This window comes from Pontibacter mangrovi (assembly GCF_006385705.1).
GTDB lineage: Bacteria > Bacteroidota > Bacteroidia > Cytophagales > Hymenobacteraceae > Pontibacter > Pontibacter mangrovi.
On the sequence record NZ_VFRQ01000016.1, the window covers coordinates 1 to 57671 of the forward strand.

General features: G+C 55.0%; 48 protein-coding genes (1 of these 48 running past the window's edge). 16 read left to right on the plus strand and 32 right to left on the minus strand.

All coding sequences use genetic code 11. The features are described 5' to 3' along the window. Positions 1–270: 270 nt before the first annotated feature. Together FJM65_RS19425 and FJM65_RS19430 are read right to left on the minus strand one after the other, a co-directional pair. Positions 271–684 carry a hypothetical protein gene (locus FJM65_RS19425; protein WP_140623715.1) on the minus strand — a complete coding sequence of 138 codons (414 nt, stop codon included), beginning with the start codon at positions 682–684 and terminating at the stop codon, positions 271–273. Between the two features lie 50 nt (positions 685–734). Then, complete coding sequence (locus FJM65_RS19430; protein ID WP_181163803.1) at positions 735–1619, minus strand: AraC family transcriptional regulator; 885 nt, start codon at positions 1617–1619, stop codon at positions 735–737. Positions 1620–2470: 851 nt separating this feature from the next. On the opposite strand from FJM65_RS19430, the gene FJM65_RS19435 reads away from it, so the two are divergent. From FJM65_RS19435 to FJM65_RS19445, 3 genes are all read left to right on the plus strand, one after another. Then, positions 2471–3307, plus strand: coding sequence for a hypothetical protein (locus FJM65_RS19435; RefSeq protein ID WP_140623719.1), 837 nt, complete (start codon positions 2471–2473; stop codon positions 3305–3307). A gap of 97 nt (positions 3308–3404) precedes the next feature. Continuing rightward, entirely contained in the window at positions 3405–3845 is a 441-nt protein-coding gene (locus FJM65_RS19440; RefSeq protein WP_181163804.1) for a LexA family protein, read from the plus strand. Then, positions 3842–5110, plus strand: coding sequence for a Y-family DNA polymerase (locus tag FJM65_RS19445; protein ID WP_140623723.1), 1269 nt, complete (start codon positions 3842–3844; stop codon positions 5108–5110). The genes FJM65_RS19440 and FJM65_RS19445 overlap by 4 nt, the downstream gene beginning before the upstream one ends. Positions 5111–5252: 142 nt before the next feature. Here the strand turns inward: FJM65_RS19445 and FJM65_RS19450 are convergent, their stop codons facing one another. The 8 genes from FJM65_RS19450 to FJM65_RS19485 all read right to left on the minus strand — a co-directional run bounded on the left by FJM65_RS19450 (position 5253) and on the right by FJM65_RS19485 (position 19115). Further along, positions 5253–6797 carry an aldehyde dehydrogenase family protein gene (locus FJM65_RS19450; protein WP_140623725.1) on the minus strand — a complete coding sequence of 515 codons (1545 nt, stop codon included), beginning with the start codon at positions 6795–6797 and terminating at the stop codon, positions 5253–5255. Positions 6798–7093: 296 nt separating this feature from the next. After that, entirely contained in the window at positions 7094–8224 is a 1131-nt protein-coding gene (locus FJM65_RS19455; protein WP_140623727.1) for an SGNH/GDSL hydrolase family protein, read from the minus strand. Positions 8225–8510: 286 nt separating this feature from the next. After that, positions 8511–9731 (minus strand): hemopexin repeat-containing protein, encoded by a 1221-nt coding sequence (locus FJM65_RS19460; RefSeq protein ID WP_140623729.1) that lies wholly within the window; start codon positions 9729–9731, stop codon positions 8511–8513. Between the two features lie 122 nt (positions 9732–9853). Next, the gene (locus FJM65_RS19465; RefSeq protein ID WP_140623731.1) at positions 9854–11536 is read right to left on the minus strand and encodes a BACON domain-containing protein; all 1683 of its coding nucleotides are present in this window, start codon (positions 11534–11536) and stop codon (positions 9854–9856) included. 14 nt (positions 11537–11550) lie between these two features. After that, a complete protein-coding gene (locus FJM65_RS19470) occupies positions 11551–12510 on the minus strand; it encodes a sugar phosphate isomerase/epimerase family protein (protein ID WP_140623733.1) in 960 nt (319 codons plus the stop codon). A gap of 13 nt (positions 12511–12523) precedes the next feature. Continuing rightward, complete coding sequence (locus FJM65_RS19475) at positions 12524–14260, minus strand: RagB/SusD family nutrient uptake outer membrane protein (protein ID WP_140623735.1); 1737 nt, start codon at positions 14258–14260, stop codon at positions 12524–12526. A 27-nt stretch (positions 14261–14287) separates the two neighbouring features. After that, positions 14288–17836, minus strand: a complete 3549-nt coding sequence (locus FJM65_RS19480) for a TonB-dependent receptor (protein WP_140623737.1) — start codon at positions 17834–17836, stop codon at positions 14288–14290. An 85-nt stretch (positions 17837–17921) separates the two neighbouring features. After that, positions 17922–19115, minus strand: a complete 1194-nt coding sequence (locus tag FJM65_RS19485; RefSeq protein ID WP_181163805.1) for a FecR domain-containing protein — start codon at positions 19113–19115, stop codon at positions 17922–17924. 505 nt (positions 19116–19620) lie between these two features. Between FJM65_RS19485 and FJM65_RS19490 the strand changes: the two genes are divergently transcribed. Then, entirely contained in the window at positions 19621–20172 is a 552-nt protein-coding gene (locus FJM65_RS19490; protein ID WP_140623741.1) for an RNA polymerase sigma-70 factor, read from the plus strand. 40 nt (positions 20173–20212) lie between these two features. Here FJM65_RS19490 and FJM65_RS19495 read toward each other — a convergent pair whose 3' ends face one another. From FJM65_RS19495 to gyrB, 7 genes are all read right to left on the minus strand, one after another. Then, a complete protein-coding gene (locus FJM65_RS19495; RefSeq protein ID WP_140623743.1) occupies positions 20213–20503 on the minus strand; it encodes a hypothetical protein in 291 nt (96 codons plus the stop codon). 66 nt (positions 20504–20569) lie between these two features. Beyond that, positions 20570–21529 carry a cation diffusion facilitator family transporter gene (locus FJM65_RS19500; protein ID WP_140623745.1) on the minus strand — a complete coding sequence of 320 codons (960 nt, stop codon included), beginning with the start codon at positions 21527–21529 and terminating at the stop codon, positions 20570–20572. Beyond that, on the minus strand, positions 21513–22037 hold the full coding sequence (locus FJM65_RS19505; RefSeq protein WP_140623747.1) for a transporter substrate-binding domain-containing protein: 525 nt from the start codon (positions 22035–22037) through the stop codon (positions 21513–21515). The genes FJM65_RS19500 and FJM65_RS19505 overlap by 17 nt, the downstream gene beginning before the upstream one ends. Before the next feature lie 306 nt (positions 22038–22343). After that, positions 22344–24362, minus strand: coding sequence for a TonB-dependent receptor (locus FJM65_RS19510; RefSeq protein ID WP_181163806.1), 2019 nt, complete (start codon positions 24360–24362; stop codon positions 22344–22346). Positions 24363–24433: 71 nt separating this feature from the next. Beyond that, positions 24434–25240: a FixH family protein gene (locus FJM65_RS19515; RefSeq protein WP_181163807.1), complete on the minus strand. Its 807-nt coding sequence runs from the start codon at positions 25238–25240 to the stop codon at positions 24434–24436. A gap of 271 nt (positions 25241–25511) precedes the next feature. After that, positions 25512–25883 (minus strand): hypothetical protein, encoded by a 372-nt coding sequence (locus tag FJM65_RS19520; RefSeq protein ID WP_140623753.1) that lies wholly within the window; start codon positions 25881–25883, stop codon positions 25512–25514. A gap of 183 nt (positions 25884–26066) precedes the next feature. Continuing rightward, positions 26067–28025, minus strand: a complete 1959-nt coding sequence (gene gyrB / locus FJM65_RS19525; RefSeq protein WP_140623755.1) for a DNA topoisomerase (ATP-hydrolyzing) subunit B — start codon at positions 28023–28025, stop codon at positions 26067–26069. Positions 28026–28396: 371 nt separating this feature from the next. Between gyrB and FJM65_RS19530 the strand changes: the two genes are divergently transcribed. The 6 genes from FJM65_RS19530 (at position 28397) to FJM65_RS19555 (ending at position 32054) form a co-directional block, all read left to right on the plus strand. Then, on the plus strand, positions 28397–28726 hold the full coding sequence (locus tag FJM65_RS19530) for a DMT family protein (RefSeq protein WP_140623757.1): 330 nt from the start codon (positions 28397–28399) through the stop codon (positions 28724–28726). A gap of 94 nt (positions 28727–28820) precedes the next feature. After that, positions 28821–29246: a DUF2267 domain-containing protein gene (locus tag FJM65_RS19535; RefSeq protein WP_239023030.1), complete on the plus strand. Its 426-nt coding sequence runs from the start codon at positions 28821–28823 to the stop codon at positions 29244–29246. 409 nt (positions 29247–29655) lie between these two features. Further along, on the plus strand, positions 29656–30090 hold the full coding sequence (locus tag FJM65_RS19540; RefSeq protein WP_140623759.1) for a hypothetical protein: 435 nt from the start codon (positions 29656–29658) through the stop codon (positions 30088–30090). After that, positions 30074–30763, plus strand: coding sequence for an SCO family protein (locus FJM65_RS19545; protein WP_140623761.1), 690 nt, complete (start codon positions 30074–30076; stop codon positions 30761–30763). Before FJM65_RS19540 ends, FJM65_RS19545 begins: the two co-directional genes overlap by 17 nt. Continuing rightward, positions 30750–31163, plus strand: a complete 414-nt coding sequence (locus FJM65_RS19550; protein WP_140623763.1) for a c-type cytochrome — start codon at positions 30750–30752, stop codon at positions 31161–31163. The genes FJM65_RS19545 and FJM65_RS19550 overlap by 14 nt, the downstream gene beginning before the upstream one ends. A 255-nt stretch (positions 31164–31418) precedes the next feature. Next, positions 31419–32054, plus strand: a complete 636-nt coding sequence (locus tag FJM65_RS19555) for a DUF4397 domain-containing protein (protein WP_181163808.1) — start codon at positions 31419–31421, stop codon at positions 32052–32054. A gap of 78 nt (positions 32055–32132) precedes the next feature. Here the strand turns inward: FJM65_RS19555 and FJM65_RS19560 are convergent, their stop codons facing one another. Further along, complete coding sequence (locus tag FJM65_RS19560; protein WP_140623768.1) at positions 32133–32600, minus strand: hypothetical protein; 468 nt, start codon at positions 32598–32600, stop codon at positions 32133–32135. A gap of 13 nt (positions 32601–32613) precedes the next feature. Next, positions 32614–33042 carry a hypothetical protein gene (locus FJM65_RS19565; RefSeq protein ID WP_140623770.1) on the minus strand — a complete coding sequence of 143 codons (429 nt, stop codon included), beginning with the start codon at positions 33040–33042 and terminating at the stop codon, positions 32614–32616. 292 nt (positions 33043–33334) lie between these two features. Between FJM65_RS19565 and FJM65_RS19570 the strand changes: the two genes are divergently transcribed. After that, entirely contained in the window at positions 33335–34099 is a 765-nt protein-coding gene (locus FJM65_RS19570; protein WP_140623772.1) for a DeoR/GlpR family DNA-binding transcription regulator, read from the plus strand. A 54-nt stretch (positions 34100–34153) separates the two neighbouring features. Here FJM65_RS19570 and FJM65_RS19575 read toward each other — a convergent pair whose 3' ends face one another. The 10 genes from FJM65_RS19575 to FJM65_RS19620 all read right to left on the minus strand — a co-directional run bounded on the left by FJM65_RS19575 (position 34154) and on the right by FJM65_RS19620 (position 48801). Beyond that, a complete protein-coding gene (locus FJM65_RS19575; RefSeq protein WP_140623774.1) occupies positions 34154–34858 on the minus strand; it encodes a GDSL-type esterase/lipase family protein in 705 nt (234 codons plus the stop codon). Between the two features lie 42 nt (positions 34859–34900). After that, positions 34901–35812 (minus strand): glycerophosphodiester phosphodiesterase family protein, encoded by a 912-nt coding sequence (locus FJM65_RS19580; RefSeq protein ID WP_140623776.1) that lies wholly within the window; start codon positions 35810–35812, stop codon positions 34901–34903. An 18-nt stretch (positions 35813–35830) separates the two neighbouring features. Next, the gene (locus FJM65_RS19585) at positions 35831–37252 is read right to left on the minus strand and encodes a calcineurin-like phosphoesterase C-terminal domain-containing protein (RefSeq protein WP_140623778.1); all 1422 of its coding nucleotides are present in this window, start codon (positions 37250–37252) and stop codon (positions 35831–35833) included. A gap of 19 nt (positions 37253–37271) precedes the next feature. Then, complete coding sequence (locus FJM65_RS19590; protein ID WP_140623780.1) at positions 37272–38474, minus strand: phospholipase D-like domain-containing protein; 1203 nt, start codon at positions 38472–38474, stop codon at positions 37272–37274. Between the two features lie 104 nt (positions 38475–38578). Next, positions 38579–40024 carry a SusD/RagB family nutrient-binding outer membrane lipoprotein gene (locus tag FJM65_RS19595; RefSeq protein ID WP_140623782.1) on the minus strand — a complete coding sequence of 482 codons (1446 nt, stop codon included), beginning with the start codon at positions 40022–40024 and terminating at the stop codon, positions 38579–38581. Between the two features lie 84 nt (positions 40025–40108). Beyond that, a complete protein-coding gene (locus FJM65_RS19600; RefSeq protein ID WP_219856008.1) occupies positions 40109–43357 on the minus strand; it encodes a SusC/RagA family TonB-linked outer membrane protein in 3249 nt (1082 codons plus the stop codon). 16 nt (positions 43358–43373) lie between these two features. Then, positions 43374–44717 (minus strand): glycerol-3-phosphate transporter, encoded by a 1344-nt coding sequence (gene glpT / locus FJM65_RS19605; RefSeq protein ID WP_140623784.1) that lies wholly within the window; start codon positions 44715–44717, stop codon positions 43374–43376. 183 nt (positions 44718–44900) lie between these two features. Continuing rightward, complete coding sequence (locus tag FJM65_RS19610) at positions 44901–45632, minus strand: MIP/aquaporin family protein (RefSeq protein WP_140623786.1); 732 nt, start codon at positions 45630–45632, stop codon at positions 44901–44903. A 31-nt stretch (positions 45633–45663) separates the two neighbouring features. Then, positions 45664–47148: a glycerol kinase GlpK gene (glpK, locus tag FJM65_RS19615; RefSeq protein WP_140623788.1), complete on the minus strand. Its 1485-nt coding sequence runs from the start codon at positions 47146–47148 to the stop codon at positions 45664–45666. Between the two features lie 12 nt (positions 47149–47160). Further along, on the minus strand, positions 47161–48801 hold the full coding sequence (locus FJM65_RS19620) for a glycerol-3-phosphate dehydrogenase/oxidase (protein ID WP_239023031.1): 1641 nt from the start codon (positions 48799–48801) through the stop codon (positions 47161–47163). A gap of 329 nt (positions 48802–49130) precedes the next feature. On the opposite strand from FJM65_RS19620, the gene FJM65_RS19625 reads away from it, so the two are divergent. The 4 genes from FJM65_RS19625 to FJM65_RS19640 all read left to right on the plus strand — a co-directional run bounded on the left by FJM65_RS19625 (position 49131) and on the right by FJM65_RS19640 (position 53647). Beyond that, positions 49131–50888, plus strand: a complete 1758-nt coding sequence (locus tag FJM65_RS19625; protein ID WP_140623790.1) for a M14 family metallopeptidase — start codon at positions 49131–49133, stop codon at positions 50886–50888. Positions 50889–51104: 216 nt separating this feature from the next. After that, entirely contained in the window at positions 51105–51605 is a 501-nt protein-coding gene (locus FJM65_RS19630; RefSeq protein ID WP_140623792.1) for a DUF4920 domain-containing protein, read from the plus strand. A gap of 254 nt (positions 51606–51859) precedes the next feature. Further along, on the plus strand, positions 51860–52564 hold the full coding sequence (locus tag FJM65_RS19635) for a DUF6577 family protein (protein ID WP_140623794.1): 705 nt from the start codon (positions 51860–51862) through the stop codon (positions 52562–52564). 15 nt (positions 52565–52579) lie between these two features. After that, positions 52580–53647 carry a nucleotidyl transferase AbiEii/AbiGii toxin family protein gene (locus FJM65_RS19640; RefSeq protein WP_140623797.1) on the plus strand — a complete coding sequence of 356 codons (1068 nt, stop codon included), beginning with the start codon at positions 52580–52582 and terminating at the stop codon, positions 53645–53647. A gap of 30 nt (positions 53648–53677) precedes the next feature. On the opposite strand, the gene tnpA is transcribed toward FJM65_RS19640, so the two are convergent. Then, entirely contained in the window at positions 53678–54013 is a 336-nt protein-coding gene (gene tnpA / locus FJM65_RS19645) for an IS200/IS605 family transposase (RefSeq protein WP_181163809.1), read from the minus strand. A 129-nt stretch (positions 54014–54142) separates the two neighbouring features. On the opposite strand from tnpA, the gene FJM65_RS19650 reads away from it, so the two are divergent. Beyond that, positions 54143–55276, plus strand: a complete 1134-nt coding sequence (locus FJM65_RS19650) for an RNA-guided endonuclease TnpB family protein (protein ID WP_140623801.1) — start codon at positions 54143–54145, stop codon at positions 55274–55276. Between the two features lie 597 nt (positions 55277–55873). On the opposite strand, the gene FJM65_RS19655 is transcribed toward FJM65_RS19650, so the two are convergent. Next, positions 55874–56659, minus strand: coding sequence for a PhzF family phenazine biosynthesis protein (locus tag FJM65_RS19655; protein ID WP_140623803.1), 786 nt, complete (start codon positions 56657–56659; stop codon positions 55874–55876). A 35-nt stretch (positions 56660–56694) separates the two neighbouring features. Continuing rightward, positions 56695–57671 carry the 3' portion of a hypothetical protein gene (locus FJM65_RS19660; RefSeq protein ID WP_239023032.1) on the minus strand. It continues 331 nt past the right edge of the window, so the window shows 977 of its 1308 coding nt (coding positions 332–1308); the start codon falls outside the window, past its right edge — the gene reads right to left on this strand; it ends in the stop codon at positions 56695–56697.

A 57671-nucleotide genomic window follows, 5' to 3' on the forward strand; every position in this document is an offset into this window, starting at 1 on the left:
TCTTAGCTTACGGAAAATAGCTTGGTCAAATTGTACTGGCGGCTATGTTCCCAAAGATAGGAGTGATAGGGCTTTCTTTGACGTTTTGCGTAAGAACTTGCAGAAACCAGCTTTCATCATATGATCGCCGTAGCCCTTTACCGGGAACAGCACTTATTTCCTTCACCTTGGCCTTCAGCACATCCTTTTACCGACTTCGGCATAGCTGCACAGGTATAGGGTTGGCCAGCATGCTTTTCCGACTACTCCCCGCCCTGGCGGTAAAATGCCTTACCTCCGGCTTCCCTGCAGCGCCAGCCAGGCAATGGCTTCCTCCGGCTTGTCAAAAAAACAGACCTCTACCGGGAGCTCCTGCATGTTTATCTGGCTCATGATGAAGTTCACACTCATCCTTCCGAACACGTCGGCGGGGTTGACAATGGCCACGCACCGCAGGTGCAGCGAGCTAAAGAACTTCGGCCCCCACTCCTCCACTGTCCACTTCTGGTCTACCGGCCGTACCACCTTGGCATCAGAATAATCAGCCAGCCACTTCTTTATCCGATGCTTCTTCTGCATCCGCAGAAAGGTGCGCAGGATTTTCCTGTATTCCGCGCTGGGGGCATATTCCAGCCACTTGGTCTTTACCAGCTCGTCGGTGGCAAAGTACTCTATGGTGATGTACTCTGATTTCAGGTAAAGCATGCTTGGGGTATGTTAAAGGCTGGGAAAACGCACGGCAAGAGCAGGGTGTGTCAGAAGAGGCAGCTCTTCCTGAACTGCTCCGGCGTCTCCCGGGCATGCTTTTTAAAGAACCTGGAAAAGTAAGAGTTATCCGTATAGCCCAGCTTGGACGCAATCTCGCTTACCGTGTAGTTGGAGTGGGCCAGCAAACGCTTTGCCTCCAGCACCGTCCGCTGCTGCACCAGCTCCACGGTCGTCCTTCCGGTGGCAGCCTTACAGATAGTGTTAAGATGCTTGGGCGTGACGTGCAGCCGCTCGGCATAGAAGGTGACCGGCTGATGCTCGGTAAAGTGCTCTTCCACCAGGCTCTCCAGCAAGCGGATCTGCGAGAGCAGGCGGGTGGATGTTTTCTCGGGCATCGTCCGGCCCTTGTAAGACCTGGCCAGCAGGATCAGCAGCACATCCAGGAAGTCACCGATCACCTCATCCTGCTTGTAAGCCTGCATCTGGTACTCGCGCTCCATCAGCCGCACCACATCCAGGGCCTGCTCCAGCCCTGTCTCTGAAAGCGGGATCAAAGGGTCGTTGGAGAGCGCGTTGAAGAACGGGAAGCTGTAGAGCTTGGAGTTCGGGTGCTCGAGCAGGTAAAAGTCCGGGTTAAAAAAGATAATAAATCCCTTCACCTCTTCCTCTACCTGCCACTTGTGCAGCTGGCCCGGGCTCAGAAAGAACACCGTCCCCTTGGAAATGGGGTACTTCTTAAAGTCAATGGTATACTCCCCGCACCCCTGCGTAAAGAGAATGATGGTATAGAAATCGTGCCTGTGCGGCTTCTCCAAAAAGGTGTGCACCTTGATGTGGTCTTCGAAGCTGCTCAGGTAAAACCGGTTTCCGGTAATGGAGGCCTGGGTAAAGCTATCGACCTTGTAAATAGGGAAATCTGTACTGAAAGTCATACGTTGGGCATAATCAATCCCTACGGGGAGTGCCTGAGGCCACGCCACCCTAGGTTTTAATGTGAACACTATCCTTTGGCTAATCGATAAGCGCATGCGGCAGCCTGCACGGGATACCTACCTGCCAGAAATCACTTGCCAGTGTTTCCCGGGTATCGCTTTTGCACGCCGCTTCGTCAGAGGGAATACGCATCTGATGTTGAGGAAGAAGTTTAACAGGTGCTGTATACTTCCGATTTCGTTCGCAGATCACTCTTTCAAGCTACAGCAACCTTACACGCTGTTTATCCTCCCTACACGATGCACACCACTCTGCACCCTGGCTGATTTGGACAATTGAACCCCAATCTTTCATCATAGTTTTATTCTATATACTTAAGCGCAGTACAAAGTTACCTTGCTTCAAGGCGAAATACACTAGACGAATGTCTGCAATCATGGGACTTTTAATACCTCATTATGAGCATTTTATACTACACAAACAACTCGGTTTTTTGTTTACAGTAATTGTATCGCTTCAGGGTTGCACCTGTTGAGGAGGGGCAAGGTCATGGAATAGGCCTCTGCCCAATCTCATCAAAAGCTGAAGCATCCGGACCCTCTCATCTATACTAGCACCTGTTTTGCGGGGCAAGGGGCCGGAGGCGAGGCAGGTTAAAAGTATAACGGCATGCTAGCTGCACCGCTCCCAGGAACATACCTGTGTCTTTCCCTTTCCATCGGTTCGGGCAGGAAGGTAACATGATGCTATACCGGCAAAGTGCGGGACGGCCTATCAGCAAAAAACAGCAGGTAAGTATTCTTGCTAAGTATGATTTTTATTTTCAATTTTCCAGTAACACGTTCAGCCCATGAAGCACCTTTTCTACCTACTGCTCCTCTTCTTCTGCTCCTGCGCCGGCGGCCATAAACGAATACCTGTGCCCGCCCGACCTGCCGCAGCCTTACCCGCGTCTGCCTTCTACAAACAAGCGGCCGCCTATACCTGGCAACAGCGCGACTCGCTGGCAGTACGGGAGCTACTGGCCGGCAACATGCCCGCCTTTCTTAGCCGCTTTGTCGCCGTCCCCCTCACTGCCGTCAGCGCCTCTGGCAAACCTATAAAAGCCACTGTGTACGTCAGTCCCGATTACCTTAGCCTCGGGTCCGACCAGGACTGGGCGCGCATACCGCTTACCCCCATGGCCGCCCAGCAGGTAGCCGATAACCTGGACTGCTTTCTTCCGACCCGCAAACTGGTGGATGCTGTTTACCGCCACGCCGCCGTCAAGCTCGAGCCCCTCCCCTTGTATGCGCTCCGCGACAGCACCCCGACCTTTTACCAGCACCACCTCATGATCGAGGGGCAACGGCAGGGACGAAAAGGACTCATTGCCGGCATCAAGAAAGACATTGTCATCAGCGGGAAAATCAGCCGCGACGCCAGACCGGACCGGGTAGCCATTTACGGCTGGCACTTACCCGGCGGCAAGCCCATACAACCCTTGTACACAGGCCATGTGAACTGGTACGTGGACTACAGCCATGGCATACGCCTGGTTTACCGACGCATGAAAGTGGGCAGCAAATGGTTAGACTACAGCCAGGTGCTGCAAGACCCTGAACTACAGGCGCTGCTTTGCCAGGAAGACGCCTGCGACTTCCTGGCTTACCCTTACCAACAGCCAGCCACTGCGGCCAAAGAATGACTCCTAAGGCATATTAATTGCTAAATATTTTAGTATTTAATATAGCTTTTGCTAATATTGTTCGTAATTCATAAACACGAACATGGAAGCGAAAGTCATGAAAATACATAAAGCACTGCCTTTTAGAAACATACAGGCCTATAGTAGCCATACCCTGCTTCTGGCCACGGCTACGGTACGGGCGGGGTTTCCCAGTCCGGCCACTGATTATGGGGCAGAACCAATAGATTTGAACCGCTACCTGAGCGACAACCCGACCGCTACGTTTCTGGTGGAGGTGACAGGCGATAGTATGATTGGAGCGCATGTGGTGCCTGGCTCGCTGGCAGTAGTCGATAAGGCCGTAGCTGCCAAAAGCGGGCACATGGTACTAGCCTACGTGTGGGGCGATTTTACCGTAAAGTGGCTGGACATCAGGCAAGATGGGGCATACTTAGTACCGGATAACCCAAACTACCAGGAAATAAAGGCGCCTGATGACTGTATCATCTGGGGTGTGGTGGTTGGTTTGGCGCATCGCTTATCCCGCCGGTCATGACCTCTCTTTTCGCACTTGTCGACTGCAACAACTTCTACGCCTCCTGTGAGCGTGCCTTCAACCCCTCGCTCATCGGGAAGCCTGTCGTGGTCCTGTCCAACAACGACGGCTGCGTGATAGCCCGGAGCAACGAGGCCAAGGCACTGGGCATAAAAATGGGCGTGCCGGCCTTTGAGATGGCGGCACTTGTTAAAACCCAGGAGGTGCAGGTGTTCAGCTCCAACTACGAGCTTTATGGAGATATGTCGCGACGCGTGGTAGAGACCCTGCGGCAGTTTACGCCCAACCTGGAAGTATACAGCATAGACGAAAGCTTTCTGGACCTGGGCAACTTAAGGGGGGTGGACCTTGGGGCATACGCCCACTCTATTAAGGCCACCGTGCAGCAGTGGACGGGCATCCCCGTGGCAGTGGGTGTGGCGCCTACCAAAACCCTGGCCAAAATCGCCAACCGGCTTTCCAAGAAATCTGCCAAGGCTGGCGGCGTATTGGTGCTTACCGACGAGCGCCACATCACCGAAGCCCTGAAAAGGACGGATATAAGCGATGTATGGGGAGTTGGCCGGCGCTACGCCAAAAAGCTGGCCGCTTTCGGTGTGCACACGGCCTGGGACTTACGCAACGTAACCGACGCGTTTGCCAAAAAGCATTTCACCGTAGTGGGGCTTCGCACCGTCCGGGAGCTAAGGGGCGAGGCTTGCCTGGACCTGGAGTTGGTGCCGCCCTCCAAGCAGAACATCTGCACCTCCCGCAGCTTTGCCCGCCGGCTTACCGAACTGCAGGACATTGAGCAGGCGCTTACCAGCCACGCGGTGCGCTGCGCCACCAAGCTGCGCAAACAGAAAAGCTGCGCCGGAGCGCTCACGGTTTTTCTGGAAACGAGCCGCTTTGCCGGGGAAGGGCAGTTATACTACAATAGCCGCACCCTCAGCCTTGCCAGTGCCACCTCCAGCGAGCTGGAGCTGCTGCGCTGCGCGCTCATGGCCCTCAGGAGCATTTACCGCCCCGGGTACCGTTACAAGAAAACCGGCATCATCCTGCAGGACATCGTGCCCGCCAACCAGGTGCAGCTCAGCCTGCTAGACAGCGGCAACAGGGAGCGGGATGCCAGGCTGATGGGCACACTGGACGCGCTGCGGGAGCGGTTCGGCCATACCTGCGTCGGCTATGGCGTGCAGGGCACCGGCAAAGTATGGGCTATGAAAAAAGATCATATCTCGCCCTGCTATACCACCCGCCTCGCCGATTTGCTGCAGGTAAAATAAGCATAACAAGCCGCCTTCTGTAGTTTCTTCTTATACCTATTCCTTCATCCCAGGTTCAGCTATTTCACATGCTCCAGGATGATCCGCTTGCCATAAGAAAGACAAATCAGTCAGCTGCCGCAAATAGCGTCACAGAAACGATCTATATTTTTTCCGGAAGCAGGGTGGCGTCTTCGTAGTTACCGAGCACAGGTTCGGAAGGTGCACCTTGCGTCACGGCCTCCACCAGCAGCTTACCACCTACGAAGGCACCTTTCCAAGACTCGCCCAGGCCTCCGAAGACCTCGTCCCTGTCGCCTCGGGAGCGGAGCTTGTTGATGCCAACCTTGAAAGCCCGTATCTCCCTAGCCGTGCGCTGTGCCCACTTCACATCGTCGGAGGCAACAGCGGCGACCAAGGCGCCGTTGGAAATATTCATTTCCCCAACCAACTCTTCCACACGGTCAACAAGCACAACAGAGTCAATCGGCCCGAACGGCTCCTTAAAGTAGAGTTCGCTCTGCCGGGGCAGGTTCACTAAAGCCCGGGGGGCCCGATAAGCCGAACGATCCTGACCAGGCAAAAACAGGGAATCGTCTAATTTGCCTTCATAAAAAGGAATGGCTCCGGTTTTAAGTGCATCCGCATAAAGGCGGTCAAGGTCATGGGCCTGGCGGCTGTTGATAACGGGGCCAAAGGCAAGGTCAGGCAACGGGTCCTCCGGCTTATCCACCAAAGTTGGGTTGCCTATCTTCAGGCTGCTAATCGCCTCCCAGTAGGTTTCCAGAAACTTCGGAAAGGAACGGCGCTCCACCACGAAGCGCACGTAAGCCGTACACCGTTGCTTGCCGTAGTCGTAGCCTTTCTTGAGCTGCGCACCAAAGCTGTCCCAATCTGAGTAATTCCAGATTCCGTAGGTGTTAACACCTTCCATCTCCAGCATGTACCGTTTGTGAACCGAGGTGAGCGCATCGGCAATATTACGCCCGTTATAGCGCCCCCCCACGAAAGAAAGGCAGTCAATGGCCTGATCCTTTACCAGATTATCACTCAATTCCCCTCCTGAGCCGCTTACCAGCGTAACAGGCAATCCGCAGCGGCGGGCAATAGCAAAGGCAAGGCTCAGCGATATAAACCCTCCGTCAGTAGGTGTTTTAGCCACGGCTACATTGCCACACAGTACCTGTACCAGCACCGCGTGCAGGAGTACCGACATCGGGTAGTTCCAGGAGGCAATGTTAGACACAACACCCAAAGGTTCCCGTCTGCCGAGCATTTCCTCGATGTTGTCTACATACCACTGCACACCGTCAATACAACGGTCAATATCGGTAAAGCCCAGCTTATAGGTCTTGCCGATTTCCCACATCAAAAGCTTTCCGATCAGCTCTACATTCGTGCGCAGTTGGTCGAGGCAATCCTGTACCCGTCGCTTTCGCTCATCCAGATCTATGCGGCCCCATGCAGCTGTTTCACGGCGGGCACCTTGTATGGCACGCTGAGCGACGGGTCGGTTCAACATGGGGAGCCTGCCGATTACGGAACCGTCAATAGGGGATATAAAATCCCGCGGAGTGCCGGGCTCCTGCCAATGCCCCTCCAGGAGGTTTAGGTAATTGCCATCCTGATCAAATATTTCGGGTGTTACCTGTTTCACTTGGTGAAGCAGGTGAGAAAACTCAACCTGTGGGGAAATGATTTTTGACATGGTAGCTTTTTTTGCGGTATAAATTCAAGTTGCACAGTAAGATGAAAGCCATTCCGGATGCAAGCTAAAAAGCATCTGCATTTAAAATTTCGCACCCTACATGACTGCCTATTGGCAATATACTGTTTTGTAGCTAATTACCTATATATACCGGGCAAAAAAGAGGAGCCCATGTGCATGGGCGCCATCGGCGAGCTGATCATCACCGTCCTTTGGGCGCTGGCTATAGACGGGAATCCAACCAAGCCTGTATTGGCCTGTGCCTGCCTTCTCCTGGCCATGGGGGAAGCGCACCGTTACCGCTGCTCTACGCGTGCTGGGGCTAAAGGGGAATGGCCGTCAGGCAGCAGACCATACTTTTTAAGGATAGACAGGAACTGAGGCCGGAGCTGCTGCAGCATGCGGTCAAAGCCCAGATCATTGGGATGGCCGCCGTCGATCGTGCCTTCATGGTCATCACCGAGTCCCTCGTCGTATGAGAGCAGGTATAAATCTTTCACCCCGCTGCGCAGCAGCTTTGAAATCTCCTGCTCTATCTGCTCGTTTTGCGCTTTCACCCAACTCCCCACTTCCTGGTCAAAAGCTCCGTGCTCACGGACAGTCCTTGGAATTACCAGAATGGGCACCTTCGGGTGATGTTGCCTGATGGTATTTACCAGGTAGGCTGTTCGATCACGGATCTCTTCCGGGGAAGAGTTTGGCACACAGTCCAGCACGAAGGCGTCAGCTGAGACAGTGGCAATCATATCGGCCACGGCCTTTTCCATTTTGGCGCTGCCACTCAGGCCAAGGTTCAGAAAGTTCAGACCTGTGTCCCGGCTCAGGCGAGCAGGATACGCCATACCTGGCCTGCTGGCGGAGGCTCCCTGCAGAATGCTCGAGCCATACATCAGGATGCGCTTCTGAAAAGGGTCGGGCGAAGACTGTATCATAGCACCCGCATCAACGCCAATTTCCAGGCTTACTGTCTCGTCATACAAGGGGAGGTAGAGCAGGCACTCTTTCTCCCCTTCCGCCATGTTTTGCACCAAGGTATACTCTGTACAGTCTCCGTTGGGCCTCCCTACGCCTGCGAACTGCCAGCGGCCATCCTTTTTAATGTAAAGATCAAGACCCTCATACGCAATGGCCGTCATGTTAGGTAGGGTCTTGCGGCTGCCGGTGCACCACTTGGCCGCTATAGCAGTACTGTTTGTTTTAAAGGCAATGGCAAGGCCTGCTGAATTCGTTACCAACCTCTTGACAGCCCGAGGCATACCGGGGTGTTGCGTGGTGTCTACTCTGTGGTACACCTGTGGGGTAGGCAATATTTTCCCTACCAATGTAAAATCAGTGGCTGGCCTGTATACAGGAGTTTGCGCATAAGAAAGACGCACCATGGCTACACAAAGCACTGCCTGTATGCCTATAATTACTAATTTTTTCATTCTTTGGGTATACTGTTAGGTAATGATTCATTTACGGTGCCCCACCGCATGAGCTTAATATCTCCCATACCTGCTCTCCTCCTCTATATTTCTTCATGCTGCTAGTTCTCCACAAAAGCCAGCACGGTAGCAACTCCGTGCTCGCCCTCGTGGTCAAACTTCTTCTTATCACTGGGATGGTTCACAACGCCGCGGTTGCGGACCCAGGCAGTGGCAGGAATAGGACTGAAAGCTTTTGCATGCCACTTTATGTAGGGGGTATACTTTTGCTAAAACGGTGCAGCGGTTACTTCTTTTCAGGCACAGGCCTGGCCACTTCTGTTTTCTTCGGATAGCCGGGAGCTACGTTCATACTTCCCTCCAGCGAGATCACCACATACTCCTGCCCCCTGTACAGGTATACTTTGTTTTCCTGGCTACTATAGTCAGCCGCATCCAGATCGCCGCTTCCCCAGGAAAAAGGCCAGTCCGCCACCAGCGTCTTTATTTGCTTAGGCACAAGGGCATCGCCTTTGCCTTTCAGCGGAACCTGCAGGTATTCACTCCCTTTAAACAAAAAGATCTCCTTTGCTGAAGGGTTGAAAAAAGCTGCGTCGAGGTAGCCTTGCTGCCAGTTCTCGGGCAGCCCCTTGGCCAGGGCTGACAGCGGCTTGGGATAGCCTGCGTCGAGTGTTTTGGCCTGAGGAGTGAAACGCGCGTACTGTCCCCCTTTAAAGAGGTATACTTTCTTTTCCCGGCTGTTGTAAAAGGCCGCGTCCAGGGCACCTGCCCAGTCAGCGGGTATGGCCGGCAGGGCCTGGGCCAATTCCACTGCTTTTGCTTCCGGGCCGTTGGCGGGGCTTTGCGTATACACTGCCCCATCCACAAAGCGGTAGCTGGCCTGCTGTTTTTTCCCCTTCTCTACCGTAAAACTGGCTTCTACGATAGGCCAGAGCGCCTTCGCCGAAAAATCCTCGCTGCTTACCTGGGGGTCATAAATATTGGTGTAGTTCACCTTATCGGTGTTTTTTGGGAGAATGCCGCCTTCGATATGGTAACGTGCCGTCACGCTGTCGTTTGCCGTGAAGCGCGCCGCCACCGCGATGGCATGCCAGTGGTTGGACACCACGTACAGGGTATCGCCCGGGCTGATCACCTTTGTTCCATCCGGTTTCCGCAGCGCTCTGCTGTAGGCATAGTTCTGCACCGTGGTTTTCGACTTCTCCTCTTTAAAAATTATCTCCGCCGGCACGCCTTTGGCGATGAGCCGGGAGGCCATTTCAGAGGCCTCGCAAATGGCAGAGGCATGCGCGGCACAGCCCCCAGACACAATGATATAATCGAAAGGAACAGAAGAGGCATACAGCTTATAGCCTACCTCCACCCTTTCTACCAGGGTTTTCATGTCGGCAGAGCCCAGGATGAGCATGCCGTTTTGGTTAGCTGCAGGCTTGTGCTGCCCAAAAGCCTGCAGCATACACATGCTCAAAAATAGCAGCGCTACAGGCAGAAACGTTTTGGTTTTCATACGAAGTGAATAGTCTTTACAAAAAGGGAGGCCCCTGTTAAAACGGCAGGTCCCCCACCGCACGCTAAAAGTATAAAAGTGGGACCAAAGCACAAAAACATCGCTTTGGCCCCACTTTTCAGTTACTCGCTAACCAGCGCGCCCATGGTGCGCAGCCCCGAGCGGCTGTTGTGCCGCAAGTCAGCTGCTATAATGGAGCTTTCCACCGCGGGGTTCTGGCTGCTGCCAAGCTGCGTCAGGTTATCTACGCTCATGCCGTGCTCCAGGGCAGGATTGTTAGCCCCTACCGGCAGATAGGCCTCGCTTAGCATCGAATTGGCATCGAAGGTGGCGCCCTCTATAGCTTGCCCGCCGGCATCATAGGCTGCGCTTCCCAGCACCGAGGCCTGCACAAGCGGAGCCGGCGCGTCCGCCTCGTACACATCCACATCAGGCCCGTCATTTTTCTGCGTGTTTCCCGCTACAATGGAGTTGTAGATGCGAACCGTGTTCACGCCAGACCGTCTGTAGATACCGCCCCCCGGGCCGGCAATGCTATTTCCGGTGATGGTCGTGTTGATGATCGTGGCCTCGTTGTTGTTATACATCATCACACCGCCCCCGCCGTTTGCCGAAGTGCTGGTGTTTCCGCTGATCAGGCAATTGACCAACAGGCCTTTGGAGTTCTGCCGGATGTAATAGGCGGCCCCGTACGACTTGCCTTTGTTGTCGGCGATCACAGAGTTATACATATTGACGGTAGCGTCCGGGTAGCCATGCACCCCGGCTGCCGTGCCGCTTTCGTTCTCCCGTACCTCGGAGTCAAAGAAGTGCGCCTCAGACTCGCTGATCCACACGCCCCCGGCATTGCCCGAAGACAGGTTGCGGTTGATCTTGCTGTTTTTCACAGTGACCACCGAACCGCCGAAAGCATAGAGGCCCGCCACGTTTTTATCGGATTTGTTGTCCACGATCTCCGTGCTGAGGATATCCACCACGGCATTGCCGATGGTGATGCCGCCGCCATAGTCCCGGCGGAAGGCCAGGCCGTTGATCTCGGCAGAAGAGGTGGCCGCCCCCGCTTTGCCATCCGTAATCCTCAGGCCTTCGAGCACTACTTTCTGGCCCTCTATTTTTGGGGCAGACACCGTGACCACATGGTAGGCCGCGCCGCCACCCGAAAGGATGGTGGCATGCTCTTGCGGGTTTGCCTCACTGCCTTCCGCGGCATCGGCAGGGTAGCCGCCTTTCAAGCGGATGTACTTGCTGATCTCAAAGGTCACATCACCGGCATCTGCCGCATCACCGCCCGTTACCGTCACGCTGGGGGTATAGGTGCCTTCGGCGATGTGCACTGTGTTGCCGCTCACGGCAATGGCCAGGGCGTTTTCCAAACTGGTGGCATCCTCCCAGGAGTAACCTTCCCCGCTGGCGCCTACCCGCACGTAGATATCATCCCGGTTGCCGGCTTCCTGCACCACAGTGATTTCTTTCTCCTCCACGCCGTTTGTCAGGATCGTGATCTTTGCGGTTCGCTCGTCGTCCTCGTTTTCCAGCACCTCAAAGCTCAGCCTCACTTTGCCTTTCTCCCCGCTTTCGCTCTCCAGCACAATCCAGTCGGCATCGGCCTTGGCCTGCCACGCCTGGTTTGTCAGGAAAACAAGGTTGTGGGAGCTGCTCGTGTTGGCTACCGAGAAGGTCTCGTTCTCTAGAAACAGCTTCGGTTCAAAACTTTTCTCATCTTTTTGGCAGCTTACCAGGTTTACGAGCAGAAGCACGCCAAACAGGCACCTGGTGATCACATGAAAGTAGGGTATTCTATCCATGGTAAATTCGTTGGCTATTTGCTGTTGATATAATTTTCGTAGAGCGACTGGTAGCACGGGGCCAGGTCTTTCTCATCGTCATAGGCGCTCTCATACATGAACGGGCCTTTGTAGCCCACCTCATCCAGGGCTCCCAGGATGGCAGACCAGTCGTTTTTGCCCTCCCCCGAACACGGGTAGTAGTGGTTCTCTGCAGCTCCCGTCCCGTCGGCTATGTGCACCGTTTTCAGCCGGCTGCCCATGGCCCTGATCAGGTTCTCGGGGTTCTTGATATGGTTCATGTCGATGGCCGATCGGATAGACTGCGGGAGCCGGGCAAAGATCTCTTTGGTCTCTTCCACCGTGCGCATCAGGGGCCTTTCGCGGCCGCCGCTTGCCTGCAGCTCCGGCCCCAGCATGTTCTCCAGCACCATGGTGGCGTTAATGGCCTGCACCGCCTCGTCCAGCTCTGTGGCTGATTTGATGAGCTGGCTTTTGCGCATGTCCCGCTCGTTGAGCCCCAGGTAATAACTTGGGTGGAAGAGGATGACTTCGGGCTTGAGAATTTCCAGGAACGAGATCAGCTTTTTGTGCATGGCCACCACTTGCTGGCGGTCCTCCTCGTTGACAGTCGAGATATCAATGCTTTGGCTAAAGGGCATGTGCACCGACCAAATCTTAATGCCGGCAGCGTCCGCTGCGTTCTTGGCCTCGGTCAGTTTGGCGATCACCTGCTCATCCGACAGCTTAAAGGCACGCTCCTCGTTTACAAACAGCGTCATGCCCGAAGCCTCCACGTAACTCACCCCCACAGACTCGGCGTAGCTGAGCTTTTCAGGCGTGAACTTGCTAATGGCCAGCGCATAGCCGACTTTCAGGGGCGCCACCGGCTTTTCCTTGTCTGGCTCCTGGGGCGTTGGCTCGTCCTTGCCAGAGGAGCAGGCAACGCTCAGCAGGCAGGAAAGAAGTATGGTATAGATCATGGCGTTTTTCATACGATGTGCTTTTCTATTCCCAGTTAGGGTTTTGTTCCAGGTTCTCGTTTAGTTTCAGGTCCTCGATCGGAATCGGGTAGTAGTAGTCACGGCTCTCATCGAAATAGCCGCCCAGCTGGAAAGGGTTCAGGTTACCTGAATCGCCGTTGGTCAGCGGCCGTTGCTGCACGTTGATGATAGTGGACACTTCTTTCGGGGCGCCGGAGGCATTGCCATCGTGCAGGTACACATCCGGGGTGCCGTCGTTGTTGAAGTCGTGGGCACCGAGGCGCGAGAAATAAATGCCCAGCATGGGCTGCTCCAGCTTCTTGCCCTCCTTCCAGCGCATCAAGTCATCCCAGCGGTGCCCTTCGTTGAACAGTTCGAGTCTGCGCTCCCGGCGGATTTCCAGGATCACGCCCTTGTTGGCCCCCTGGTCCACGCTTGGATACATGCCGGCCAGGTAAGGGTCAGGGTTGGCATTGGCCTGGGCCAGGTCAAGGTGCGGCATACCGACCCTGTCTCTTAACTTGTTGATGCTTATGTCCAGGTCCTGCTGCGAGAGCGTTCCCATTTCCGCCTTGGCCTCGGCATAGATCAACAGGGCCTCTGCGTAGCGGAAAATAATGATGTCAAAATAGGCGGCGCTCCACTGGTCTCTCGACGGAAGCGCCTTGATCACGCGGTAGCCGGTGGTCGTGCCGTTCAGGTTCACGGGCTCGGGGCTGTCCTCGCCGTATACTTTAAAGTCAGGGCCGGCCGTGGTCTGCGTCAGGCGCGGGTCACGGTTTTGCATTTCCTCGTAAAACTCCATCGTCTCATACCCAGGCTTGTCTGTGAACCTGCTGCCGTCTTTCATCAGGTAGCTGTTGATCACGTCCTTGGTAATGCCCCAGGCACCCTGCGTCGGCGAAGTCATCAGGTAGCCCAAATTGTGCTGGCCCAGTTCTGAGTCAAAGTCCCGCGCAAGGATGGTTTCGGTGGGATCCTGGTTGTTGCGGGCAAACAGCTCGCGGTAGGCTTCGCTTGGGCCACCGGCCGTGAAGAGCCTGTAAGCGCCAGAATTGATCAACTCCTCGGAGGCAGAAGCCGCTTGCTGCAGCAGCTCTTCGTAATCTCCCAGCCCGTGGTACTTTCTAAACGTGCCCTCATACAGCGCAATTCTGGCTTTGAGCAGCAGGGCCGTATACTTGGTGATGCGGTTAAGCTTTACCTCTGCCGGAATATGCTCGATGGCATAGTCAATGTCGGCCATCACCGAGTCGATCACCAGTTTGCGGGAGTCGCGCGCTTTGTAGAGGTCCGGGTCACCGGCTTCCAGCACTTTGCCATACCAAGGCACGTCGCCAAAGCGCTGCACCTTCTCAAAGTAAAAGAAGGCCCTGAAAAACCGGGCAATGCCGCTATACTTGCGCTTGGCCGCCTCGTCGGGCACGCGGTGGTAGTTCTGCAGGAAAAAGTTAATATCCCGGAGCCTGCCCCAGGACCAGCCCCCGCTCCCGCGCGTGGTCGGCACGATGCGGCCGCCCCGTACCCTTTCCGCCGCGATCAAAGGCACGATGTTATCCGAGGCGGCATCGTCTGTGTACACCGAGGTGGTGGGCAACATGGAATAGAAATCATTCGTGGCCACCTCCAGGTCGGTGGCTGTGTTGAAGAAGTAATCGGCGTCCACCACATCTTTGGGCGGACGGTCCAGGAAGTCTTTCTCACAACCTGAAAGCAGGAGAGCTATTAAAGCGAAAACGGAAGTAAGGTATGTGCTTTTCATCTTTGTATATGCAGTCATCAGGGTGAATTACAAGGTCAGGTTGACGCCCAGGGAATAGGTTTTGCCCATCGGGTAGGAGCGCAGATCGGCTCTGCCCACAGCGCTGCCCGGGTTAGAGTAGTTGATGGCCGAGCCTGCCTGCTCTGGATCGATGTACTTGCTCAGGCCACCGAAGCGCCAGGTAAACAGGTTCTCCCCGCTGAAGTATACCCGCAGCTTTTTCACGCTCACCTTCGAAGTTAGCGCTTCCGGCAGGGTATAGCCCAGGGTCAGGTTCTTGACGCGCAGGTAGCCGATGTTCTCCAAATAGTAGTCGTTCATCTCATACAGGGAGCGGCCGCTGCCCAGTGCGGCATACCCTCGCTCTATCTGCGGGTACTTGCCCGGCTGCTCCGGCGTCCAGGCATTTTCCACGAGGTCTTTTCTGAGGAAGGACAGGTAGGGGCGCTGGTAAGTGCCCCAGTAAATATCCCCGGTCGGATACCAGTTCTGCTTGCCTACGCCGGCTCCGGCCACAGACAAATCAAAGCCTTTCCAGCTGGCGCCTACGTTAAAGCCAAAAGGGAACTTGGGCATGGCATTGCCGATAGGCTGCAGGTCGCCGTGGTCCTCCAGGGTATAGTTGCCCCTGTCAATCCGGCCGTCCCCGTCCACGTCCACGTACTTGATGTCGCCGGCGCGCAACTTGCCCCACTCCTTGTTCTGCACCACATTAAGGATATAGTTGTACACGTTGCCCAGGCTGTTTCCCGGGTTGGTAAAGGAGTTCTGGTAAGCCTGCGCCTCCTCATCCGACTGGAACTGCCCGTCTACGTGGTAGCCCCAGATCTGACCCAGCTCCTGCCCTTCCCAATAGGTGCTCATCAGCCCGTTCGGGTTGTCAAACTTGGTGATCTCTCCTTTAAAGTTAGACACGCTGGCCGTGGCAGAAACCGATAGCGGCGAACCGCCTACCTCAAAGCTGTTGTTGTAGCGCAGGCTAAAGTCAAAGCCCCGGTTACGCAGCGAGGCCAGGTTCTCTCTTGGCTCGGCCGCGCCGAACACGCCTGGCAAGGGCGTGCCGGGCAGGTACATATCCTCTGTCTTTTTCTCATACAAATCGATGGAGGCCATCAGCCTGTTGCGCAGAAAGCCCAGGTCTGCCCCGAAGTTCACGGTGCTGGTGGTCTCCCAGCTCACCACCTTTGGCAGCGGGCTGGGCGCGCCGGCATAGATAATGCGCTGTCCGTTGTCCAGCCAGTCCGAGCTGCCGACGCTCATTGTCTGCTGAAACGTGTTGGTGCTGATGTTCTGGTTGCCCAGCGAGCCATAGGAGGCCCGTAGTTTAAAGAAGCTAACCGCGTCTTCAAGCGGCTTCCAGAAATTTTCCTGGTTTACCTGCCAGCCCACGGACACAGAGGGGAACCAGCCCCACCGGCTCTCTTTCGGGAAGCGGGAGGAACCGTCGTAACGCGCATTCACCTCCAGGAGGTATTTGCCGTCGTAATCATAGTTAAAGCGGCCGAAGTACCCCTGCACGGCCCACACCTCTGCCGAGCCAAGCGCAGCCATGATTTCGGTGCCGAGCGCCAGGTTCTCCAGGTCCCGGATCAGCAGTCCGCCCTGCTGGGCAAACACGCGGTCGCGGTCAAACTCTTCCTGGTTAAAGCCGCCCATCAGTTTAAAGTTATGGCTCTTGCCCAGGCTTCGCGAATAGGTACCAAACGCGTTCAAGGCTTTGTAGTTATCTTTCCAGCGCCACTCGTTGAGGCGGTTTACCCCCACCGTCTGCTCATCCAGGCGTGCCCCGGTCAGGTACTCAAACTCGTTGAGGCGGGTAGAGCTGTTTTGGTTCGTAAAGCGGTTGCTGTAGTTGAAGTTTAGCTCCAGGTCTTTAAGCGGGGTGGCCTTGGCCCGGAAAGTGTTTGTCAGTTCTTCGATATTCACGCGCTCCCAGTTTTGGGCATACTCCATCGCGGCCGGACCGCCCTGGCCATACACGTCTACCGGCATGCCGTCCACCATGTTGGGCTGGAAAGGGTACAGGTAATACCAGGTGGTGGTGCTCCACATGCCGCCGTAGCCGTTGCGGTAGCCTCCGAACTGCTCGTCCTGTTCCTGGTTAAAGAGAATGTTGTTTGACAGCTCCAGCCATTTGTTAGGCTTAAAGCTGACGTTGGCCTTCAGGTTATACCTGTCCATGCCCCCGCCTGCAATGTTGTTGATGTCTTCACGGTCGAACACACGGCCTGACAGATAGCCCTTTAGTTTCTCGCTTCCGCCGGAAACAGAGAGATTATGCATCTTGGAGTACTGGTATTCCTTAAACAGGTAATCATACCAGTTGGTCTTGTAGAAAAACTTATACGTGCCGTTGGGCTGCAGCTCATGGAAAGGCTCGATCTCGCCGTTGGCTACCATGCGAATGGTTTCCCAGTCCAGGTCGTTGTAGCCCGTGTAGCTCGTGCCGTTGTACCCAAACAGGGCCGCGTCCACGGTCTTGCCATACACATAGGGATCGGAGATGAAGTCGGTTCTGGTCGTGGGCGTGGTCCAGCCGAAGTTGTTGGAATAGTTAACCACCATCTCGCCGGCCTTGCCCGTTTTCGTGGTGATCAGGATCACTCCGAAAGCACCCCTGGCACCATAGATGGCGGCCGAGGCAGCGTCTTTGAGTACCGTCACGTTCTCGATGTCCTGCGGGTTAACCCGGGTGATGTCTCCCTCGATGCCATCGATGAGCACCAGCGGCCCTCCTCCGTTGATGGAGTTAAAGCCCCGGATGTTGATGTCGGGCGTGGCCGTCGGGTCACCCGAGTTTACCTGGATGTTCAAACCCGGCATCAGTCCCTGCAAGGAACTGGAAATGTCGGCTGAAGGGCGCAGGGCGATGTCTTCTGCGTTCACCTGCTCCACAGCGCCCGTCAGGTTGGCTTTCTTCTGCGTGCCATAGCCCACGATCACAACTTCCTCCAGCGACTTGGTGTCTTCTGCCAGCACCACGTTGATACTTGCCCGATCATTGATTTCTACCTCCTGGGTCTGGAAGCCTATGTAGGAAAATACCAAGGTCCCGCTGCCGTCCGGCACATTTATAGAAAAGCTGCCGTCGCTGCCTGTGGGTGTTGCTTTGCTGGTGCCTTTCAGCACCACGGTTACCCCTGGCAGGCCCAGGCCTGTTTTATCGGTTACCTTTCCGCTTACCGTCACGCCCGTCTGGCGCCTGACGGGCCCCTCGGCCGGCTTTACCACGATCGTGTTCTCCACCAGGCTGTAAGTGAGCGGCTGGCCCTGAAAGCAAATAGCCAGCACGCGCTCCAGCGGCGCGTTTTTAAGGTCCAGGGTAACGGGCCTGGCTTGTTGTAGGAGCTCATCGTTGTAAAGAAACAGGTAGCCGCTCTGCTTGCTGATGGCCTTGAAAACATTTTTGAGCGGGGCGTTGCGCTCTGAGATGGAAATGCCCTGCGCATAGCCGTAGGCATGCACGTGCAGGCAGGTCGCCAATAAGGCACAGGCCAACAGGCGCTTGGCAAGCGGCAGCTTCGATAGCACGCGGCCCAGCCTCCTGCTGCTGTTGAGAAGTAGAATTGGTTTCATAAAAGAAGGGGGTTTGGATAAAGGGTATAGTCTGTTAGCAATCAGTTTATACTTGTATTCTTTTAATGCCTGTCTGGAGCAGTCGCTACATGGTGTTGACGATGACCTTCCTGCCTTCCGTCTCAAAGCGCACCGAGCCTGTCAGCGCCAGCATCTCCAGCACCTTGTCCAGCTCGGTGTCCCGGGAGATAATGCCGGAGAAATGCTTGGAGGTCATCTTTCCGCTGTAGGCCACCTCCACGTCATACCACCGTTCCAACTGCCGCATCACCGTGGCGATGTCTTCGTTGTTGAAGTAGAAAAGCCCGTTTTTCCAGGCAACGGCCTCCTCCACGTCCACCTCCTGCAAGGCGATGTCTTCCCCGATCACCGCCTGTTGCCCGGGCACCATCAGCTTACTCTTGCTGCCGTTGCCAACTTTCACAGAACCCTCCAGCAGGGTGGTGGTGATCCGCTGCTCATTGACGTAGGCCATGATGTTAAAGTGCGTGCCCAGCACCTCCACGGTCGCTGCGTTTACCTGCACCTTAAAAGGCTGTGCCTTGTTTTTAGCAACTTCAAAGTACCCTTCGCCTGTCAGGGCCACGGTACGCTCGCTTCCCACAAAGGCCGAAGGGAAGCGCAGCGTGGAGGCTGAGTTCAGCCATACCTTGCTCCCATCGGGCAACACCACCTGGTACTGCCCCCCTACCGGCGTGGAAATCGTGTTGTACAGGACCTGGCCCTGCTCCTGCCCGGCTAGCTCAAAGCGGATCATGCCGTCCTGCTTCGAAACCTTCATACCGTTCTCCTCCCGCACGGTGCCATTGGCCATGTCCTCCAGCACAAAAACAGCCCCATCGCTCACCATGAGCTTTGCCTTGTCGCCGCCCGGCTGTATTTTCAGTGCCTCCTGGCGCTGCGTAGCAACCGCCACTGCTTCCGGCGCACGTTTTGGCTTTAGCTGTGTCTGATAAAAGAACAGGGCCGCGGATGCCACCAGCGCCAGCACGGCGGCATACTTCCACAGAGCGGGGCTTTTCCAGAGGCTTCTCACCGGCTTTTGATCGATGGTCCGGGAAGCGATGCGCTGCCAGGCTTTGTCTGTGTCGATCGACGAAAAGAACTGCAGTTCCTCCTCCAACCTCTGCTCATCCCTGAGCTTATCCACAAAGCGCTGGTGCTCCTCCTTTTCCTGCATCCACCCTTCCAATTCCGCTTCCTCTTCAGGGCTTAACTCTCCCCTGAGGTAGCGCAGCAGCAGGCTGGCCTTCCTGAATTGTTCCTCGTTGTTCTCCATATCGGTTCTGTTATAGCAAAGACACGCAAGGGAGTAAAAGGGGTGAAAGGCGGCGGCATTTTTTTTCATCTGCCCCTCCCGGCTCCTTGCCTGGGGCTGGCAGATAAGCATTTGGCAGGCGTGTAACCGTCAGGCAGGACCCGTTAAAAGCGCCTTTAGGGAAAGGTAACAGTAACTTAACCCGGGATAAGTGCAGGGCTCCTTCTTTTAAAATAGCTTTGGCCCAGCTTAGGCTATGGGGCAGCGGCAACAAGAAAGAAGGGCGAATGCGCGCTGCGACAAACGTATGCTTGCGCCACAGCGGCGGCAGCGTCTTCTGAGCGAGCGCTTACTTTCAAAAAAAACTTCCGATTTGTTATGTTTGATTATCCTATCTTTCTTTGTATGTTTAGCATAGAAAATTATCTTCCACGCATGGGGCGTACCCGCAGCAGAAGCAGGACCCGCCTTGAGGGCATGCTGTATTCCCGGGGTAAAGACGACATGCCAGTAAATTTTGCAGCCGATGAGTGAGGACATGGCGATACATGATGCTGAAGCAGCCTTAAAGCAGTTGTTTGACAGGTACTATGCCCGCCTTGTTTATTTCGCAGCACAGGTGGTGGGGTGTAAGGAAACGGCAGAGGACGTTGTGCAGGAAGCCTTTATCAAATACTGGAACCAGCGCGATACGGTCGCCCCGCAGGAGCAGGCGATAAAAAGCTACCTGTATGCTTCCGTGAAGCACGCCAGCCTGAACCTGGCGCGGCACCAGCAGGTAAAGGACAGTTATGTTGCCGCCATGCGTGACCAAAAAACGATGGAGGAAAGCCTGGAGAAGGCGCTGCTGCAGGCCGAGGTGCTGGCGCAGTTACACCAGGCGCTAAGCACCCTGCCGGCGCACTGCCAGCAGATTTCCAGGATGTGTTACCTGGAAGGCATGAAGAACCAGGAAGTGGCCCAGGAACTGGGGATCTCGGTCAATACGGTGAAGACCCAGAAGCAACGGGCGCTTCAGCTCCTTCGCTTAAGGCTGAAGCCTGAACTGTTTATGCTGCTTTTGCTTTTGACGCAGTGATCCCTTTACCGCTTTTTGCGCGACAACCGGCCCTGTTTTATCAGGTAAAGCGCAGCGTAAGGGCAAACCTCTCCCCTGGCTTCTCTGCCTGCACGTGTACTGCCAGGTGGTCGTAAAATACAAAACGCCTTTCGACCGGGATGGCACTCTGTGACCGCTCCAGTACCTGGTGGTAGATGGGGATGTTTTTTTCATCCAGCACGGTCAGGTGCAGGCCGCCTGACGAAGGCCAGGTGTCGACCAGCACTTCCTTGATGTCCATACTTCTGGTGGCCTCGCTTCCCTCCAGGCGCAGGGTGGCGTTCGCTTCGTTTAGTTGCATTGATTTCATAGCCAAGTATACCTTAGGTTTTGTGTACGGCACCGGCTTAGAAACCGGCTGCCTGTGCTGCGCTTTTCAGGCTTTTTCCTCCTTAGGCAACTTCTCCACCGGCATGATCACGAACTCCTGAATCCGCCAGTCCAGTTGCCGCACCTCCCGGGAGGCCTCTTCAATGAGCTGTGTCAGGTTATCTTCCCGGGCAGGAATAACAAAGCCCTCGCCCAGGTAAATGTGGCCTTCCTCGCGCAGGCGTATGTTGCAATCCTTCACCCAACTCTGCCCAGCCAGTGTCTCTTTTACCTTCTCGATCAGCGGATCGCGCTTTTGGTTATCCACGGTCATGGGTACCTGGTCCATCAAATCGTACACCGCCTGCCTCAGGTTATTAAAGCCGTCGTGCACAATATCCACCGATATCACCAAAGCCGCCACTGAATCAGCCCACCACCAGCCCATGCCGATGCCCAACACACCGAAAATAGCCGCCGCAGCCGTCATCCAGTCGGCCTTGTTCATCTTGGCGTCCGTGTACAGGTTTTTTTCATGCAGCTTCTCAGCGATCGGCAGTTTCTTCTTGCCCAGGATGATGGCCGGGAAGGTTCCCCATAGCAAGGCTGCTATCATCAAATAGCCCAGCCATACCTGGTGGCCCAGCACCACCACCGTACCGATGGTAGCGTGCTCCCGCATGGCCAGGGTAATCACAGAGTCGATCACCAGAAAGGTACCGATAGAAAACAGGGCCAGCGCGCTACACAAGTACGCAATGCTCACCACCCGATGGTACCCGAACGGGAAGTCCCTGTTTGGCGATTTAAAGAAGATCCTGGAGGCGATCAGGAAGGAGACCGAGGGCGTCAGGCTGAGCAGGTCCTCAAACCAGGCGGTTTTCATGGCCTGCGAATTGCCCATGGTCAGGTACATGGCCAGGGCGGTGGTGATCAGGTAGCCGATCGTGATCCACTCCAGCTTCTTTGCTTTCTTAAAGTCGTCCCGGAGCCCCTGGGGATACTCAAAGTTATCTATCTGTTTCATGGCCCAGTGTCTGTTTCAGCTGCGGCTCCTGTGCGTGCAGGAAGCGCTCCAGCGCAACGATAAATGCATTCTCTCCCCGAATAGCCGCCATCACATGCTTCTCCTTCCCCTGCTTGAGGTAGGGCCTGGTGAGGGCCACTTTCTTTTTCCAGGGGGTTTTCTGCGTGATGCCCGCAATGACCAGGTGCACCTTTTTTTCCTCCAGGTCCTCAAACAGCTTTTGCTCCGTGTCGTTTTGCCACCTGACCCGGGCACCAATAGAAGAGGCAAAGGCCCGCACCAGGTCCGGCTCAATGCCTGTCGGGGCCGTATCTCCTTTCACGACCCACGGCGGGTTTTCCGAGTAGCCTACCACCAGTTGGTCTTGTTTGGCCTTCTCCAGGGTACGCTCGGGGTCCTTGGGAAAGTTACCCTCACAGCCCGCCAGCAACAGGCAGGCCCCTACAGCAAGTATAAAAAGCTTCATCCGTTGTGCATTTTCAGCGCCGGCCCTTACATGCCAGCGCAAGGTTTTTGATTTGCTTCTGCCTTAGCTGTACCTTGATTTATACGTTATGGTTGCTTTCCTAAGGGAGGCCGTGCCAAAAAGCAGCATGCAGGCGCAGCTATTGGCCAACCAACCGGAATCTTCCGTGAACCAGCCTGTCAATGTCCGTAAGGGTGCTTAGCCCCCGGGCTCCGCTAAACTCAATGAACGAGCCTGCTTAAAATCAGCGTGCTGCAATGCACCGGGGAAAGGATCGGGAGGAGCACGATAGGTACAGGGACAAGAAAGCAAGAGGGCAGGCATCTTTTCCATACCTGCCCTTTTGCTTTAGAAGGCCATACTTGCCTGAAAAAAGATGTTGCGGCCCGGGCGCAGCACCTGCCCCCAATCCAGGTGCTCGCGGTAGGCTGCATCGAAGAGGTTTTCCACCCCGCCGTTCAGCTCCCATACTTTCTTCTCTGTCTCCAGCCGGTAGCCTGCGCGCAGGTGCCAGAGCATAAAGGCCTCGGTCGGTTTTTCCTGGAAGCGCGCACTGGTGCGGTGCTGGGCAGCGGCCATCTCCGTTTCGCCTTGCACCCACAGCCTGTCTCCAAAGTACCTCCGCAGCGAGCTTACACTGCGCAGCGGCGCGACCATCGGGAGCGGGTCGCCGCCCGCGCTGCGGCCATAGCCGTAGCGGAGCGTGCTGACCAGTTGCGTATAGGCCGTGATGTTATACACGGCACTGGCCTCGGCGCCGGCAAGCAAGGCATAGGCTTCGTTTTGGTATACTTTCACGCCATGGGCCCCTATCGTCATGGCGCTCAGTTCCGCCTCATAAGCTCCCACGATGTAGTTGGCTACCCGGGACGCATAGCCTGTCAGCTGCACGCGCAGCCGGGGCTCCTGCCACGACAGCGTGAGCTCCCCCTGCAGGCTTTGCTCCGGCTTCAGCGCCGGGTTGCCGATATAATCATAGCCATCAAAGCGGCTGAACAGGTAAAAGCCATAGAGCTCGCTGGCAGAAGGCGTGCGCCCGTTAAAGCTGCCGGAGAGCGTACCTTTCAGCTTTTTATACAGCACGCGGCTTGCCTGCACCGATACAGACGGAATGACAAACTGCTGCCGGGTTTGCCCGTAGCCGAAAACCGACAGCTGATCGCGCCCTGCGGCTGAGGTAACCGAAAAGCGGGATACCTGAAGGCGGCTGTTTAGCTGCAGCTGGGTTTTAGCGCCGGCTTGCAGCGTATACTGCGCCGCCACCCCCGACTGCAGCTCCCGGTTGTTGGGCCAGGTCAGCATGTACATCGGCGCTTGGCCGGGCTGATACATCGTCATAGAGGCCTCCAGGTAAGAGGAGGAGGCGTCGGCACGCAGGGTCAGCTGCTGGTTAGGGGCCGGCGCCATACTGCCTTCCACATACAGGCCGCTGGTGCGGCTCAGACCGGGCATGTCCATGCGCACAGGCAGGTCCGGGCGGGCGCTGTCGTCCATGGCGTGGGCGATGCGGTTGGCGTAGAGGCGGGCCTCCAGGCGGCTCCAGCGCCTGCTTTCGTTTTCGCGCAGCAGCGTGACCGACCCGATGCGGGCGCTGGCCTCCCCTACATCCATGGGCAAGGCCGGAAAGCCGATGTTCCACCCCTCATCTGCAATAAAATCAGCCTTCAGCACCAGGTCCTCTTCCAGCAGGTACTTGGCGTTCAGGGCGATGTTGGCTTTTTCATACGGCGAGTACAGCACTTTTTCACCCTTGCCGTTGCGGTAATTCTGGCTCTTGCGGTAGGTGCCCGATGCCCGGAGCCCCCAGGTGGGGGTGGCGTAGTTTAGCCGCAGCGCCTCCAGCACTGCCTGCGCCGCAGACTGGTAGCCGCTGCTCACCGAGCCGGACAAGGCGGGCGCGCCGGCCAGCTCTGCTTCGGCCAGCTTCATGTTAAGGCTGCCGCCGATGGCCGCTGCCTGCATGCTGCCCGCGCCTGCTGTCTGCACTTCTATCCCCTGCAGGTTGAGTGGCTCAATGTAGATGGTGGCCGGGTCCATTTTATCGGTACAGGCCCCTTGCAGGCGCATGCCGTCCAGCATCACGCTCACCTGCCCGGGGCTGTAGGCACGGATGGTGGGTTCCATGCCGTAACTGCCGCGCCGGATAAACGACACCTCGGGCATGCGCGCTATCAGTTCTTCCGTGGTCGCCGACCGGTTGGCCTGGTAGAACTCCTGCAGGTGCTGCTGCTGGCTGTGGCTTTTGGTCGTAACAGCCACTTCCTGCAGCACAATCGTGCGAACAGAGTCAGCGGGCACTGCTTGTTGCTGGGCCAGCGCCGGCCACATGCCCAGCGCCAGGCTCCCCATTAGGAAAGGCGTTTTCATGTCCTTTGCCATTTAACGTATGATCATTAGGCCTTGTGCCCCGGAACTACACCGGGGCACAAGCTTTAGCCTTAAAAATTTACTTCAAAGTATAGGTTCCCCGCCTCGCCGCTCGTATCGCGCAGCGTCAGGTGCAGGTACCACAGCCCGGTCATGGTGAAGTTTACCTGCCCTTTGTAGTGTCCCTGGCCGGTGTGCACCGGGCTCACGTTGTTAGGCGAGCCATGGCCCATGGTGGGCATTTCAGGCGCCAGTTCCAGGGTCAGGTCTGTTGCTGCCGGAAAATCCATCATCGAGGCCATGCGGTACACAGCCACTTCCATATCGTTCACGCCCACTTTGGGCTCCTGCGGCTGCAGGTAGGCCACAAAGTACTTGCTGCCGTCTGTCGCCAACACAAAAGACTTCAGGCGGGGGGTGGCGGGCTCCTGCACCGTTACCGGCAGCGTGACTTTGTCAGTCTGCCCGTTTGCCTGCACCTGCACAGTCAGGCTCCAGGTTCCCATGTCTCCCGAAGGCATGGTGAACACCACCGCCCCCGGAAAATAGCCTGCCACCGCCTTCTCCGACGAAGGGCTCTCCGCGGGTGCCGCGTGCTTCTTGTCTGTCATCTCCATCAGGGGCATCAAACGGATGTCTGCCTGCTCCACGCGCTTTCCTGCTTCATCATAGAGGGCGATGTAGAGCGGGTTGTAGCCTGTTGTGAGCGCAGCAGTAGCGTATACCTCCACTTTCAGGTGAGCGGTTTCAGTCTGGCCTTCGGCTATTTTTTCGTAGGCTGTGGCCGGTTCGGGCGTGTCTTCTTCTGTATCGCAGCTGGTGGTCAGGAACGTTGTCGCGAAAAGGGCCCAAAGGATGAGCCAGGTATTATTTTTCATGGTATTGTTGTCTGTAAGTATAACGGATGGCAAAAGGCTTATGCTGCATCCCCTTGCCAAAGAAATTTGTCTTGAAAAAATGGGCAAAGCGTGGCCCCACCATACTTTCCAAAAGTATAGCCATGGCTGTTTGCGCGTTGGGCTGGGTATGTCAACCGCCCCCGCATTGCTTGTCATCTCAGGGCTTTAGGCCGGCAAGCCAGGCACAGTGAACCAGGGCGCTGACGACAGCACTTCTGGATGGCATGAAAGCAGGCTGGGAACTGGTGCGCTAGGCCCGCGGCGGGTGAAAGCAGGCGGTATAGAAGGAATAGCGGTAATTGCTTTTAAGAAAGGGACGAGGCGCGGCCGTGGTGGCCACAGCCCCTATGGCGCCTCTCCAGGCAGAGCCCGGCGCTGTAAAGGGACTCACCTCCAGCTTTAGGGTAAAGCCCGCGTTGTCGCTTTCAGGGCTTTCCGCTTTTTGAAGTTGCTTTTTCAGGTAGCATTTCCCCTCGCAGTGCATCTCAGGCTTGTCTTTGTTCTCGCAGAGCACCGCTGCAATATAGGCCTTGTTCGCAAAATAAGACGATAGGACGATTCCCTTGTATAGTACCTGGAACGTCATCAGCAAGAGCAATATCGTAGCCACTGTCAGTCTCATCTCAAGGGCAAAGGTAACACAGCTTTGCTTGTGAATGGATGACCTGCATCATAAAATTTGAAAGCAATTGTCACTCCGGGCCAGAAAGGCTTGCCAACGCCTTCGCTGGGCAGGGCATAAAAAAAGCGGCAGCCATACTTTAAAGTATAGCCGCCGCTTTCAAAAGTATCCTATTAAAAACCGTTACACGTCTACGCGGGCGTACTTGGCGTTGCGCTCGATAAAGTCGCGGCGCGGGCCTACCTCGTCGCCCATCAGCATCGAGAACAGGTGGTCGGCCTCGGCGGCAGACTCGATGGTAACCTGCTTGAGGCTGCGGGTGCCCGGGTCCATGGTGGTGTTCCAGAGCTGCTCGGGGTTCATCTCCCCCAGACCTTTGTAGCGCTGCACGCCTACGCTTTCCTCCTTGCCTTTGCCCAGCTCCTGTATCGCCTCCAGGCGGTCCTGCTCACTCCAGCAGTAGCGCTCCTCCTTGCCTTTCTTCACCAGGTACAGCGGCGGCAGGGCAATGTAGATATAGCCTTTCTCCACCAAATCGCGCATGTAGCGGAAGAAGAAGGTCAGGATCAGCGTACGGATGTGCGATCCGTCCACGTCAGCATCCGTCATCACGATCACCTTGTGGTAACGCAGCTTCTCCATGTTCAGGGCCTTGTCATCCTCGGCCGTGCCGAAGCTCACGCCCAGGGCCGTGATCATGTTCTTGATCTCTTCGTTTTCGTAGATGCGGTGCTCCTGCGCCTTCTCCACGTTCAGGATCTTACCGCGCAGCGGCAGGATGGCCTGGAACTTACGGTCGCGGCCCTGCTTGGCAGATCCACCCGCCGAGTCACCCTCCACCAGGTAAATCTCGCAGTTCTCCGGGTTGTTGTCCGAACAGTCGGCCAGTTTGCCCGGCAGGCTGGTGCTGGAGAGCACGTTCTTGCGCTGTACCATCTCGCGGGCCTTGCGGGCGGCAAAGCGGGCCTGGGCGGCAAGTATAACCTTGTTTACAATCGTGCGGGCCTCTCTTGGGTTCTCCTCCAGGTAGGCATTGAGCATTTCGCCCACGGCCGTATCCACCGCGCCGGATACCTCGGAGTTGCCCAGCTTGGTTTTGGTCTGGCCCTCAAACTGCGGCTCGGCCACTTTCACGGAGATAACCGCTGTCAGGCCTTCGCGGAAGTCGTCGCCATTGATATCCACCTTCACCTTGTCCAGCATGCCCGATTTCTCGGCATAGGTTTTCAGGGTACGGGTCAGGGCGCGGCGGAAACCGGCCACGTGCGTACCGCCCTCAATGGTGTTGATGTTGTTGACATACGAGAAAATGTTCTCGGTATAAGACGTGTTGTACTGCAGGGCGATCTCCACCGGCACGCCGTTTTTCTCGCTTTCCACGTGGATCGGCTCCGGGATCAGGTTCTCGCGCGTCTCGTCCAGGTAGGTCACAAACTCCTTCAAGCCACCCTCCGAGAGGAAAGAGTCTGACAGCGGCTCGCCCTGCTCGTTCACCTCGCGCAGGTCTTTGAGGTTGATGCGGATGCCCTTGTTCAGGAAGGCCAGTTCCCGGAGGCGGCTGGCGATCGTATCATACTTGTACTCGGTGGCCGTAAAGATAGAGGCGTCCGGCTGGAAGGTAACCGTGGTGCCGGTTCTGTCGGTCTCGCCGATCTCGCGCACCGGGTAGGCCGGTACCCCGATGTTATAGTGCTGCTCGTATATCTTGCCTTTGCGGTGTACCGTAACGTGCAGGTCCGTGGAGAGCGCGTTCACGCAGCTCACCCCCACCCCGTGCAGACCGCCGGAAACTTTGTAGGTGTCCTTGTCGAATTTACCACCGGCGTGCAGCACCGTCATAACTACCTCCAGGGCAGAGCGGCCTTCCTTCTGGTGAAAGTCCGTCGGGATGCCACGGCCGTTGTCCGAGACAGTGATGGAGTTATCCGTGTTAATGGTGACAGAGATCTCGTCGCAGTGGCCGGCCAGGGCTTCGTCGATGGAGTTATCCACCACCTCCCACACCAGGTGGTGCAGGCCTTTGATGCCAATGTCGCCGATGTACATGGCCGGGCGCTTCCGAACTGCTTCGAGCCCCTCCAGTACCTGAATGCTATTTGCTGAATAATCGTTTGCTAATGATTTTTCTTCTACTTCACTCATTTGTGTATCAGGGTAGATTGAATAGGTAAAATTACCACTTTTATTTCGTTTAAACTATACTTTTAAGCCCAGTGCAAGAGCTTAGGCGCAACCAGAGGCTGCACCTGCCCCGCCACCAACGTATAAGTTACTAAAATTTAACAAATTACGCTTACCATTAGTGCCTTAAACACCTGTTTCTCCCTCTAAAAAACACAAAAACAACGATGCTCTGCAACGCTGCAGCCTTGATGCAGGGAGGGGCAAAATCCTGTACAGGGAAAACGGGTCAATCCGGCTTCTCAATGTATAAAATCCCGCTACCTATTTTCCTGCCGCCAACTATACTTTCGCATCTTTAAAATACACACATTTGCGGTAAAAAACGACGTATGAAAACAGTACTGCTGCTACTCGTCTCCAACATCTTCATGACCTTTGCCTGGTATGGCCACCTGCGCTTTAAAGAGGTTGCCCTCTGGAAGGTGATCCTGTTCAGCTGGCTCATCGCCTTTTTCGAGTACTGCTTTCAGGTGCCGGCCAATCGCATCGGGCACGGGCAGTTCACGGCCTTTCAGCTGAAGACGATACAGGAGGTGATCACGCTGGTGGTGTTCATCGGCTTTTCGGTGCTGTACCTGCGCGAGGAAGTGAAGTGGAACTACATCGTGGGCTTTGTGCTGATCCTGGCCGCGGTGTTCTTCGTCTTCAAAAAATGGTAGCATAAGGCCATACCTGGCAGCCCGGCACTATAACCCTGCCGCCGGGGCTTCGTTTTCTAAGGATGTATGTTCCATCTAAAAACGAAGACAAACTATGGCAATGAACTTTGAGACGTATCTGAAAGACGGTAAGACATGGCTGCACGAGCTATGCACCTACCTGGGTATAGACGATGATCTAAAAGCCGCCCGCATCTTCAGGGCCGTGCTGCACGCTATCCGCGACCGCATCCCCACTGGCGAGGCGATCCATTTTGGCGCTCAGCTGCCCATCATCTGGAAAGGCATTTATTACGACGGCTTCTCGATGCATGAGCCGGTGCGCATCCGGCACGAGGACGAATGGCTGGAGTTTATCCGGACAAAAGACTCGGGCGCTGACCAGGCTGACTTCCCGACGCTGGACCATGCTTTCTATGCTTTTCAGGATGTCATGTCTTTCCTGCGCGACCACATTTCCGAAGGCCAGTACCGGCAGATTGCCCAGGCGCTTCACTCGGAGATTACCGTACCGGCTTAGAAACAGGAGCACCCCGACACCGCGCAGGCGCAGTTTAGCTGGTCCTGCGCGGTGTTTATAGCTTTAACTTGCAGTTGCCAGCCCTCCCCCATACCTTTGCACCATGTGGCGAAGCGGCATTACCGGCCTTACCGACAGGGTTGTCAGTCTTCTGGCAACCGGTAGCTGCCTTGCCCCTGCCGTGCTTTTCCAAGCGGCATTCCCTTCTGTTCTGGCAGCCTTCCCAAATAAACAGGCTGGGCTGGGCCTTAGGCCTTGGCAAAACAGGCTCTGGGGGAGCATGTGGCGTTCCCTTTTAAGGCTTTCCTGCCACCCGTCCTGCCAAAAAGGGCAGGACTTCCGAGATTTTAAGCGTAACTTTATAATAAACAAGCGTCAGGGACCAAGGCTTTGGGCCCTACCCTATCCCATGAAAAAGCAACTCCTACTTCTTGCCCTGCCGCTGGCCCTGCTGTCAGCCTGCCAGGAAGGCTCGTCGGGTGACGAGGAAAAAACAGCGCTACAAGACAAAGTGATGGCCGTGCACGACGAGGCCATGGCCAGGATGGATGACACCCACAAACTGCGCCGCGCCCTGCGCAGCCTACAGGACTCGCTGCAGACAGCGCAGGCCGACACGGCGACGCTGCAGCCGTTGGCACAGGAGCTTAGCGGGCTGGAAAAGGCCGATGAAGCCATGATGGCGTGGATGCACCAGTACCAGGCCCCTGACTCCTTAGAACATGAGCAGGCCATGGATTACCTGCAGGACCAGCTACAGAAAATAGAGCGTGTACAAACCCTTATGGACAGCACCCTGGAAGCTGCCCAGTCCACATTAAACAAGTATGAACAAGAGAAATAAACTAAGCCTGAAGTCAGGCTTTGCCGTGGCCGCCTTCGCCCTGGTTGCCACCTCCTTTTACGGCTGCGACAGCCAGGGAGGATCCTCCGCCAATACCTTGCCCATTTACGGCGAGCGGGAGCCCGTGGAGCGCACCGTGGATGGCAAGACCGTAACAGATACCATTTACCACCAGATTCCGGATTTCGCTTTCGTGGACCAGGACAGCCAGCGCGTGACGCAGGAGACGGTGGCGGGCAAAATCTACGTGACGGATTTCTTCTTCACCACCTGCCCTACCATCTGCCCAAAGATGAAAAGCCAGATGCTGCGCGTGTACGAGGCCTATAAAGAGAACCCGGACGTGCTGTTGCTCTCCCACTCCATAGACCCGACCCACGACACGGTGGCCGTGCTGCGCGACTACGCCGACAGGCTGGGCATAGAGACGCAGAAATGGCACCTGCTTACCGGCGACAAAGACAGCATCTACGACATGGCCATGCAGTACCTGGTGCCCGCCCAGGCAGACGGCGGCGCGGAAGGCGGCTTTACCCATGGCGGCCACTTTATACTGATGGATGGGCAGCGACGCATACGCGGCATTTATGACGGCACCAAACCCGAGTCGGTGGATAAGCTGATTGATGACATCCCGCTGCTGCTGAACGAGAAAAAGGATGAGAAAAAATAAACTTGTGGCGCTGGCGCTGGGGGCTTTTGCCCTCACCAGCCTGACGCAGTGCTTCACAAAGAAAAAAGACGAGGGCAAGCACCTGTATGAAACCCACTGCCAAAGCTGCCACATGGAAGACGGCAGCGGCCTGAAAGGGCTGATCCCGCCCCTGGCCAAGGCCGATTACCTGCAAACGCACCGCGACGAACTGCCCTGCCTGATCCGCCAGGGCATGGCTGGCTCCATTGTGGTGAATGGCGTGGAGTATAACAAGGAGATGCCCGGCGTGGAAAGCCTGCGGGAAGACCACATCACCAACCTGCTCAACTACATACAGACCAATTTTGGCAATAAAAATGAGCGCTATACCATGCAGGAAGTGGAGCGCCTGATGCAAGCCTGCCCTAAAGCGCCCTAGCCATAAAAGGCAGCGTGTTCAGGCAGAAAAAGTATAAAAGCACATCCGATTAAAGCCGCATCAGCGTTAAAACATAAATAAAGTTTGCGGGCTTGCAACTACAGGAGGGCTTTCCGGGTCTTCTCTGTACCGAAATCCGGCAACATAACCTTTTATCTAATCTATACCCCTATGCTACATCTTTTTAAAAGATCCCTCTTAAACAAAGTTACCCTGTCTTTACTTTGCCTTGCCTCTGTGTCCCTGACCGGATGCATGGATAACGAGCCAGACATGCCGGAGCCGACGCCGGTGGCGTATACTTCCTTTTATCATGGCTCTCCGGATGCCCCTGCCATGGATGTGCAGGTGAACAGCCAGGTTGTTTTTAACCAGTCGCTTCCGTATTCTACCTATACCGGTTATGTCACGCTCAACACCGGCAGCACGAACTTTAAGTTTACGCCCTCCAACGCGTCCAATGCTTACCTGGACACAACGCTGAATCTTAAGCAGGGACAGGCCTTCTCTTTGTTTGCCATCAACACCCTGGACGATATGGAGCTGCTGGTGGTGCAGGACAGCGTGAAAACGCCTGCCGACGGCAAAGCCGCCCTGCGTGTGGTGCACCTGTCGCCGGATGCGGAAGCAGTGGACGTCGTGGCCATCGGCGACAAAGAAGTTCCTTTCTCTAGTGACCTGGCCTTTAAAGACATCACGCTCTTCCATGAGTTTGACGCCGGCAGATACGACCTGGAAGTGAAAGCCGCAGGCTCAGACGAAGAACTGCTGACAGTGCCCAAGGCAAGCTTTGAGGCTGGCAGAGCCTACACACTGGTAATCCGTGGCTTCGCCTTCCCGCCTTCCGGCAACACCAATGCGCTGGCAGGCCAGATTTTCAGAAATTACTAAGCCTGGCTGACCCTACAAAAAAGGGATGCCTCCCAGACGGGGGGCATCCCTTTTTTATTTATACTTCCATGATCACGCTTACTGCGCCTGCAGCCACTCCAGCGCCTCTGCGGCATTGGGAAAGTTGCGGTGCGTAATGGAAAGAGCACCCTTCCTTTTTGCCTCCTCGGTAACCCGGGCCGCCCGGTCTTCCTGCTGCTGCCGGGCGCTTTCTACCCGCGCCACATATTGCAAGCGGGTTTTGGCCAGGGCCTGGCTAAAGCCGAGGATAATCAGCCGGTAGGTCGCATCGTCTACTTCCACAACGGCTTGGCTGGAGTCTATCAACAGCTTTTTAATGTCATAGCTGGTGATGGTCTCTACGACCACTTGCAGGGCACGCTCCACCTCCACCGCGCTAAACGTCCGGATATCGGGCAAGCCCACGGTCATAATATCCGTAGCCGGATTATAATCCAGCGTGATCAGTCCATTGCTAAAAAGTATCATCCTTGTTTCGTCTCTGCCAACGGCAGGTATAGGCTTCTCCCGCCCTGTTTGCCACAAGCGTCTGTGTGTTTTACAGCGTTTCCAGCTTAGGGATTCCTGTGAGCCAGGCCATGGCCTCTTCTTTCGTCGTGAAATTCTCCAGAAGAAAGGGGATGCTGCCCGACAACTTGATCACCCCCATGTTTGCCACAGCCAGTTTCTCTACACGGTCGCTTGCCGATTTTAGTCGCGCCACACGCTCCACCCGCGTCTTAGCCAGTTCTGTCGCCAGAAAAGTAGCCACCTCCCGGCTTTCTTCATCGCTAACTGAAACGTGGGTTCTGGTAGAATCCAGCAAGACACGCTTTACATCATAATTTTTAATTACCTGCACCATGTTGCGGATCGTGTGCTTAATCTCTGGCAACAGGTAGCCGTGCAGGTCAGGATACTTGATTTCTACGATATCCGTTGCCGGGCTATACGCTAAGACGACAATGCTGTTTTCAAACAGAATCATTTGGCTTGAAATAAAAAACAATAATCTAATAAGCAGGCAATACAAAAATAGTACAGTTTTTGGTTCCTGATAACAGGCTTGGGAAATCTTTATTATTTACCTAAAATTAATTGTATGCTTCGAGCACGAAATTTGGGTCTTTTTAATTGGCTTTAGCTGTCGCAGGCTATAAAATAATCCCATAATTTAACTATCTTCGCCTAGAACCATACGGCATCGGTTTCAGGTCCGGAGCGCTCATTCCGAAGGCCTGATGGCAGTGCCAACTTTCATAAAAGCGCCACAAGAATTTATGATTAGCATCGCTGAAAGGCACCAAAAAATCATCAGCAGACTACAGCAGGAGGGAAAAGTAAACGTAGCCGACCTTTGCACCGACATGGACGTCTCCTCGGTTACCATCCGCAAAGACCTGAAGCTACTCGAGGACAAAGGCCTCCTGTTCAGAACCCATGGCGGGGCCACCCTCCATAACCCTTATACCACCGACCGCTCGGTAAACGAGAAAGAAAAAATCCAGTCGGCAGAGAAAATGCTGATCGGGACTGCGGCAGCTAAATTGCTGGAGCCAAACGATTCTATTCTTATCGCCTCGGGCACTACCGTGCTGGCGCTGGCCAAGAACATCCAGCCTAAAGGCAGCCTCAGCGTCATCACTTCTGCCCTGAACGTGGCGCTGGAGCTCATCCGCCACCCCGAGGTGGAGGTCATTCAGCTCGGCGGCCTTGTCCGGAAAAGCTCCTCCTCGGTAACGGGGCCTTATGCCGAGGGCATTCTGGCTGATTTTTCTTTCAGCAAGCTGTTCCTGGGCGTAGATGGCATCGACATGGAGTTCGGCCTGACCACCACCAACGTGATGGAAGCGCACTTAAACCGGCAGATGATCAAGGTGGCGCAGAAAACCATTGTGCTTGCCGACTCCACCAAGTTTGGCAAAAGGGGCTTCGGCAAGATCTGCGGCTTTGAGGACATCGACCAGATCATCACCGACAAAGGCGTGTCGGACTACGTGGTCAGGACGCTGGAGGGCATGGGCATTAAAGTCACTATCGTCTAAACAGCAAGGGCAGGCGCTGTAAAGGCCTGCCCTTGCTTTCTAACGTATGACATCCTATTTGAGGTACTTGCCTTCTTTGAGGATCTCCACCCATTTCTCGTAGCCCTTGTAGGTCAGGTGCAGCCCGTCGTGGGTATAGGCCTCCACCAGGCGGCCCTCGCTGTCAGCAAAGTGCGGGTGCAGGTCTATCAGGGTTACCTTCTCGGCAGCCGCCAGCTTTTTCAGCTCATTATTCAGCCAGGCTACATTTTTTTCGCGGTTGTAGTGCCGCTTAAATTTGGTGAAGGTGTTGTTGGTGGGCAGCATCGTCTGCAGGTATAGCTCCGTGGAAGGCGTCTCTGCCTTAATCCTGCGCACAATCTTCTTATAGTTTTCCAGAATCAGGCTGTCAGGGATGTTCCGGGAAATATCGTTGATGCCAATAAGCAGGAAAATCTTGTCCGGCTTGCCTTCCGTCACTTCGTCCAGGCGCTCCAGCACGCCATAGGTAATGTCCCCGGAAATGCCCCGGTTGCGCGCGTGCTTATTTCCCAGCAGCTCGCTCCAGTCGGGGTGGGCCGTAATGCTGTTGCCCAGGAAGATAATGTCTTTGCGTGAGTTGGGATAGGCGCGGAACTGGTCCACCTGCACCTGGTAAGTAGAAGGCCGATAGGTGCTGTCCCAGGCGGCTTCTTCCTGTGCCAGGGCCGCTTCGGGCAGCATCAGCATGCCTGATAACAGGCCCAGTAAGCCCCATCCAATGCGCTTTCGTAACCTCATGTTTATGCTTCTCTTTTTTGTTCTATAAAGTATAAAAACCCGCTACTGCGCGTTAAACAGATTCGGGTAATCAGAGATGATGCCATCTACGCCCATGGCCTTCAGGCGGGCGATCTCTTCGGCCGTGTTCACCGTCCAGGGAACAACCTTGATGTCGCGGCTGTGGCATTTGTCCACCAGCTCTTTTGTAACGAGCTTGGCGTTGGGGCTATACACAGCAGGGGTAAAGCCGAGCTGGGCGATGTTTTCCTCGAAAGAGTCTTTGTTGCTGACCAGCAGGGAGGCCCTGATGTGCGGGTACTGGCGGTGCAGCGCCTGCAGCGCCCTTTTGTCGAAAGACTGAATGATGACCCAGGGCGTAATCCCCTTCTGCTCCACCACGTCCACTACCTGCGCGGCGAACTTCTCCGGAACAGGGTGCAACTTGCCGTCATGTTCTGCCTTGGACTTCACCTCGATGTTATAAAATACCTGCGGCAGGTCGTTTTGCTTCAGGTAGGTCTGCACCGAGTCAATCAGGTCAGCTAGCAGCGGAATGTGCGCCTCCATTTTCTGCTGGTGCGGATACAGTGTATAGGGCTTGGAGCCCACGTCAAAGGCATGCACCCGGTCATAGTCCAGCTGATACACCGCATACTGCTGGCTTTCTTCTTTTGTGAACTCCTTGCCTTCCGGCGTCAGGGCGTACAGGTGGTTGATGTGCGGGTCATGCGTCACAACGACTTTTCCGTCCTGGGTGATGTGGCAGTCCATTTCCAGGGTCGTTACCCCCAGCGTCAGGGCATGGAGCATGGCGGGAATGGTGTTCTCCGGCATCAGGCCGCGCCCGCCCCTGTGCGCCTCGGTATCAAAGGCAGGTAAGGGCACCTGCTTTTCCTGCAATGGCGTCTGACTACTCTTGCAGCCGGCAAAAAGCGTCAGCCCGAGAGCGGCAATACTTAAAAGCTTCTTCATCTTGTGGTCATCGATACGTTAGGAGATTTCTGTAGAAATCGTCTGGTCATACTTGTTTCCGAAGCGGTCTATGGCTTCCACCCGAACCGTTTTCATGCCTTCGGCCAGGGAGGTTACAAACAGGTGATCCGTCTCGGTTGGCTCGGCAAAACCCCGCGTCTCGGGCTTGTCCTTGCCCTTGTACAGGGCAAAGGCCTCCGGGTCATAGGTGACGGTGTTTTTCAACTCGCCCATGGCCTTGCCGTCGGCCCACCAGCTTACCTTCCACTCGGGGTCCCAGTTCCATACATTGGCAAACAACTGCTTCTGGCCCTCATCCTCCACTACGTGCAGGCGCAACTGGTGCTCCTTGCCATAGCCGGTAGACTTGAAGTACCACTTCAGCTCGTTGCCTTCCACCTCGTACACGCCGTAGCCTCTCGGGGTGCCGTCGCCGCACATCGGGCCCGTCCACCAGGCGCCGCACAGGGTGCCGTGCACGTGCTCATACACATTGTCTTTGATCACGTTGCGGTTATAGTGTGTATGGCCCGACATGATGTGCACTTTGCGCTCAGCCAGGATAGCATAGAGCTCCGCATTGTTCTCCACGGCATTGTGCACCGGAATATGCAGCCCGATGACAATCAGGTGCTCTTTCGGTACCAGCGCCAGGTCGGCTTTAAGCCAGCTGAGCTGCGCCGGGGTCAGATGGCCGTCGTAGTTCCGGTCAGTGCCCAGGTAGCGCACGTCATCCAGCACCACGTAGTGCACCTTACCGCGGTTAAAAGAGTAATAGGTAGGGCCGTAAAGGCGCTGGAACGTATCATCCGACGCCTCATCCCCGCCCTGGTTATAGTCCATGTCGTGGTTGCCCAGCGCCTGGAAAAACGGGATGCCGGTGCCGGCCACCGCCTTGTCATAATCAGTAAACAGCTCGTGCTTGTCCCATACGATGTCGCCCACGGTCATGCCGTGCACCAAGGTGCCTGCTCCCAGCGACTGCACCAGCTGCTGCACATCCGGCACGGCCTGGTTGACCATTTGCCGCACATCGCCTTTGGTGCGCACCTGCGGGTCTGCCCATACGATAAAGGTATGGTTGGTGTCGTCCTGCGTCAGGGGCGTCAGCTCAAAATCATACTTTTCCCGGTCTGCCGTGATCAGGTGATAGTGCCGGGCAATGCCCTTCTCGTGCGGAATGGCGTAACCGGCCGGAATAGAAACGAACACAGACGTCGCCTCTGCATGTACAGGCAGCTTAAAGCGGCCTTTCCTGTCGGTCTGCACCACGCTGTAGCCATCCGACACGGCCACATGGGCAAGCCTTTTTCCTGCTGCCCGCACCGTGCCCTTGAGCTTGTTTTTGGCAGGGGTGCCAAACCCGAAGGCTGCGCGGCCGCTGAGCACCAGGCCACCTGACAGCAGTAATACATGGTTGATGAAATCTCTTCTCTTCATAATCGTAAGCGGTTAGGTATTATAAGCCGGGGGCGGCTTTCAGGGCTGTATAATAAGCGATGTAGTCGTTGTAGAGCGCACTGTTTTTGAGCAGCAGGATGGTCTCGTTGTTGTTGCGGAGCGCATTTAGGGTGAAATTGTGCGAGCCTGTCACCAGCACCTGCGCCTGCTCGCCCTCCCACTCGCCTTCAATCAGCATAAACTTAGAGTGGATGTTCACCTTTGCCTGCCCTGATTCGGTCATGTTGTATACTTTCAGGTAGACGCCTTTCTCCTCCAGGGTGCGCAGCCCGCGCAGCACGTCGGCGTCGATGCTGCTTTTCACAACCAGTTCGATGGTGGCGCCCTGCTCGTGCAGTTCGCCCAGCTTCTCTACCACATTGATGCGCGTGGCTGTCCAGTCTGACATGCCGATGCGGACTGTGGCTGTGGCCGGGTCAGTGATCCTGTCCAGCAGCTCTATGACGGCGTCTTCCCCGTAAGCTTCGCCATTCTGGCGTTTGGGCAGGAAATAGGCTGAGACACCGGCGGCCTCATCATGGAACTCCCTGTAAGAGAAATTTTTCATCCCCTGCTTGGCCCCTTTTTTCATGTCTTCCCAATAACTTTTAAAAGCCTGGTAAAGGCCTTCATGGCTCAGCACCACCCCGTCCTGCATTTTTCGGGTGCCGGAAAGCACAAAGTTATGGGAGGTTTGCAGCACCACATTCGTGGCACTGCCTGCCTGCGTGGTAAGTTTGGAGAAAAGCACAAATTTATTGTGGTTGATGGCCGTAGCGCTGGCATCGCTGTCTACAATCACCAGGTCGGTGTTCTCGGGTAGTTTTGTTTTCAGTTGATCTATCGTATAGGGATTGGTTTTTTGGCTGTCTTCCCGGCTCAGGTCCAGCATCAGGTGCAGCTCCACGCCCCGCGCGGCCGCCCGCTCCAGCGCCTCCACCAGGTCCTTGTAATCAAACAGGTAAATAGACATGTACAGGGTGGCGTCATCCGGCGTGGCATCTATGAGGGCCACCAGGTTATCCATTATCTCTGTCGAGTAAGACCCTCCGGCCACGGCGGCAGGGCTTGTAAACATCGCCTGTGGAAAAGTACCCTGGTAGGGCACCAGTTCTGTACTGACTTCTTCTTTCGGCGTTGCCGGGCTGTCTTCGGACCCGCCGCCACAGGCAGAGACAAAGGCAAGAAGGGAAATGAAAAGGAACGTCTTTAAATAATGCATAGCAAGAAATTGTGTAAGGCTGCCCCAGGAAGGCAGCCTTACCTGTTCAACATCAGGCAGGGCTTTTATGCCCTGCCTGCCATATTCACCTTAAACTAAACTGCTTAATCTTTTTCCCACCAGCCTTTGGTGTTGATGTCGTCCCCGCCCATGCGGTTCACGGCTGCTTCGTAGTTGTCGCGGTTGTAGATTTTCACCTCTTCCGGGTAGAGGAAGCGCACTGGCACCTGCTGGTCATTTTCCATGGCCGTTGTTTTCGGAAGCACCGGCAGGCCGGTACGGCGGTACTCATACCACTGCTGGTAGTCGTTGAAGACCAGGGCCAGGTACTTTTGCAGCATGATGCGCTCGAACGTGCCGTCGTAGGCGGCAGCCGGGTTCTCAAAATAGTCTGCCGGTACCTCAGCACCCCACTGCTCGATGGCAGCCTCTACGCCGGCCTGGTAATGCGCCTGGGCATCGTCGCTGATCACGCCTTTCTGCGCCAGCTCTGCTTTGATGAACTCCACCTCGGCATAGCTCATGATCACCGAGATCATCGGAGCAGTCACCAGTTTTGTGTTCATGCCGGAAGGCACGTAATCAAACTGCTGGGCCGGGTCATAGCCGCTCGGCACGCCTTTGTAGCCCATGGCATTCCCGTCATTGGTCTTGGCCTCGGTATAGAACTTCTCGACCCGCGGGTCGTTCATCTCGTTCAGGTTATCGATAAAGAACTCCGAGCCGACGGTGTTGAGGGTAAAGTCGCTGGGACGGCCCCACGGAGACATATTTGGGTCCACACCCGTGATTTGCAGGATAGCAGCCTGGCTATTAGAGGTGAACACCGGGCTTTCCTCCGGGTTGTTGATGATGGCGGCCATACGCTCAAACGAGTTCATCTCCGCACGCTTGGACACGCGCAGCAAAAGGCGCAGGCGCAGCGAGTTAGTGAAGCGCTGCCAGTTGCTGATGTCATTGCCGTACAGCAGGTCCGTACCGTAGGCCATCGGCTGCTCCTCATCGTAGAGGCTATTGGCTTTCTCCAGGTCCGCCAGCAGGGTTTTATAAATATCCTCCTGCGTGTCAAAGGCCGGTCTCAGGATACCCGCTTCCGCACTCACGGCCTCTCTCATCGGCACGTCCCCGAAGGCATCGGTCAGGTTCGAATAGATCCAGGCTTTCAGCGTCAGGGCGATGGCCTGGTAGTTTGGCGCCTCGGCCTCAATGGCGGCCTGCTCCATTTCCTTCACGTTCAGCAGCCAGCGGTAAGAGGCGTTCCAGGTAGAGTTACCGGCCCCTTGGGTGATCACGTAGCGGTGCTCGCCACCGGCAGCACTCGGGAAAGGCACGCGCACCTGCATGATCTCAAAGGTAAAGGCATTGGCACGGGATGTGCCAAAGGTGCTCATCTCGTAGATAATGGGGTTAAGCAGGGTCCCGGGGTTGATCTTGTCAACGCGGTTAGGGTCAATGTTAAGCTCCTCCAGGTGGTCGTTGCAGGAAGTGGTGGCCACCCCCATGCAGCTCAAACCCAGGAACAACAACAGTATTCGGTTATATTTTGTCATGGCTTTCTTCTGGTAAAGGCCGCCGGCAGTAAGTGTTATACTTGCCGGCAGCGTTTATACTTTATAATTTCGTTTGTGCCGTTATTAGAACTGCAGTTTCACGTTCAGGCCAAATGTTCTTGGCGTTGGCAACTGGCCCATTTCCACACCTGGCATCTGCACGTTACCATTCAGGGCGGAAGCCTCCGGATCAAACATCGGGAAGTTGGTGATCATGGCCAGGTCACGGCCATACAGCGCCAGGCTTGCTCCCTGCAGGAAGTCTACACGGCTCAGGATAGCTTTGGGCAGGTTATACTCCAGGCGCACCTCGCGCAGCTTCAGGTAAGAGGCGTCAAATGAGTTGGCCTCCACGTTGGCACGGCGGTAGTACTCTTTGTAGTAAGCGGCCAGGTTCTCCACTTTCTCCTCGTTTGGAGAGTAAGTGCCGTCGCCGTTGTCTACCACGCCGTCGCCAATGATATAGCCTTCTTCACGGCCGCGCAGCGTGTGCTCCAGCTTGCCCTGCTCACTCATCTTGTGGTGTGTCTGCGAGTACACCATCCCGCCGTACTGTCCGTCCACCAAGGCGCTGAAGCGGAAGTTCTTGTAGGTTACCTCGTTCAGGAAGCCGCCTCTCCAATCGGCATAGGCATTGCCGCGGTAAGAGATTTCTTTTGGACGGATAGGCAGGCCATCTTCGTAAATGATCTCCCCGGCCTCGTTGCGCACAAAGCCGTAGCCGTACATATCACCGGTAGAACCGCCCTTTTTGGCGATGATATAGGCGTTACCGCCCTGCGCCAGGATATACTCCTCGTCCTCCTCAAAGCCTTCTGACAGCTCCAGGATCTCGTTGTCGTTTTTAGACCAGGTAATGGTGGTATTCCACTTGAAGTTCTCAGTTTCAATCGGGCGACCTGTCAAGGACAGCTCCACGCCCCTGTTCTGCACTCTACCTGCATTGATGATGGCGTCGTTGTAGCCCGTGGTCGGGTCCAGCTGGATAGCCAGGATCTGGTTATCCGTCACGGTCTGGTAGATTGCCAAGTCCATGCCCAAACGGCCGCCGAAGAGCTGGTACTCCAGGCCTGCTTCGTAGCTGCGGGTATTCTCCGGCATAAAGTCCGGGTTAAAGCGCGTAGTCGGGATAGAAGCCGAGCCTGGGAAATAGCTTGAGTTGTAGTATTTACGGGTCAGGTAAGGGTTCGAGTCCGATCCTACTTCTGCCACAGAAAGCCGCAGCTTGGCGTAAGATACCTGGCGCGGCAGCGTGAACAGGTCACTCAGGATAAAGCTGGTGCTGATAGAGGGGTAAAAGAACGAGTTGTTTTTTACCGGCAACGCGGAGCTCCAGTCGTTACGCGCCGTCACATCCACAAAGATCTTGTCCAGGTAAGAAAGGGAGGCCAGGCCATACACACTTTCTACTTCTCTGTTGTAGCGGCGGTTATTCGTCATGATCGGGTTGATGCCGTTAGACAGCGTATAGGTTCCCGCCACGTTCAGGCCCTCAATGGAGGCATTGGTTCTGTTCAGGTAGGATTTCATGATGTTGCCACCCACCGATGCCCTGAAGTCAAAGTCACTGGAGAACTTGTCTTTGTAGGTCAACAAAAAGTCGGTATTCGTCTCCCTGTCGTTGATGTTCTGCTCTTTATAGTAGCCTTTGCTGAAGTTCTTGGTATCCCATGGCCGGCGCGTCGTGCGCTCCTCGTTCGTCATGTCTATGGCGGCCCGCACCATCAAGTCAAATTTAGAGGATAGCTCATAATTGGCCGTGAGGTTACCGGTGGTATTGTAGCTATCCACGCCATTAAGCATCTCGTAGGCAATCAAGTAGGGGTTGTCTATGTACGAGCTGAAGGGATGGATCTGTGAGATCTGCTCCTGCCCTTTTTGCCATCTTGGCTTATACCAGGCCAAATCTACGTTCGGGTTCTGAAAGATCATGAAGTAAGAGATCGACTGGTTGTTATAGCCTGTGGCCGGCAGGTTGTCGCTGTGCTTGTGCGAGAAGTTGATCTTTGAGGTCAATCTAAGCCTGTTGGTTAGTTTCTGGTTCACGCTCAGGGCTGTGTTCAGGCGCTCAAAGCCCGTATTAGGCATGATCCACTCGTTTTTGGTATGCGTAATGGAGGCACGCGCCGAGCCGTTCTCACCACCGCCTTCCACAGCCACGCTGTTTGCCACCGTGTGGCCGGTACGGAAGAAGCCCTTTACGTTGTCTTTGTAGGGTCTCCACAACTGGCGCTCTGCTGACTGGCCTTCCAGCGTCGGGTCATACTGGTAGAAGTACTGCCCGTCGAACTTCGGGCCGAAAGCACTACTGGTGCTACCCGTGTTGGAACCGTCCTCGGACGCCCCGTAAGAATAGTACAGCTCGCCGTCCTTGTTTCTATAGTTGTTGCCCTGGCCATACTCATACTGCATGTCCGGCCACTTCAGGATGTCGTTAAAACTGATGTTGGAGTTGACCGTCACGCCAAGCCCTTTGCGCTTGCGCCCGGATTTGGTGGTGATGATCAGGGCGCCGTTCGCGGCACGGTAGCCATACAGGGCAGCCGCCGCAGCACCTTTCAGCACCGTCACAGACTCAATGTCGTCGGGGTTGATGTCGGCGATGCCGTTACCAAAGTCGATCGGCACATCGCTGCCCGAGCCGGCCTGGTAGGCATTGCCCACCCCGGAGCTCTCCATGCCGCTGTTCATCGGCACGCCGTCCAGGATGATGAGCGCCTTGTTTTTGGTTGGGTCGAGCGAGTTATCGCCGCGCAGCTTGATCACGGAAGAGTTCAGCGGGCCGCCGCCGGTAGGCGTCAGGCTAAGGCCTGCTACCTTGCCCGACAGGGCGCTGGCAAAGTTGTTGGAGCGGGCCGCGCTGATTTCCTCCCCGGTTACCTCCGTCACAGCATATCCCAGTGCTTTTTTCTCCCGCTCGATGCCGAGCGCGGTTACCACTACCTCCGAGAGCTGCTGGTTGTCTATCTGCAGTTCCACGGCCAGGTTCGTTTGCGGCTGGTTCACCGTCACGCTGCCCGCCTTGTAGCCGATGAACGTGAAAGACAGCACAGCGCCTTTTTCTACGTTCAACTCAAACTTGCCGTCCTGGTTAGTCACGCCGATGGGCTTTCCATTGGCGGCAATGGAAACACCTGGCAAGGGAATGCCATCGTTTTTGTCCGTCACGGTTCCGCTTACGGCAACCTGCTCGCCCTGGGCAAGCTTTTCAGACAGGGGAGCTGCCGACAGCTCAGCTAGGCTTGGCCCTGCCAAACAGAGGCACAGGGAGAGCATGGCTGCCCGGCTGATCCTGTGCCTACCTTTTGGGGATAGTGGTAGATTTTTTTTCATTTGATAAAGAGCTTAATTAGGTGATCTTATTTAGGTTGTAATGTTTCGTTTCTTTGTTCCAGGTGAGGGCCGTGAAGAAAATCGCCAGCACGCAGGCCGCAACCAGCACGATAAAGCCCCCGTCCCAGCCCCAGGCATCCACCACAAAGCCCATCGCGATGTTGGCAAACAGGGCACCGCCCATGTAGCCGAACAGGCCGGTGAGGCCCGCCGCGGTACCGGCCGCCTTCTTAGGGACCAGGTCCAGCGCCTGCACGCCAATCAGCATCACCGGCCCGTAGATCAGGAAGCCAATGGCGATCAGGGCCGCGTTATCCACCCAGATGTTTCCGGCAGGGTTCTTCCAGTATACCAGCACGGCCACCAGCACCAGCACCATGTAAATGATGGTGGCAGGGGCACGGCGCCCACGGAACACCTTATCGCTGATCCAACCGCAAAGCAGGGTGCCCGGAATGCCGGCGTACTCATAGGCAAAATAGGCCCAGCCGGTCTCTTTCACCGAGAAGCCTTTGGCCTCTTCCAGGTAAGTAGGCGCCCAGTCCAGGATGCCGTAGCGCACCAGGTACACAAAGGCATTGGCAAAGGCAATATACCAGAGCACGCGGCTGGTGAGCACGTAGTCAAACAGGATCTGCTTGGCCGATAGCTCCTTCTCGTGGTCCTCGGTATAATTGCTCGGGTAGTCGTTTTTATACTCTTCGATCGTGGGCAGGCCACAGGACTGCGGCGTGTCGCGCACCAGCATGTAGGCAATCATGGCCGAGAGCACCGCGATCAGGCCCGGAAAGTATAACTTACTCTCCCAGGTGCCAAACAGGGCAACCGCGGCAATGGCAAGCGGCCCCACCAGTCCGCCGCCCACGTTGTGGGCAATGTTCCAGATCGACATTTTGGTGCCACGCTCCTTGGTGGAGAACCAGTGCACCATCACCCGGCCACAGGGAGGCCATCCCATTCCCTGGAACCAACCGTTGAGGAAAAGCAGGGTAAACATAATGGCGATAGAGCTGGTGGCGATGGGAAACACACCCATGCCGATCATGGTAAGGGCCGAGAGCAACAGCCCCAGGCTCAGAAATATCCGGGCATTGCTTCTGTCGGACACGTTGCCCATCAAAAATTTACTGAGCCCGTAAGCCACCGACACGCCGGATAGGGCAATGCCGAGGTCAGATTTGGAGTAGCCTTGCTCGATCAGGTCAGGCATGACGAGCGAGAAGTTCTTTCGGACCAGGTAATAGCCAGCATACCCGATAAAAATGCCCAGAAACACTTGTAGTCGCAAGCGTTTGTACTCGGGGTCTATCCGCTCTAGCGGCAGGCGTTCGGCATGCTGTGCAGGTGAGATAAGTTTCATAAAATTCGTAAATATACTTCCGTCAGGTGTTTCCTATGAAGAAAGCGGGTTGGCGCGCCTTGATTCGTTTTAGCTGCCCCACGCTTTTTCGATTTATTTTGCTTCGTTTCACAGTTCATCAGATTCGCTGACCGAACGCAAAACTAAAAAACTATATAGAAAGGCACCGGCTTCCGCAGAAGCTTAACCTTTTAGTAATATAAAGAGCCCTGCCGCCACTGCTGCGCCTGCCACGGGGCCTACCAGCGGCACCCAGGCATACGACCAGTCGCTGTGGCACTTGTTTTTGATGGGCATGAGGGCATGTACCAGCCGGGGGCCCAGGTCGCGGGCCGGGTTGATGGCATAGCCTGTGGTGCCGCCCAGTGACAGGCCAATGGCCCATACCAGAAACGCCACCGGAATAGCGCCCAGCGAGCCCATCCCGATCGGGGTTTTCTCATTTCCCAGCTCCGGGTTGGTAAAATAAAATATCACAAAAATCAGCACAAAGGTGCCCAGCGCCTCGCTGAAGACGTTGGAGGCCCGGTGCCGGATGGCAGGGCCCGTACAAAAGCAGGCCAGCTTTGCCTCCCCGTCTTCCGTGGCATCGAAGTGCGGCCTGTACATGAGCCATACCAGCAGGGCGCCGGTCATAGCCCCGAGCATCTGCGCCAGGATATAGCTGCCCACCCCCTCCCAGCCAAACTTGCCGGCCAAGGCCAGGGCCAGCGTGACGGCCGGGTTCAGGTGCGCCCCGCTGTAGGGCCCGGCAATCACCACGCCGCTGAAAACCGACAGGGCCCAGCCCGTGGTAATGACAATCCAGCCACCATTGCTGCCCTTGGTACCTTTGAGCACCACGTTGGCCACCACCCCGTTGCCTAACAGGATCAGGAGCATGGTACCGATGAATTCTGCTGTAAACGCTGACATCGCTTTTCTTTATCTTTCGCTTTTAGATTGACTATACCCAGGCTTTTGCCGCCTTTACTGCTTTGTGCCAGCCTTGCAGCAGGTCCTCTGCCGGCAGGTTTTCATCCGGCTCAAAGCGCCTGCTGACGCTCCATTGCTGTTGTATATCCTCCACGCTGTTCCAGAAGCCCGTCGCCAGGCCGGCCAGGTAGGCTGCCCCAATGGCCGTTACTTCCGTTACCTCGGGTTTTACCACGCTTGCCCCCAGGATGTCTGCCTGAAACTGCATGAGCAGGTCATTGGCCGTTGCCCCGCCGTCGGCGCGCAGTTCTTTGATGGTAATGCCCGCGTCCGCTTCCATGGCTTTGAGCACCTCATAGGTCTGGTAGGCAATACTTTCCAAAGCGGCCCGGGCAATGTGTGCGCTCGTCGTGCCCCTGGTCATGCCCACCATGGTGCCGCGGGCGTGCTGGTCCCAGTGCGGGGCGCCCATGCCTACAAAAGCAGGCACCAGGTATACCCCGTCGCTGCCTTCTACCCGGCGGGCCAGCTGCTCTACCTCGGCCGAGGAAGAGATGATGCCCAGCCCATCGCGCAGCCACTGCACCACAGCGCCGGCAATAAAGATGCTTCCCTCCAGGGCGTAGTGCACCTGTCCGTTTAGCTTCCAGGCAATGGTGGTCACCAGCCTGTGCTGCGAGACGATCGGTGTCTGGCCGATGTTCATGAGCATGAAGCAGCCGGTGCCGTAGGTATTCTTGACCATACCCGGCTTGGTGCACATCTGCCCGAAAAGGGCTGCCTGCTGGTCGCCGGCAATGCCTGCAATGGGAATTTGCGTGGAGAAAAGGGAGCCGGAAGTATGGGCTACGACCTCGCTGGAGGCTTTGACGTCCGGTAAAAGGCTGGCAGGGATATCGAAAAGGGCAAGTAGCTCCTCATCCCAGGACAGGGTATGGATATTATAAAGCAGGGTGCGGGAGGCATTGGTGACATCCGTCACGTGGGTTTTGCCGTCCGTCATCTTCCAGATAAGCCAGGTGTCGATCGTGCCGAAGGCCAAATGGCCGGCCTGGGCCTTTTCCCTGGCGCCGGGCACATTGTCCAGGATCCACCTGATCTTGGTGGCCGAGAAGTAGGCATCGATCACCAGCCCTGTCTTCTCCCGGATCAGCTGCTCGTGCCCCTGCTCCTTTAAACTGTCGCAGTAAGCTGAGGTGCGGCGGTCCTGCCAGACAATGGCCTGGTGCACCACTTTGCCCGTGCGCCGGTCCCACACCACGGTGGTCTCGCGCTGGTTGGTAATGCCGATCGCCTGCACATCCCGGGCCTGCAGCCCTGCTTTTAAAATGGCCTCGGCCGCCACGCCAATCTGCGTGGACCATATCTCGTTCGGGTCGTGCTCAACCCAGCCGGGCTGCGGGTAATATTGCTTGAACTCCTTCTGGGCGATGGCCTTGATGCCGCCCTGCTGGTCAAAAACAATGGCCCTGGAACTGGTGGTACCCTGATCAAAAGCAAGTATATATTTCTGCATAGACGCTGGTTTTTAAGCCTGGTTTACTGTTTCGGTGGCCTCCTTCCGGTAAGGCTCGAGCAGGTAATGGTTGGCAAGGGCCGTGAACTCTGCTACCTGCCGCTGCTGCCATGCTGTGTCCATCCCGAGCTCCGTGGCCATCAGCTGCGCCACCTTCGGAGCCATGTCGATGGCTGCCCTGGCGTTGAGGAACAACACCCGCAACCTCCTGGCCAGCACATCCTCCACGGTGCGGGCCATTTCGTTTCGAACGGCCCACACGACCTCTGCCTGCAGGTGCGGCATGCCCTGGTGCAGCTTTTGACCGAGGGCGGGATGAGAAGAAAGAAGGGCCGTGATGCCGTCTGCATCCGTTCCATAGATTTTCAGAACCTCTAATATATTATTTTTTTCGTTTCCTGCCCCATGTATTTTCAGTTCGGCAGTGTTACAGGGGTGCACCGGCAGCCCCGCCACCGTGATGGCCTTGTCCATCGTGTCCTCGGCCATCTTGCGGTAAGTTGTCCATTTACCACCTGTTATGGTCACCAGCCCCGATGGGGAAACGATCAGCTTGTGGCTTCTGGAGATCTCTTTTGTGCTGCCTGCATTTTTGGTGGGCGCTGCCAGCGGACGCAGTCCGGCAAAAACGCTTAGCACGTCTTGGCGTGTCGGTTTCTTTTCCAGGTACTGCCCGGCCGTCTCCAGGATAAAGTCGATCTCGCTTTCCAGCGCCGTCGGCTCCAGGCTCGGGTCGTTCAGGGGCGTATCGGTTGTGCCCAGCAGCACATGCCCGTGCCACGGCACGGCAAAAAGCACGCGCCCGTCCGGCGTTTTGGGGAGCATGAGCGCGTTCTGGCCTTTCAGAAAAGACTGATCGAGCACCACGTGCACGCCCTGGCTTGGCCGTACCAGCGGCTTTTCGCCGGGCCTGTCCATTTGCAGCACATCGTTCACAAACACGCCCGTGGCGTTGATCACCACCTTGGCCGGCAGGTCATAGCTGCGGCCGCTTTCCAGGTCCTGGGCCTGCACCCCGGCGATCTGCCCGCCCTCTTTTTTCAGCAGGCCCGTCACTTTCATGTAGTTGAGCACCACGCCGCCCTGCTCTGCGCAGGTCTGGGCCATGTTCACGGCCAGGCGGGCATCGTCAAACTGCCCGTCGTAGTACTCAATGCCGCCTACCAAGCCGCTTTTTTTAACGTTTGGCAACAGGCGACTCACTTTTTTCCTGCTCAGCAGGGTGGTCTTGTGTATCCGGTAACGGCCCGCCATCCAATCGTATACTTTCAGGCCCACGCCATAAAACATCTTGTTCCACAGGCTGTAGCTCGGAATCACAAAAGACTGCAAACGCACCAGGTGCGGCGCGTTCTGAATGAGCAGCCCCCGCTCGTGCAGGGCCTCGTACACCAGGCTGATGTCGCCCTGCGCCAGATAGCGCACGCCGCCGTGCACCAGCTTGGTGCTCCTGCTCGAGGTGCCTTTCGCAAAGTCCGCCTGCTCGAGCAGCAGCGTGCGGTATCCCCTGGAAGCTGCATCCACGGCAACACCTAATCCCGTTGCGCCGCCTCCTATCACCACTACATCCCATACCTGGTTCTCCTGCTCCAGCGCCTGCAGTTGTGCCGGACGGCTAAACGGAAACCCAGTATATTTCTTTTCGTTTCCCAAAACGTATTTAAGTTTACTTTTTTATTTTTTATACTTTCGAATATAAAAGTAAACGAAACAAAACAACAATCAAACAAAACTCACCATTTTTTCTATATAAAAAGTGATTCAGCACTAACCGGTTAGAATTCAGCCCTAAAGCCTGTAAAACCACCTTCCGCCAAACGGAAGCCCTGGTACCGCTTTATTAAAACTGCCAGCACTCGTCGCTCACCCCTTCTAAGGAAACCCCGGGCAAGCATGCCGCAGGCAAATCGGAGGCGCCCTGAGCACGCGTTTTTTCACAGAAATGCTTATCATTGTTTTCTGATCTTTCACAAAACGAAACCATGCTAAAGACTGTATTACTCGCTGCCCTGCTGCATACCGCCGCGCCCGCCAAAGAGAAGCCTGACCTGAAAACGCCCTACGAACAGGGCAACGGCAACCAGACTGCTACCTATCAGGAGGCTATTGCCTGGTACCAGAAACTTGATGAGGCCTATGAGGAGGTGCAGATGACGCCGGTCGGCATGACTGATGTGGGGCGGCCGCTGCACCTGGTGATCGTTTCCACGGACAAGGACTTTGACCCGGCCTCCATCCATCAGAAGAACAAGCGCATCCTTTTGATCCAGAACGGTATCCATCCCGGAGAGCCGGAGGGCATAGATGCGACGATGATGCTCGTACGCGATTACCTGCAAGATAAAAAGCTGCGCAAACAGCTCGACAACGTGGTGCTGGCCATCATTCCGGTCTACAACATCGGCGGGGCGCTGAACCGCAACAGCCATACGCGCACGAACCAGAACGGCCCGGAAGAGTATGGCTTCCGGGGCAACGCCCGCAACCTGGATTTGAACCGCGACTACATCAAGACCGACTCGCGCAACGCCCAGACCTTCCACCAGATCTTCCGCGAGTGGGACCCGGACGTGTTCATGGACAACCATACCTCTAACGGAGCCGACTACCAGCACGTGATGACACTCATCGCCACGCAGCACAACAAACTCAACCCCACGCTGGCCAGCTACCTGAGCGGCAAGATGGTGCCCACGCTCTATGCGGAGATGAAAAAGGACAAGTTCCCGATGGTGCCCTATATGAACCACCCGGCCGAGACGCCGGAAAGCGGCATCATAGGCTTTATGGAGTCGCCGCGCTACGCTACGGGCTATACCACCCTGTATAACACCATCGGCTTTGTGCCGGAAACCCACATGCTCAAGCCCTTTCATCAGCGGGTGGACGCCACCTATAAACTGATGGAGAACATGATCGAAACCATTCACCGCGACGCCGACGAGATCGGCAGACTGCGCCAGCAGGCCAAGCGGGAAACGCTCGCGCAGCAGAAATTCCCGCTTGACTGGCAACTGGATACGACCAAGGTGGCGCAGATTCCTTTGCTAGGCTATGAGGCCAGGTATAAACCGAGCGAGGTGAGCGGTTTGGAGCGCCTTTACTATGACCGCAAGTCGCCCTACAGCAAAAAGATCAAGTACTACGATGAGTTCACACCCACTGTAACGGTAGAAAAACCCGTGGCCTACATCATTCCGCAGGCCTGGCGCGAGGTAATTGAGCGCTTAAAAACGGACGGGGTGCAGTTGCAGCAGCTGCAGCGCGATACTACGCTCACCCTGGATACTTACTACATTACCGACTACAAGACCAGCCCGCGCGCCTATGAGGGGCATTACCTGCATTCGGGCGTGCAAGTGGAGACACGCCACATGCCGCGCCAGTTCTTTAAAGGTGACTACGTGGTATACCTCAACCAGCCGGCTAACCGCTTTTTAGTGGAGGTGCTGGAGCCGCAGGCCGTAGACTCATACTTTGCCTGGAACTTCTTTGATGGCATCCTGATGCAGAAAGAGTACTTCTCGAGCTATGTGTTTGAGGACCTGGCTGCTGAGTACCTCCGCAAGGATCCGACGCTTCGTAAGAAGCTGGAGGAGCGCAAAAAGCAGGATCCGGAGTTTGCCAAAAGCGCCCGCGCCCAGCTTGATTTTGTCTATAAGAACACGCCGCACTATGAGTATACCCACATGATGTACCCGGTGGGCCGCCTGATGCAGGACGTGAAACTGCCGCTGTAAGGAATCATTTGCCAAGCAGTAGGAAAGCCACCCTTCGGGGTGGCTTTTTTTTTAGTTGAACCCGCTATTGCTCACCGGAGACTGACTGAAGCGTAGATGAAACAAGGAGATACACCGTTTGAGCAGAAGGCAGCGGCTTTTATACTTGGAAAGGCGGCTTGCAGCTGCGCGCTGAATGGGTATATTTGTGTAGAACTTTCACTTAAAGCTACTTCCATGAAAAAAGCGACGCTCCTGCTGTGCTTAGCCGCCATTACCTTTGCGTGCAACCAACACCAGCCTGCCACCCAAGCCGAGGCTACTTCAGAGACCCAGTCTGCTGCACCTGACTCCACGTTCGGTGCCTCCTTTGCCGAGGAAAATGTCCTTTCGGCCACAGAGCTCGTAAAGGCCGTCGCCGGGCAAGATTCTTTACAAGCCACAGTAGCGGCAGAGATTAAGGAGAGTTGCCAGTCAAAAGGATGCTGGATGGATGTGAAGCTGGGCGATGAGGGCAACATGAAGGTGACCTTCCGCGACTACGGCTTCTTTGTGCCCACCCAGGACCTGGCGGGTCGGCAAGTGGTATTTACCGGCACGGCCAAACGCGAGCTGGTATCGGTGGAAGACCTGCGCCACTTTGCCCAGGACGCCGGGAAGTCAGCCGAGGAGATAGCGGCCATTACAGAACCGCGCGAGGAGTTGCGCTTTGTAGCCGATGGCGTGATCCTGAAATAAGAAAGCCATACGTTATATTTCGGAGGCTTGCTTGGCCCATAAGGTTCCGTTAGGCTAAATGGAAAATCTGTTGGCTACCCAACCTCCCTGAATAGCGCTTCCCAACCATGTAGGGAGGCTTTTGCCTCTTAATAGCTGAATCCTAAGAGTCCGAAAATCAAATTATCGGCAGTAAACTGGAATTACTGCCGATAATTTGGTTCCTTTGTAAAAAAAATAAATTTATCGAAAATAAACTGTATACTGCCGAACTGGTGAAAAAATTTGAAAAAGCGAGCTCCTTCACCACTTCCGATATTTCAGACTTTTACCTACGGTATGGGGATGAGATTCCGCAGAGCACGATCAACTGGAGAGTTTATCACCTTGTCCGCAAGGGAGTAATCCAAAGGATTGGAAGAGGGGTGTTCAAAATAGGCAAAGGGGTGAGCTTTGAGCCAGAGGTGAGCAAGAAAGAGGCTAGCATCTACAGGCAGCTAAAACGGGACCTGCCTTTCCTGGAGTGCTGCGTCTGGAGCCTTGATGCGATGAAGGAGTTTGCCCAGCATATTCCAAACATAAACCTTATCCTTGTTGAAGTCGAAAGGGACTCAACGGAGTCTGTCTACCATCTGCTAACTGAGAAATACAAGCATGTGCTTCACAAGCCCGATAAAGAATTTAGTAAAACTAATGCCCAAGAAAAGTACAGTGCCATCCTCGTCAGGCCCCTTGTCACCGAGGCGCCAACACAAAAGGTGAACAAAATAAACACCATTACTATTGAGAAACTGCTAGTTGATGTATTTACCGAGAGCGAATTTAATTTCCTGAAGGGATATGAAATGACGTACATTTTCAAGAACGCCTTTCTGACGTACACGGTGAACCAGAGCAAGCTGCTGAGATACGCCGACAGAAAGCAGAAAAAAGAGGAGTTACTCTGCTTCCTTAAAGGTTGTAACTTGGCGGCATTCTGACATTAAGCTGATAGCATGATTTCTAAAGAATCCTTAGACATAAGCTGGCTTATAGAAGTATCAAACAGGCACAGGAAGGCCGACAAGATTCTAGTGGAAAAGGTTGTGCGCGCGCTGCTTTTGCTAGAGGGTCTTGTCGAGGCGGATTTGCCTTTCGTGTTTAAGGGAGGCACTTCGCTGATGCTGATGATGGAAAGCACCAAAAGGCTCTCCATTGATATTGACATCATCTTGCCAGAGAAACGAGAACTGGCTCAGGCCTTCGAGACTATAGTGAGAGCGAAAGGGTTTACCCACTTTGAACTGCAGGAGAGAAGCCATGGCTCCAGAATAGAAAAAGCGCATTACAAATTCTTTTATGCGGCAAGCCATAAAACCAGGCAAACCCAAGAGTACATCCTACTGGATATACTTTTTGAGGAGCCTGCCTATAAAGTTATTAAATTCATTCCTATAGACTCTTCTTTTGTGCGCCAGGTTGGGGAACCACTACTGGTGCGGGTGCCTTCTTTTGAGGATATTTTAGGAGATAAGCTGACTGCCTTCGCTCCGGATACAACAGGTATTCCTTATGAGAAGAATGGGCATAGCAGAGCCATGGAGATCATCAAGCAGCTGTATGACATAGGGTGCCTGTGCACCTTTGCCGAGGACGGGGAAGTGGTCTGCTCTACATTTAACGCCTTCGCCAAAACAGAACTAGGCTATAGGAAGCTAGAGAAAACGCCAGTTGACGTGCTAGATGATATCTTCGGAACGGCTTTGACAATCTGCACACGCGGGCAAAGCGGCACCGGTAATTACGCGGCTCTCATGTCAGGAATAAACCAAATTAAGCACTTTATATTCTCAGAACCATATCATGTAGAAAGAGCGATTACATGCGCTTCAAAGGCAGCCTATTTGGCCTCTGCCGTAAAGGCGGGGGCAAAGGAACTAAGCAAATACAGCGGAGAGCCCATGCAGGTAAAAAATTGTATCATCGGGGAGCCCTTTGACACAAAGCTCAATAAATTGAAGAAATCAAATCCTGAAGCCTTCTTTTATCATTTTGAGTGTAAAACCCCTATCCCTTTAGGGTAGGGGATGTAAGCGAACACTACCACGCTCAGGTTAGCCCTGTTCTTCACTGCACTTTTGGTTCGTTTCGGTGCTTGCCTTACCCGTTGAACAGACGAAGTAGCCATCAGACCCCAGTGTATTTTCTTTCCAGAAGTGCTTTTTCAGGTAGTTGCGGTGCTTGTTGTATATCTTGTACGTGCTGATTTGTTTTAGCTGGTGTGCCACATCCAATGCGTCTATGTCAACAAGAATGTGCAGGTGGTCACCATCGCTCTGCATAGGGTCAACCCGATAACCTTTCTGCTGGCAAACCTGATAGATAATCTGCCATAGGTCGTCCTTGAAAGAACCGTTCAGTAGCTTCTTTCGATACGTGAGGGCAAACACGAAATGTAAACTTTGAATGGTTCTTCTTTGAATGGTTCTTCGAGTGGCAGCCTGTTTCCGTGCAACAAGCTAAGATATACCTTACAGGAGATATATTGTTTTTGTAAGGAAACGTATATTTGTGTAGCTATGTTAAAGTCCTACAAATACGCCCTGCTCCCCACGCCTGCCCAGCAAGAACAACTCCAACGGTTCTTTGGTAGCTGTAGGTTTGTATTCAATTTAGGATTAGAGACAAAGATTGCAGCATGGGTACAAGCCAAAAAGAACCTGACTTGTATTGAGCTTGCAAACCAGATGAAGGAGTTAAAGGATACCGATGCTACGTGGCTGTCGGAATGCCCTTCGCAGACCTTGCAGATGTCGCTCAGGAATCTGGATAACGCCTACACATCCTTTTTCAAAGGCGGTGGTTTCCCCAGGTTCAAGAACAGGTACTCTAAACAGTCTATTCAGTTTCCGCAAGGCGTGAGGGTAAACTTTGAGAACCAGACCGTCTTTCTGCCTAAACTCAAAAACGTATCGGTGGTACTCCACCGAAAGTTTGAGGGTGTAATCAAAACCGTTACGGTCAGCAAGACCAAAACAGGTAAGTACTTTGTGAGTATACTTGTCGAGAACCAAGCAAGTATACCAGCGAAGAAAGCGATAACCGAACAGACAGCCATTGGGGTGGATATGGGTGTCAAAACCTTTGCCACGTTGTCGGATGGTGCTTCGTTTGCCAACATCAGGACACTCAGGACGAACCTGAAAAGACTGAGGGTTGAGCAGCGCATACTGAATCGTAGGTTCAGGAAAGGCGTGAAAGAGCAGTCTAAGAACTACTACAAACAGAGGATGGTGGTAGCCAGGTTGCACGAGCGTGTCAGCAATCAGCGAGAGGACTACCTACACAAAGTTTCAACTGAGTTCATCAGGCGATATGATACGGTTGTGTTGGAAGACCTGAATATTGCTGGTATGATGAAGAACCGCAAGCTGGCGCTGGCTATCGGTGAAGTCGGGTGGCACAAGTTCGAGATGATGCTCAACTACAAGGCTGAATGGTACGGAAATAACATCATCTACATCGGTAGGTTCGAGCCAAGTAGCAAGATATGTTCGAATTGTGGTACTATCAACAAAGAGTTGAAATTACATCATCGTGAGTGGACGTGCGTTAAATGCGCAACCACTCACGACAGAGATGTAAATGCAGCGAGAAATATAAAAACATTTGGGTGGAGGAACCAACCCGCAAGCGTTAACGCAAGTCAGTAGACTATACGTTGCTTACGAAGCCGCTATCCCTTTAGGGTAGCGGTAGTTCACTGGTACCAGGCATATCAGCAGAGGATATGAATAGTAAGCCTAATCTTCTGGGAAGAACTTAACTTGGACCCACAATTAATGCGCCAGAAGCACTCTTTAATTCTGTTCTTTTCCTTGAAAGACAGTGTGGTAGGCTTGGAAAGCAACAGCTATGTTGTATCCTTCCGGCTCGTGTGCTCTTATGGTTATATCACACAGTTCTGGATTTACTTAGTGGAAGTTAGATTCCAGTAAGCACATGCCCGACCAAAAGTAATGTACGCAGGGCGAGGGTACTTATTTTCCTATGTAGGCTAGACCATTAGTGCTGATGGCAGAACCTTAAGCAAAGGTAAATCCTGTGAGTTATGAAGCACCTCAATTTCCGTCTGCCTATGTGCCGGATCTCCTTTGGCATTTTCTTCGACCTGATACCATATCTTTTTTTTCCTTGTCTCTGAAAGATTTTATCGTAATGACATGCAAAAATACTAACATCTAAGACGAGTATCGAGGTTCTGATGAGCAAATTTTAAATGCTGCATAACCGAAGGGCTACAATTTGTGTTATACTTCAATTTCCCCTTTCAGGTAGGTAACGGCTTTGCCAGTTATCTTTACCCGATCGCCCAGAAACTCACATTGCAGCGCACCCTGTCGCTTTGAGAGCTGCCTGGCCTGCAGCACTTTTTTGCCTAACCTCTTGCTCCAGTAAGGTGTGAGCGTCGTATGGGCCGATCCTGTCACCGGATCCTCGGGAATGCCAACCTGCGGGCAGAAGAAGCGGGAGACAAAATCCACCGTATCGCCGGGGGCTGACACGATAACACCACGGGCCGGCACGGTGTTGAGCAAGGCAATATCCGGCTGAAAACCTTCTACCTCTGCCTGAGAAGCATACAGCAGCAGGTAATCGGTTTTGCCTTTATAGGCTTCCAGGGGAGCTTTGCCCAGCGCTGTCACCAGCGCATCCGGGGTTTCGGCAAAAGTTAGCTCATCCGCCGGAAAGTCCATCGTGAGGGCCTCTCCGTTTTTCTCGACCGTGAGGATGCCGCTGCGGCGCGAGTGGAAGCGGATCAGCTCGGAAGCATGGCCGCTGTAAGTGAAGAGCACGTAAGCTGCCGCCAGCGTGGCATGGCCGCACAGGTCCACCTCCACGGTCGGCGTAAACCACGTGATTTCGTATGCCTCCCCTTTCGGCACCACAAAAGCAGTTTCAGCCAGGTTGTTCTCGGCAGCAATCTTTTGCAGGACGTCATTATCCAGCCAGTTTTCCAGCAGGCATACGGCAGCAGGGTTTCCGCCAAACACCTTATCGGTAAACGCATCTACCTGGTAGAGTTGTATTTTCATGTCGCTTCGTGTATGAGTTAAACAAATTGCTATGCCTACTCCTGCAGCATAGAGGCCGTGTTGGGGGTAGAAAGCAGCTGGCCGAACACCTCCCAGCGCTTTTCAGGCTGATCGGCAGTACCGCCCTGCGCCTCTACATATTGCCGCACCAGCTCCTGCCCCAGGTTATAGTTGATCACATAGCTACGGTAGCGGTCTATGAAGCGGGTGCGCTGCAGGGCTTTTCCTTTTTCATAAAAGTTATACTTTACCAGCCAGTCGGCGGCCTCTTCCCGGGTAATCTCACCGTTCAGGTAGCGCCGTGCCGCCTCGTTGCCGGCAAAATTAAGCTTGTTAATTTTGGCCAGGATGCTGTAGTAACGCTCTGCCTCGGCCGGATTCAGGCCGGCCAGCGGGAAGAGCACCGCCTTCTCAAAATCAACGCGCTCGTGTGCCGGGAAAGCCACTTCTACGCCAAAGTTGGCGCTACCCTCGGCAATCAGTGACTGCGGGCTGAACAGCGGGTAGATCGCATACTCCTTCCAGCCCAGTTCATTGACCAGGTGCTGCTCGAGCAGCGTGTTGAACACGTGGTGCCCCGGGTATCCTTCGTGGCCTGCCAGGTCGATGGCGCGCTCTATGTAAATCGGAAAATCCGTGTTGATCTGGATCAGGCTATAGCCATTGCCCTGGAAATAGTTGTAGCCCGACCAGGGCTTATCCGTTACGAACTCTACTTTAAAGCTCTCGTTGGCAGGTAGCTGGTAATGCGCCTTGGTACGCTTCCGGGCCTCGGTGATGGACGCCTGGAAAACCGTGTCCAGCTTTTCTTTGGGTATCTCAAACTTTGCCTGGTAGGCGGCCCAGCGGTCGGCTATACTTCCTGTGCCCGGCAGGTCGGCGTCGATGGCGGCCAGCAGCGAGTCGAAGTAAGCCTGTGGGTAGTGCGGCGGCTCGGCGTCGTAGAGCAGTTTGGCCTCCTCGTCAAAATCATACTTTTCACCCTGCATCATCTCTACTTTCGTGATGGCGG

What these genes read in the sequence shown, in the direction of transcription:
- FJM65_RS19425 (WP_140623715.1), bottom strand. Translation starts at nt 684, where the DNA reads ATGCTTTACCTGAAATCAGAGTACATCACCATAGAGTACTTTGCCACC.
- FJM65_RS19430 (WP_181163803.1), bottom strand. Translation starts at nt 1,619, where the DNA reads ATGACTTTCAGTACAGATTTCCCTATTTACAAGGTCGATAGCTTTACC.
- FJM65_RS19435 (WP_140623719.1), top strand. Translation starts at nt 2,471, where the DNA reads ATGAAGCACCTTTTCTACCTACTGCTCCTCTTCTTCTGCTCCTGCGCC.
- FJM65_RS19440 (WP_181163804.1), top strand. Translation starts at nt 3,405, where the DNA reads ATGAAAATACATAAAGCACTGCCTTTTAGAAACATACAGGCCTATAGT.
- FJM65_RS19445 (WP_140623723.1), top strand. Translation starts at nt 3,842, where the DNA reads ATGACCTCTCTTTTCGCACTTGTCGACTGCAACAACTTCTACGCCTCC.
- FJM65_RS19450 (WP_140623725.1), bottom strand. Translation starts at nt 6,797, where the DNA reads ATGTCAAAAATCATTTCCCCACAGGTTGAGTTTTCTCACCTGCTTCAC.
- FJM65_RS19455 (WP_140623727.1), bottom strand. Translation starts at nt 8,224, where the DNA reads ATGAAAAAATTAGTAATTATAGGCATACAGGCAGTGCTTTGTGTAGCC.
- FJM65_RS19460 (WP_140623729.1), bottom strand. Translation starts at nt 9,731, where the DNA reads ATGAAAACCAAAACGTTTCTGCCTGTAGCGCTGCTATTTTTGAGCATG.
- FJM65_RS19465 (WP_140623731.1), bottom strand. Translation starts at nt 11,536, where the DNA reads ATGGATAGAATACCCTACTTTCATGTGATCACCAGGTGCCTGTTTGGC.
- FJM65_RS19470 (WP_140623733.1), bottom strand. Translation starts at nt 12,510, where the DNA reads ATGAAAAACGCCATGATCTATACCATACTTCTTTCCTGCCTGCTGAGC.
- FJM65_RS19475 (WP_140623735.1), bottom strand. Translation starts at nt 14,260, where the DNA reads ATGAAAAGCACATACCTTACTTCCGTTTTCGCTTTAATAGCTCTCCTG.
- FJM65_RS19480 (WP_140623737.1), bottom strand. Translation starts at nt 17,836, where the DNA reads ATGAAACCAATTCTACTTCTCAACAGCAGCAGGAGGCTGGGCCGCGTG.
- FJM65_RS19485 (WP_181163805.1), bottom strand. Translation starts at nt 19,115, where the DNA reads ATGGAGAACAACGAGGAACAATTCAGGAAGGCCAGCCTGCTGCTGCGC.
- FJM65_RS19490 (WP_140623741.1), top strand. Translation starts at nt 19,621, where the DNA reads ATGAGTGAGGACATGGCGATACATGATGCTGAAGCAGCCTTAAAGCAG.
- FJM65_RS19495 (WP_140623743.1), bottom strand. Translation starts at nt 20,503, where the DNA reads ATGAAATCAATGCAACTAAACGAAGCGAACGCCACCCTGCGCCTGGAG.
- FJM65_RS19500 (WP_140623745.1), bottom strand. Translation starts at nt 21,529, where the DNA reads ATGAAACAGATAGATAACTTTGAGTATCCCCAGGGGCTCCGGGACGAC.
- FJM65_RS19510 (WP_181163806.1), bottom strand. Translation starts at nt 24,362, where the DNA reads ATGAAAACGCCTTTCCTAATGGGGAGCCTGGCGCTGGGCATGTGGCCG.
- FJM65_RS19515 (WP_181163807.1), bottom strand. Translation starts at nt 25,240, where the DNA reads ATGAAAAATAATACCTGGCTCATCCTTTGGGCCCTTTTCGCGACAACG.
- FJM65_RS19520 (WP_140623753.1), bottom strand. Translation starts at nt 25,883, where the DNA reads ATGAGACTGACAGTGGCTACGATATTGCTCTTGCTGATGACGTTCCAG.
- gyrB (WP_140623755.1), bottom strand. Translation starts at nt 28,025, where the DNA reads ATGAGTGAAGTAGAAGAAAAATCATTAGCAAACGATTATTCAGCAAAT.
- FJM65_RS19530 (WP_140623757.1), top strand. Translation starts at nt 28,397, where the DNA reads ATGAAAACAGTACTGCTGCTACTCGTCTCCAACATCTTCATGACCTTT.
- FJM65_RS19535 (WP_239023030.1), top strand. Translation starts at nt 28,821, where the DNA reads ATGGCAATGAACTTTGAGACGTATCTGAAAGACGGTAAGACATGGCTG.
- FJM65_RS19540 (WP_140623759.1), top strand. Translation starts at nt 29,656, where the DNA reads ATGAAAAAGCAACTCCTACTTCTTGCCCTGCCGCTGGCCCTGCTGTCA.
- FJM65_RS19545 (WP_140623761.1), top strand. Translation starts at nt 30,074, where the DNA reads ATGAACAAGAGAAATAAACTAAGCCTGAAGTCAGGCTTTGCCGTGGCC.
- FJM65_RS19550 (WP_140623763.1), top strand. Translation starts at nt 30,750, where the DNA reads ATGAGAAAAAATAAACTTGTGGCGCTGGCGCTGGGGGCTTTTGCCCTC.
- FJM65_RS19555 (WP_181163808.1), top strand. Translation starts at nt 31,419, where the DNA reads ATGGATAACGAGCCAGACATGCCGGAGCCGACGCCGGTGGCGTATACT.
- FJM65_RS19565 (WP_140623770.1), bottom strand. Translation starts at nt 33,042, where the DNA reads ATGATTCTGTTTGAAAACAGCATTGTCGTCTTAGCGTATAGCCCGGCA.
- FJM65_RS19570 (WP_140623772.1), top strand. Translation starts at nt 33,335, where the DNA reads ATGATTAGCATCGCTGAAAGGCACCAAAAAATCATCAGCAGACTACAG.
- FJM65_RS19575 (WP_140623774.1), bottom strand. Translation starts at nt 34,858, where the DNA reads ATGAGGTTACGAAAGCGCATTGGATGGGGCTTACTGGGCCTGTTATCA.
- FJM65_RS19580 (WP_140623776.1), bottom strand. Translation starts at nt 35,812, where the DNA reads ATGAAGAAGCTTTTAAGTATTGCCGCTCTCGGGCTGACGCTTTTTGCC.
- FJM65_RS19585 (WP_140623778.1), bottom strand. Translation starts at nt 37,252, where the DNA reads ATGAAGAGAAGAGATTTCATCAACCATGTATTACTGCTGTCAGGTGGC.
- FJM65_RS19590 (WP_140623780.1), bottom strand. Translation starts at nt 38,474, where the DNA reads ATGCATTATTTAAAGACGTTCCTTTTCATTTCCCTTCTTGCCTTTGTC.
- FJM65_RS19595 (WP_140623782.1), bottom strand. Translation starts at nt 40,024, where the DNA reads ATGACAAAATATAACCGAATACTGTTGTTGTTCCTGGGTTTGAGCTGC.
- FJM65_RS19600 (WP_219856008.1), bottom strand. Translation starts at nt 43,357, where the DNA reads ATGAAAAAAAATCTACCACTATCCCCAAAAGGTAGGCACAGGATCAGC.
- glpT (WP_140623784.1), bottom strand. Translation starts at nt 44,717, where the DNA reads ATGAAACTTATCTCACCTGCACAGCATGCCGAACGCCTGCCGCTAGAG.
- FJM65_RS19610 (WP_140623786.1), bottom strand. Translation starts at nt 45,632, where the DNA reads ATGTCAGCGTTTACAGCAGAATTCATCGGTACCATGCTCCTGATCCTG.
- glpK (WP_140623788.1), bottom strand. Translation starts at nt 47,148, where the DNA reads ATGCAGAAATATATACTTGCTTTTGATCAGGGTACCACCAGTTCCAGG.
- FJM65_RS19625 (WP_140623790.1), top strand. Translation starts at nt 49,131, where the DNA reads ATGCTAAAGACTGTATTACTCGCTGCCCTGCTGCATACCGCCGCGCCC.
- FJM65_RS19630 (WP_140623792.1), top strand. Translation starts at nt 51,105, where the DNA reads ATGAAAAAAGCGACGCTCCTGCTGTGCTTAGCCGCCATTACCTTTGCG.
- FJM65_RS19640 (WP_140623797.1), top strand. Translation starts at nt 52,580, where the DNA reads ATGATTTCTAAAGAATCCTTAGACATAAGCTGGCTTATAGAAGTATCA.
- FJM65_RS19650 (WP_140623801.1), top strand. Translation starts at nt 54,143, where the DNA reads ATGTTAAAGTCCTACAAATACGCCCTGCTCCCCACGCCTGCCCAGCAA.
- FJM65_RS19655 (WP_140623803.1), bottom strand. Translation starts at nt 56,659, where the DNA reads ATGAAAATACAACTCTACCAGGTAGATGCGTTTACCGATAAGGTGTTT.